Origin of the sequence: Larkinella fluvii, assembly GCF_051857545.1 — a bacterium.
In the GTDB taxonomy this organism is placed as follows: domain Bacteria; phylum Bacteroidota; class Bacteroidia; order Cytophagales; family Spirosomataceae; genus Larkinella.
The window spans coordinates 576,716-633,069 of sequence record NZ_JBPZHB010000006.1 but is presented as its reverse complement, the minus strand read 5'-3'; the positions used below and the strand labels follow the sequence as shown (position 1 = coordinate 633,069).

50 protein-coding genes and 1 rRNA gene (1 of these 51 cut by a window edge) are annotated in these 56,354 nt (G+C 50.5%); 34 read left to right on the top strand and 17 right to left on the bottom strand.

Going from position 1 to position 56,354, the window contains the following annotated elements; genetic code table 11:
- Positions 1-5: 5 nt before the first annotated feature.
- The 10 genes from rrf (at position 6) to typA (ending at position 12,176) form a co-directional block, all read left to right on the top strand.
- A 5S ribosomal RNA gene (gene rrf / locus ACS5NO_RS18990) occupies positions 6-117 on the top strand.
- 359 nt (positions 118-476) lie between these two features.
- Positions 477-1,109, top strand: a complete 633-nt coding sequence (locus ACS5NO_RS18985) for a TetR/AcrR family transcriptional regulator (RefSeq protein ID WP_439416606.1) — start codon at positions 477-479, stop codon at positions 1,107-1,109.
- Complete coding sequence (locus ACS5NO_RS18980; protein ID WP_439416605.1) at positions 1,084-2,481, top strand: TolC family protein; 1,398 nt, start codon at positions 1,084-1,086, stop codon at positions 2,479-2,481. The genes ACS5NO_RS18985 and ACS5NO_RS18980 overlap by 26 nt, the downstream gene beginning before the upstream one ends.
- Before the next feature lie 48 nt (positions 2,482-2,529).
- On the top strand, positions 2,530-3,660 hold the full coding sequence (locus tag ACS5NO_RS18975) for an efflux RND transporter periplasmic adaptor subunit (protein WP_439416604.1): 1,131 nt from the start codon (positions 2,530-2,532) through the stop codon (positions 3,658-3,660).
- A 60-nt stretch (positions 3,661-3,720) separates the two neighbouring features.
- Positions 3,721-7,146, top strand: a complete 3,426-nt coding sequence (locus ACS5NO_RS18970; protein ID WP_439416603.1) for an efflux RND transporter permease subunit — start codon at positions 3,721-3,723, stop codon at positions 7,144-7,146.
- Between the two features lie 70 nt (positions 7,147-7,216).
- Positions 7,217-8,494 (top strand): metallophosphoesterase, encoded by a 1,278-nt coding sequence (locus ACS5NO_RS18965; protein ID WP_439416602.1) that lies wholly within the window; start codon positions 7,217-7,219, stop codon positions 8,492-8,494.
- A 12-nt stretch (positions 8,495-8,506) separates the two neighbouring features.
- On the top strand, positions 8,507-9,355 hold the full coding sequence (locus ACS5NO_RS18960; RefSeq protein ID WP_439416601.1) for a dienelactone hydrolase family protein: 849 nt from the start codon (positions 8,507-8,509) through the stop codon (positions 9,353-9,355).
- Positions 9,356-9,475: 120 nt separating this feature from the next.
- Entirely contained in the window at positions 9,476-9,781 is a 306-nt protein-coding gene (locus tag ACS5NO_RS18955) for a hypothetical protein (RefSeq protein ID WP_133299880.1), read from the top strand.
- 163 nt (positions 9,782-9,944) lie between these two features.
- Positions 9,945-10,154, top strand: coding sequence for a hypothetical protein (locus tag ACS5NO_RS18950; protein WP_150877612.1), 210 nt, complete (start codon positions 9,945-9,947; stop codon positions 10,152-10,154).
- Between the two features lie 207 nt (positions 10,155-10,361).
- Positions 10,362-12,176 carry a translational GTPase TypA gene (typA, locus tag ACS5NO_RS18945; RefSeq protein ID WP_138994882.1) on the top strand — a complete coding sequence of 605 codons (1,815 nt, stop codon included), beginning with the start codon at positions 10,362-10,364 and terminating at the stop codon, positions 12,174-12,176.
- Between the two features lie 50 nt (positions 12,177-12,226).
- On the opposite strand, the gene ACS5NO_RS18940 is transcribed toward typA, so the two are convergent.
- The 7 genes from ACS5NO_RS18940 to ACS5NO_RS18910 form a co-directional block, all read right to left on the bottom strand.
- Complete coding sequence (locus ACS5NO_RS18940; RefSeq protein ID WP_439416600.1) at positions 12,227-12,442, bottom strand: helix-hairpin-helix domain-containing protein; 216 nt, start codon at positions 12,440-12,442, stop codon at positions 12,227-12,229.
- Positions 12,443-12,691: 249 nt separating this feature from the next.
- Entirely contained in the window at positions 12,692-13,282 is a 591-nt protein-coding gene (locus tag ACS5NO_RS18935; protein WP_439416599.1) for a hypothetical protein, read from the bottom strand.
- A gap of 11 nt (positions 13,283-13,293) precedes the next feature.
- Positions 13,294-14,589 carry an LVIVD repeat-containing protein gene (locus ACS5NO_RS18930; protein WP_439416598.1) on the bottom strand — a complete coding sequence of 432 codons (1,296 nt, stop codon included), beginning with the start codon at positions 14,587-14,589 and terminating at the stop codon, positions 13,294-13,296.
- Positions 14,590-14,789: 200 nt separating this feature from the next.
- Positions 14,790-15,242, bottom strand: a complete 453-nt coding sequence (locus ACS5NO_RS18925; RefSeq protein ID WP_439416597.1) for an META domain-containing protein — start codon at positions 15,240-15,242, stop codon at positions 14,790-14,792.
- A complete protein-coding gene (locus ACS5NO_RS18920) occupies positions 15,239-16,486 on the bottom strand; it encodes a serpin family protein (protein WP_439416596.1) in 1,248 nt (415 codons plus the stop codon). The genes ACS5NO_RS18925 and ACS5NO_RS18920 overlap by 4 nt, the downstream gene beginning before the upstream one ends.
- Positions 16,487-16,610: 124 nt before the next feature.
- Positions 16,611-18,308 carry an outer membrane protein gene (locus tag ACS5NO_RS18915; protein ID WP_439416595.1) on the bottom strand — a complete coding sequence of 566 codons (1,698 nt, stop codon included), beginning with the start codon at positions 18,306-18,308 and terminating at the stop codon, positions 16,611-16,613.
- Positions 18,305-18,850: an RNA polymerase sigma factor gene (locus tag ACS5NO_RS18910; protein ID WP_114407768.1), complete on the bottom strand. Its 546-nt coding sequence runs from the start codon at positions 18,848-18,850 to the stop codon at positions 18,305-18,307. The genes ACS5NO_RS18915 and ACS5NO_RS18910 overlap by 4 nt, the downstream gene beginning before the upstream one ends.
- 137 nt (positions 18,851-18,987) lie before the next feature.
- Between ACS5NO_RS18910 and ACS5NO_RS18905 the strand changes: the two genes are divergently transcribed.
- Both ACS5NO_RS18905 and ACS5NO_RS18900 read left to right on the top strand, forming a co-directional pair.
- The gene (locus ACS5NO_RS18905) at positions 18,988-19,866 is read left to right on the top strand and encodes a sugar phosphate isomerase/epimerase family protein (protein ID WP_150877628.1); all 879 of its coding nucleotides are present in this window, start codon (positions 18,988-18,990) and stop codon (positions 19,864-19,866) included.
- Between the two features lie 111 nt (positions 19,867-19,977).
- Positions 19,978-22,911, top strand: coding sequence for a PVC-type heme-binding CxxCH protein (locus ACS5NO_RS18900; protein WP_439416594.1), 2,934 nt, complete (start codon positions 19,978-19,980; stop codon positions 22,909-22,911).
- Between the two features lie 99 nt (positions 22,912-23,010).
- Here ACS5NO_RS18900 and ACS5NO_RS18895 read toward each other — a convergent pair whose 3' ends face one another.
- Positions 23,011-24,369, bottom strand: coding sequence for a UDP-N-acetylmuramate--L-alanine ligase (locus ACS5NO_RS18895; RefSeq protein WP_439416593.1), 1,359 nt, complete (start codon positions 24,367-24,369; stop codon positions 23,011-23,013).
- A 330-nt stretch (positions 24,370-24,699) separates the two neighbouring features.
- Here ACS5NO_RS18895 and ACS5NO_RS18890 point away from each other — a divergent pair, with 330 nt between their 5' ends.
- The gene (locus ACS5NO_RS18890; RefSeq protein WP_439416592.1) at positions 24,700-26,187 is read left to right on the top strand and encodes a type III PLP-dependent enzyme domain-containing protein; all 1,488 of its coding nucleotides are present in this window, start codon (positions 24,700-24,702) and stop codon (positions 26,185-26,187) included.
- Positions 26,188-26,255: 68 nt separating this feature from the next.
- A complete protein-coding gene (locus ACS5NO_RS18885) occupies positions 26,256-26,387 on the top strand; it encodes a hypothetical protein (RefSeq protein ID WP_255472175.1) in 132 nt (43 codons plus the stop codon).
- Here ACS5NO_RS18885 and ACS5NO_RS18880 read toward each other — a convergent pair whose 3' ends face one another.
- Positions 26,388-26,909: a D-glycero-alpha-D-manno-heptose-1,7-bisphosphate 7-phosphatase gene (locus tag ACS5NO_RS18880; RefSeq protein WP_439416591.1), complete on the bottom strand. Its 522-nt coding sequence runs from the start codon at positions 26,907-26,909 to the stop codon at positions 26,388-26,390. It lies immediately after the preceding gene.
- 180 nt (positions 26,910-27,089) lie between these two features.
- Here ACS5NO_RS18880 and ACS5NO_RS18875 point away from each other — a divergent pair, with 180 nt between their 5' ends.
- Positions 27,090-28,193: an OmpA family protein gene (locus ACS5NO_RS18875; protein WP_439416590.1), complete on the top strand. Its 1,104-nt coding sequence runs from the start codon at positions 27,090-27,092 to the stop codon at positions 28,191-28,193.
- Between the two features lie 102 nt (positions 28,194-28,295).
- On the opposite strand, the gene ACS5NO_RS18870 is transcribed toward ACS5NO_RS18875, so the two are convergent.
- Positions 28,296-30,971 carry a valine--tRNA ligase gene (locus tag ACS5NO_RS18870; RefSeq protein ID WP_439416589.1) on the bottom strand — a complete coding sequence of 892 codons (2,676 nt, stop codon included), beginning with the start codon at positions 30,969-30,971 and terminating at the stop codon, positions 28,296-28,298.
- A gap of 180 nt (positions 30,972-31,151) precedes the next feature.
- On the opposite strand from ACS5NO_RS18870, the gene ACS5NO_RS18865 reads away from it, so the two are divergent.
- The 9 genes from ACS5NO_RS18865 to ACS5NO_RS18825 all read left to right on the top strand — a co-directional run bounded on the left by ACS5NO_RS18865 (position 31,152) and on the right by ACS5NO_RS18825 (position 37,881).
- A complete protein-coding gene (locus tag ACS5NO_RS18865) occupies positions 31,152-32,078 on the top strand; it encodes a DUF72 domain-containing protein (RefSeq protein ID WP_439416588.1) in 927 nt (308 codons plus the stop codon).
- A 227-nt stretch (positions 32,079-32,305) separates the two neighbouring features.
- Positions 32,306-32,881, top strand: coding sequence for a hypothetical protein (locus ACS5NO_RS18860; RefSeq protein ID WP_439416587.1), 576 nt, complete (start codon positions 32,306-32,308; stop codon positions 32,879-32,881).
- Between the two features lie 175 nt (positions 32,882-33,056).
- The gene (gene hisH, locus ACS5NO_RS18855; RefSeq protein ID WP_439416586.1) at positions 33,057-33,656 is read left to right on the top strand and encodes an imidazole glycerol phosphate synthase subunit HisH; all 600 of its coding nucleotides are present in this window, start codon (positions 33,057-33,059) and stop codon (positions 33,654-33,656) included.
- A gap of 69 nt (positions 33,657-33,725) precedes the next feature.
- Positions 33,726-34,445, top strand: coding sequence for a 1-(5-phosphoribosyl)-5-[(5-phosphoribosylamino)methylideneamino]imidazole-4-carboxamide isomerase (gene hisA, locus ACS5NO_RS18850; protein ID WP_439416585.1), 720 nt, complete (start codon positions 33,726-33,728; stop codon positions 34,443-34,445).
- 114 nt (positions 34,446-34,559) lie between these two features.
- The gene (gene hisF, locus ACS5NO_RS18845; protein ID WP_439416584.1) at positions 34,560-35,321 is read left to right on the top strand and encodes an imidazole glycerol phosphate synthase subunit HisF; all 762 of its coding nucleotides are present in this window, start codon (positions 34,560-34,562) and stop codon (positions 35,319-35,321) included.
- 19 nt (positions 35,322-35,340) lie between these two features.
- On the top strand, positions 35,341-35,940 hold the full coding sequence (gene hisIE / locus ACS5NO_RS18840; protein WP_439416583.1) for a bifunctional phosphoribosyl-AMP cyclohydrolase/phosphoribosyl-ATP diphosphatase HisIE: 600 nt from the start codon (positions 35,341-35,343) through the stop codon (positions 35,938-35,940).
- Positions 35,941-36,037: 97 nt separating this feature from the next.
- Positions 36,038-36,373, top strand: coding sequence for a phage holin family protein (locus ACS5NO_RS18835; protein WP_114407755.1), 336 nt, complete (start codon positions 36,038-36,040; stop codon positions 36,371-36,373).
- 122 nt (positions 36,374-36,495) lie between these two features.
- Entirely contained in the window at positions 36,496-37,275 is a 780-nt protein-coding gene (locus ACS5NO_RS18830) for a hypothetical protein (protein ID WP_439416582.1), read from the top strand.
- A 51-nt stretch (positions 37,276-37,326) separates the two neighbouring features.
- Positions 37,327-37,881, top strand: coding sequence for an LOG family protein (locus tag ACS5NO_RS18825; RefSeq protein WP_439416581.1), 555 nt, complete (start codon positions 37,327-37,329; stop codon positions 37,879-37,881).
- On the opposite strand, the gene ACS5NO_RS18820 is transcribed toward ACS5NO_RS18825, so the two are convergent.
- A complete protein-coding gene (locus ACS5NO_RS18820) occupies positions 37,878-38,054 on the bottom strand; it encodes a hypothetical protein (protein WP_439416580.1) in 177 nt (58 codons plus the stop codon). The genes ACS5NO_RS18825 and ACS5NO_RS18820 overlap by 4 nt on opposite strands.
- A 296-nt stretch (positions 38,055-38,350) precedes the next feature.
- Between ACS5NO_RS18820 and ACS5NO_RS18815 the strand changes: the two genes are divergently transcribed.
- Entirely contained in the window at positions 38,351-39,877 is a 1,527-nt protein-coding gene (locus ACS5NO_RS18815) for an OmpA family protein (RefSeq protein ID WP_439416609.1), read from the top strand.
- A 112-nt stretch (positions 39,878-39,989) separates the two neighbouring features.
- On the opposite strand, the gene ACS5NO_RS18810 is transcribed toward ACS5NO_RS18815, so the two are convergent.
- Positions 39,990-40,595, bottom strand: coding sequence for a DinB family protein (locus ACS5NO_RS18810; protein ID WP_439416579.1), 606 nt, complete (start codon positions 40,593-40,595; stop codon positions 39,990-39,992).
- 219 nt (positions 40,596-40,814) lie between these two features.
- Here ACS5NO_RS18810 and ACS5NO_RS18805 point away from each other — a divergent pair, with 219 nt between their 5' ends.
- The 6 genes from ACS5NO_RS18805 (at position 40,815) to ACS5NO_RS18780 (ending at position 48,742) form a co-directional block, all read left to right on the top strand.
- Complete coding sequence (locus ACS5NO_RS18805; RefSeq protein WP_439416578.1) at positions 40,815-41,531, top strand: hypothetical protein; 717 nt, start codon at positions 40,815-40,817, stop codon at positions 41,529-41,531.
- A 190-nt stretch (positions 41,532-41,721) separates the two neighbouring features.
- Entirely contained in the window at positions 41,722-43,293 is a 1,572-nt protein-coding gene (locus tag ACS5NO_RS18800) for a hybrid sensor histidine kinase/response regulator (protein ID WP_439416577.1), read from the top strand.
- A 40-nt stretch (positions 43,294-43,333) separates the two neighbouring features.
- A complete protein-coding gene (locus ACS5NO_RS18795) occupies positions 43,334-46,939 on the top strand; it encodes a response regulator (protein WP_439416576.1) in 3,606 nt (1,201 codons plus the stop codon).
- A 45-nt stretch (positions 46,940-46,984) separates the two neighbouring features.
- A complete protein-coding gene (locus ACS5NO_RS18790; protein ID WP_439416575.1) occupies positions 46,985-47,350 on the top strand; it encodes a response regulator in 366 nt (121 codons plus the stop codon).
- A gap of 10 nt (positions 47,351-47,360) precedes the next feature.
- Entirely contained in the window at positions 47,361-48,170 is an 810-nt protein-coding gene (locus ACS5NO_RS18785) for a CheR family methyltransferase (protein WP_439416574.1), read from the top strand.
- On the top strand, positions 48,152-48,742 hold the full coding sequence (locus ACS5NO_RS18780; RefSeq protein ID WP_439416573.1) for a chemotaxis protein CheB: 591 nt from the start codon (positions 48,152-48,154) through the stop codon (positions 48,740-48,742). The genes ACS5NO_RS18785 and ACS5NO_RS18780 overlap by 19 nt, the downstream gene beginning before the upstream one ends.
- A gap of 13 nt (positions 48,743-48,755) precedes the next feature.
- Here the strand turns inward: ACS5NO_RS18780 and ACS5NO_RS18775 are convergent, their stop codons facing one another.
- Complete coding sequence (locus tag ACS5NO_RS18775) at positions 48,756-49,532, bottom strand: hypothetical protein (RefSeq protein WP_439416572.1); 777 nt, start codon at positions 49,530-49,532, stop codon at positions 48,756-48,758.
- A gap of 266 nt (positions 49,533-49,798) precedes the next feature.
- Between ACS5NO_RS18775 and ACS5NO_RS18770 the strand changes: the two genes are divergently transcribed.
- Positions 49,799-51,430 (top strand): amidohydrolase family protein, encoded by a 1,632-nt coding sequence (locus ACS5NO_RS18770; RefSeq protein ID WP_439416571.1) that lies wholly within the window; start codon positions 49,799-49,801, stop codon positions 51,428-51,430.
- A gap of 88 nt (positions 51,431-51,518) precedes the next feature.
- Here ACS5NO_RS18770 and sugE read toward each other — a convergent pair whose 3' ends face one another.
- The 3 genes from sugE to ACS5NO_RS18755 all read right to left on the bottom strand — a co-directional run bounded on the left by sugE (position 51,519) and on the right by ACS5NO_RS18755 (position 53,659).
- Positions 51,519-51,839: a quaternary ammonium compound efflux SMR transporter SugE gene (gene sugE, locus ACS5NO_RS18765; protein WP_439416570.1), complete on the bottom strand. Its 321-nt coding sequence runs from the start codon at positions 51,837-51,839 to the stop codon at positions 51,519-51,521.
- Positions 51,840-52,023: 184 nt separating this feature from the next.
- Complete coding sequence (locus tag ACS5NO_RS18760) at positions 52,024-52,806, bottom strand: hypothetical protein (RefSeq protein ID WP_439416569.1); 783 nt, start codon at positions 52,804-52,806, stop codon at positions 52,024-52,026.
- 106 nt (positions 52,807-52,912) lie between these two features.
- Complete coding sequence (locus tag ACS5NO_RS18755) at positions 52,913-53,659, bottom strand: hypothetical protein (RefSeq protein WP_439416568.1); 747 nt, start codon at positions 53,657-53,659, stop codon at positions 52,913-52,915.
- Positions 53,660-53,963: 304 nt separating this feature from the next.
- Here ACS5NO_RS18755 and ACS5NO_RS18750 point away from each other — a divergent pair, with 304 nt between their 5' ends.
- A complete protein-coding gene (locus ACS5NO_RS18750; protein ID WP_439416567.1) occupies positions 53,964-55,391 on the top strand; it encodes a serine hydrolase domain-containing protein in 1,428 nt (475 codons plus the stop codon).
- Positions 55,388-56,218, top strand: a complete 831-nt coding sequence (locus ACS5NO_RS18745; protein ID WP_439416566.1) for a Rossmann-fold NAD(P)-binding domain-containing protein — start codon at positions 55,388-55,390, stop codon at positions 56,216-56,218. The genes ACS5NO_RS18750 and ACS5NO_RS18745 overlap by 4 nt, the downstream gene beginning before the upstream one ends.
- 104 nt (positions 56,219-56,322) lie before the next feature.
- Here ACS5NO_RS18745 and ACS5NO_RS18740 read toward each other — a convergent pair whose 3' ends face one another.
- On the bottom strand, positions 56,323-56,354 hold the 3' portion of the coding sequence (locus tag ACS5NO_RS18740) for a TonB-dependent receptor (protein WP_439416565.1). It continues 2,185 nt past the right edge of the window; 32 of the gene's 2,217 nt are visible here — the last part of the coding sequence; its start codon lies off the right edge, out of view — the gene reads right to left on this strand; the stop codon is at positions 56,323-56,325.

Below are 56,354 nucleotides of genomic sequence, written 5' to 3'. Positions count from 1 at the left end.
GCTGGGATGGTGGCAAGGGTGCGGGGGAACACCTCTTCCCATACCGAACAGAGCCGTTAAGCCCCGTTACGCCGATGGTACTGGAGTCACTTCCGGGAGAGTAGGTTGCCGCCACCACAGATTTCCTAAGCTCCCCGCATTAGCGGGGAGCTTTTTTTGTGACTTATATCTATAGAAATATGTGAAAAATCATATTTATTAGTCAAATTGTAACTTAATATTTGCCTCAATTACCCTGCCCAATTTTCATAAGTCTCCAGAACCAATCCAATGAAAACCGGGCATTTACCTTTCGTCTTTGAAAAACCAATAGTTCATCCGGGAAATCAGCCGCTTCACGCCTTAATTATTGATAAAAATCAGTGAGAAACTGACCTTTGTCATACCTGTCTACTACCAGTGCCTATAAGAAACTGAGGAAACTATGAACTTTAAAATAGTTTCCTCAGTTTATGGCTTAAAATAGTCCTATAGCGTTGGAGATCAAAGAACGAATTCTGTTAAAGGCTGAAGCTTTGTTTTGGAAATTCGGTACCCGTAGTATTACCATGGACGATATCTCCCGGGATATTGGTATCTCCAAAAAAACACTCTATCAGCATTTTACCGATAAGGATGACATTGTGTACCAAGTCATGCACTATCGGCTGGAGAAAAACCGCGAGAATGTAAGTTGCTACATGGCAACGGCTCATGACCCGATTGAAGAAATCCTGCTGGCGTCGGAGATGATGCGGCAACATTTATCCGAAATGAATCCTGCCTTGTGGATCGATGTGCAGCGCCATTATCCAAGAGCATGGGAAGTTTGTACGGAATTCAAAGAGAAGTTTTTGCTCGAATCGATTCGGAACAATTTGAAAAGAGGTATTGAGCAGGCGTTGTACAGACCCGAAATCGATGTAGAGATTATGGCCCGATTGCGAATGGAATTGATACGCATGGCATTTGACACCGATGTGTTTCCCAGAGGAGTAACGGCCATGATAGAAGTCCAGATTCAATTACTGCATCATTTTGTTCGCGGCATACTTACCGAAAAAGGAATCCTTATCTACAACCAATATGTTAAAGAACATCAGAATGACCCCGCTTCTACGACTTTGTAAACCACTCTATAGTTTAGCGTTGACACTCGGTTTTTTCGGCTCGGCAGTAGCGCAGACCCCACGCGAGTTCTCATTGAATGATGCGATCAACTTTGCAACGCAACAAAACCTGAATGTTAAGAATACGCAGTTGGATGCGTTGAGTGCCGAAGCCCGTATCAAAGAGGTCAAAGGACTCGCTTTGCCGCAGGTCAATGTGGGCGGTACAGTTACGTATAATGCCATTATTCAGAAATTTATTTTTCCTGCGGGCGGTTTTGGCGCTCCGGCCGATTCAACTGGTGGTAGTGGCAGCAGTGGAGATGATGTAACGGCTATTCCGTTTGGGGTAAAACTTCAGGGAAACGTTTCGGCCAATGTGAATCAGTTGCTTTTTGATGCTTCGTATAAAATTGGTTTGAAAGCCGCTTCGACCTACCGTGAACTGGCCCAAAAGAACATTACGGCTTCGAAAATCAACGTGGCCGAACAGGTTGCCAAAGCCTATTATGGGGTTCTGGTCAGTGAAGAACGCATGAAACTGCTGGATTTGAACATTTCCCGGGTCGATACGCTGTTGCGCGAAACCCGGGCGATGAATACCCAGGGATTTGTCGAAAAAATTGATGTAGACCGTTTGGAAGTTCAGTTGAACAACTTGAAAACGGAACGGCAAAATGTGAAGAACCTGGTCGATCTGAGCTATTATCTGCTGAAATTTCAGATGGGATTGCCCATTAACGCGCCCATTCAGTTGACAGACCGGATCGAAACCTACAGTCAGAGTGATCTGGATCGGGCAGCGGTCTTGGATTCGGCTTTTGATTATGGCCAGCGCATTGAATTTTCGACCTTACAGACGCAGATCAATCTGGCCGATTTGGACCTGCAAAGCATTGCAAAGCAGTATTATCCGCGTCTGACTGCAGCCGCGACCTATGGTCACAACAACGGACGGAACAGTTTTGGTGATTTCTGGACGACACAATGGTTCAATTCGGCGGCTATTTCGGTAAACCTGAATATCCCGGTTTTTGACGGGTTTCAGAAGCGGTATGCGGCCCAGCAACGGAAAATAACCGTCGATAAGGCCCGGCAAAGTGGCGAATTGCTTAAAAACTCCATCGATCTGCAAATCCGGCAGGCAACCGTTATGTTATCGAATAACCTGCAAACACTTCAAAACCAGAAACGGAATTTGGATCTGGCGCAGGAAATCGTACGGGTAACCCGAATCAAATACAAGGAAGGTGTTGGTTCGAACATCGAAGTATTGAACGCCGAAACCTCTTTCCGGGAATCGCAAACCAATTACTTCGCTTCGCTGCTGGACTACATGATCACAAAAGTCGATCTCGATAAAGCCTTAGGAAAATTGTACACCGGTCAGTAATTACGATTCACATTCACACTGTTCAAAGCAGTTTTATTGATAACCCCTATGAAAGCATACTACATCATCGGATTGGCAACCACCTTACTTCTTGCCTGCTCGTCGGAAAAGAAGTCTGATTTGGCTTCTAAAAAGCAGGAATTGGCTGATCTGAAAACGCAGCAAACTGAATTGACTACCAAAATCAAGGCACTGGAGTCGGAAGTGGCCAAACTGGATCCGGCCCAGGCTGAGCAGGTTAAAGTAAAAGAGGTGGTGGTGGCACCCTTGTCGGCAACCACGTTTAAGCATTTTGTGGAATTGCAGGGTACGATCGATGCCAAGAATAACGTCCAGGTAACGCCGAAATCGGGCGGGGCCGTCACGGCGGTTTACGTCAAGGAAGGCGACGCGGTAAAAGCCGGTACGGTTTTGGCCAAAATCGACGACCAGATTCTGCGCGAATCCGTTGAGGAAGTTCGTAATCAATTGTCATTAGCCAACACGGTTTTTGAAAAACAGTCCAGCCTCTGGAAACAGCAGATTGGTACGGAAATTCAGTATTTGCAAGCCAAAAACAACAAGGAAGGGCTGGAAAAACGCCTGGCTACGTTGAACGTTCAATTGTCGCAATCGAGTGTAACCTCGCCGATTTCAGGCATCGTGGATCAGGTGAATGTAAAAACCGGTGAAACAGCTATGCCAGGAATGGGCATTGTGCGGGTGGTGAACCTGTCGCAATTGAAAGTGGTCGCTAAAGTGGCAGATTCGTATGCCGGTAGCGTTCGGAAAGGGGATGCCGTCGTTGTGCGTTTCCCGGACATCAACAAAGAACTGACCACCCGCATCAGCTTCGTTTCAACAACCGTCGACCCCTTGTCCCGGACGTTCAGCATCGAGGCTCCGCTGCCATCGGACAATAGCCTTAAACCGAACATGCTGGCGCAGGTGAAGATCAATGATATTTCGAAAGCAAAAACGATTGTCATTGATCAAAACCTTGTTCAAAACACGGAAAATGGCCAACTGGTCTACGTAGCGGTTTCGGAAGGCAATAAAAAAGTGGCCAAGGCCCGTCAGGTAAAAACCGGGTTGAGCTACGGCGGACAAGTTGAAATTATTACCGGGCTGAATTCCGGCGATCAGCTCATTACGCAAGGCTATCAGGAGTTAGTTGATGGACAACCGATAAATTTCTAAAAACAGATCGAAACCCGGATTGAACCGCAATCCGGGTTTCGATCCCATCTAACCAAGGCCATGAAATTTGAACAATACAAAACCCTCGGTTTTACCAACTGGTGCGTCGAAAACCGGACGGCTATTTACATCTTCACGTTCATCATTACGCTGGGCGGGTTGTTTGTGTATAATAACCTGCCGAAAGAGCAGTTCCCTGATATTAAAGTCCCGCAGATTTATGTCAACACCATTTACCTGGGAACGGCCCCGGCCGACGTTGAAAACACGATTAATAAACCGATTGAGAAGCAGTTGAAGTCCATTTCGGGCGTTAAAAAGATCAAATCGAATGCGTTGCAGGACGTGTCGGTGATTCTGGTCGAATTTAACCCCGATGTCCAGGTACCGGAAGCGTTGCAACGGGTGCGGGATGCCATCGATAAAGCCAAGCAGGATTTGCCCCAGAAAATGGATGCGGGGCCAACGGCGCAGGATGTAAACTTCTCGGAGTTTCCGATCATGAACATCAACTTGGCCGGTAACTTTTCGCTCAAGCGGCTGAAAGAATACGCGGAAGATATGCAGGACGCCATTGAAGCCATGCCGCAGATCAGCCGGGTGGATATTGTGGGCGCACTGGAACGCGAAATTCAAATCAATGTGGATTTGCCCCGGATGCAATCGGCCGGTTTGGCCTTTTTCGACATTCAACAGGCGGTTCAGGGCGAAAACATCAACGTGTCGGGTGGTGAATTGAATGTGGCGGGTGTACGCCGGACGTTGCGGGTGAAAGGCGAGTTCAGTGAGATGAAGCAGTTGCAGAATCTCCAGATCCGGACGGCGACGGGTGCTACGGTTCGTTTGGGCGATGTGGCCGATGTGCAGGATAGCTTTGAAGAGCAGCAGGATTTTGCCCGACTGGATAACAAATCGGTTGTAACATTGAACGTCATCAAGCGCTCGGGAGCCAACCTGATTGCGGCCGCTGACCAGATTGAAGAAACCATTAAGGAATACAAGGCAAACCGGTTTCCGGCCGGACTCGACATTCGGGTAACGGCTGACCAATCCGAACGGACCCGCGCAGATATTCACGATCTGATCAACACCGTTGTGTTGGGTTTCATCTTTGTGGTGCTGGTTTTGATGTTCTTCATGGGTGTTCGCGACGCTATTTTTGTCGGTTTGTCCGTTCCCTTGTCGGCTTTGGTAGCCTTCGTCTGTATGCCTATTGTCGGGCCGGCGGTCGGCACTCTGTTTACACTGAACACCATCGTTTTGTTTGGCTTTCTGCTGGGTCTGGGTCTGGTGGTGGATGATGCCATTGTGGTCATCGAAAATACGCACCGTTTATTCAATGAGCACAAAGACTGGGACATCAAGAAGTCGGTCAAAGCGGCTGCGGGCGAGGTGTTCATCCCGGTATTTTCCGGAACGCTGACGACCATTGCCCCTTTCTTCCCGCTGTTGTTCTGGCCGGGCATTGTGGGTGAGTTCATGAAGTTTCTGCCTTTAACGCTCATTCTGACGCTGTTTGCTTCCCTGTTTGTCGCCTATGTGATGAACCCGGTTTTTGCCGTCACGTTCATGAAACGGCACGATGAGGACAATCACGAAGACAACCAGGGCTTTGCCACGATTCGTCGGCCGCTGTTGATTCTGGCGGTTTTGGCCGGTCTGGGCTACGTGATCGACCGGGGCATTGGGAATTTGTTCGTGTTTGTGCTGATTTTGTATGCGTTCAATCATTATGTACTGACGCCGAAGATTATTGTGCCGTTTCAGGAACGTTTGTTGCCAGCCCTGAAAAATGGTTATCGTAAGCTGATTTCATGGATATTAACGGGTTGGCGACCAATCTGGACCATTGTTGCGGTATTTATGCTATTGGTCGGAACGTTTTTTCTGATGGGCGTTTTTCCGCCGAAAGTAATTTTCTTCCCCAGCGGTGATCCGGATTACGTGTACGTCTACAATGTGATGCCGATTGGTACGGATTCGCGCGTGACGGATTCGGTTACAAAAATCATTGAGAAACGGGTTTTCAAGGTACTCGATGAGAATAAAGCAACGGATATTGTGAACTCGGTGATTGCCAACGTGGGGAAAAACGCGGGTGATCCTTTTAACCCCGACCGCTCGGCCACTCCGCACAAATCAAAAGTGACGATTGCGTTTGTCAAGGGTGAAAACCGGCACGGACTTTCGACGGAAACAATCTTAAACAAAGTTCGGGCCGCCATGCAGGGCATTCCGGGTACTGAGATTTCGGTTGAACGCGAAAACAGCGGCCCACCGACGGGTAAACCCATCGCCATTGAAATTGCCGGTGAAGAATTTGCCACCCTGCAAAAACTGGAAAAACAGCTTCGGCAACGGATTACCGCATCCGGCATCAAAGGAATCGATCAGTTGAAGTCGGATTTGATTACGAACAAACCGGAAATCGTCATCAACATCGACCGTGATAAAGCCGAGCGTGAAGGCATTTCATCGTCGCAGATTGCGCTGGCGGTTCGGACGGCCTTGTTTGGTACGGAAGTATCAAAATTCCGGGATGCGAAGGATGAATACCCGATTATGGTTCGTCTGAAACAGGACGACCGCAGTCAGATCGAACGCCTGTTGAGTCTGAACATTGTTTACCGCGACATGAATGCGGGGGGGCAGCTTCGTCAGGTTCCGATTCAGTCGGTAGCCAACATTGCCTATTCGACGACTTTCAGCCAGATTAACCGGATTAACCAGGAGCGGGTCATTACGCTCAGTTCGGATGTGGTGCCGGGTTACAATGCCAACGAGATCGTTCAGGAAATTCAGCAACTGGTAACCGATACCGAAGTACCGAATGGCTACACCGTCCGGATGGGTGGTGAACAGGAAGATCAGCAGGAGTCGATGAACTTCCTGGTATCGGCTTTCGGACTGGCCATGTTGTTGATTTACCTGATTCTGGCCACACAGTTTAACTCCGCCGTGAAGCCGCTGATTATCTTCTTCACGATCATTCTTTCGTTGATTGGGGTGTTGCTGGGCTTTATGGTAACGGGCAAAACGTTCTCGGTGGTCATGTCCGGGGTCGGTATTATTGCCCTGGCGGGGATTGTGGTGAAGAACGGTATTCTGCTGATCGAGTTCATCGAAGAGTTGCGGGGACGCGGGATTCCGCTGCGTCAGGCCATCATTGATGCGGGCGGTATCCGGTTGACGCCAGTATTGCTGACGGCTTCGGCGGCCGTTCTGGGTCTGATTCCGCTGGCGGTGGGCTTAACCGTCGATTTTGTGGGACTATTCCAAAATCTGGACCCGCACATCATCATTGGCGGAGATAGCGCCGTATTCTGGAACATCCTGGCCTGGACCATCATCTATGGCTTGACCTTCTCGACGGTTTTGACGCTGGTCATCGTGCCCTGTATGTACTGGGTGAACGAACGGATTCGGGATAAATTCAAGGAAAGAATAGCGAAGAAGGAACGTGAGCCGGAATTGGTAAACGAATAAGTAAAGTACTAACTGTAAACCAAAAACCCACAGTGTCTGTTAACGCTGTGGGTTTTCTTTATGCACCATTATGAACCGTATCGTTCTTTTTTTTGTCGTATCCGCCATTCTACTGCTCATTGACTGGTACGTATTTCAAGCCATCAAAACCGTCACCCGGTCGGCCACCGAAAATACCCAGCGGATCGTCTCGATGCTTTACTGGGGTTTTACGGGTGTCACCATCGTTACCTATCTGACCATGCAGTTGTTACCGCCCGATGCCGTAGGCCGGGTGGCCCGCGGTTTTATCTGGACGGCCATTCTGATTCCCTATTTTTCGAAAGTCTTCGCCGTTCTATTCATTTTCGTGGACGATCTGGGCCGTTTTGTGCGCTGGGTGGCTTCACTGTTCTACAGCCCCGACATCCGGGCTGCCGTTAATGATACGTCACAACCCGACATTCCGGCTACGAACGTCATTCCGCGTTCCGAATTTCTGATGAAAACCGCCCTCATTGCGGGGGCCGTACCGCTGGTGGCGTTTACCTACGGGATTGTGTCCGGTGCACACGATTACCGCATTCGGCGCATCCGACTGTCGCTCAAAAACCTGCCGTCGGGTTTCGACGGGATAAAAATTGCCCAGCTTTCGGATATTCATTCCGGTAGTTTTTTCAATAAAGTTGCCGTGAAGGGGGGTGTTGACATGCTGCTGCTCGAAAAACCGGATGTTGTCTTTTTTACCGGCGATCTGGTCAACAACACGGCGGATGAGGTGGAGAATTACATCGACATCTTCAATAAAGTGAAGGCACCGCTGGGGGTTTATTCGACTTTGGGCAACCACGACTACGGCGACTACGTGAACTGGCCGAATGCACAGGCGAAAACCCAAAATCTGAACAACCTGAAAGCGGCTCATGAACTACTCGGTTGGGATCTGTTGATGGACGAAAACCGCATTTTAGAACAAAATGGCGACAAAATCGCTTTAGTAGGTATTCAGAACTGGGGTTCGGGGCGTTGGCCCAAATACGGCAATTTAGAGAAGGCCCGCCAGGGAACGGAAGACGCCCCGGTAAAACTGTTGCTCTCCCACGACCCCAGCCATTGGGATGCCCAGGTGAAGCCGCAATTTTCAGACATCGACGTCATGTTCGCGGGTCACACCCACGGGATGCAGTTTGGGGTCGAAATCGGAAATGTCCGCTGGAGTCCGTCGCAATACGTCTATAAACAATGGGCAGGTTTGTATCAGGAGGGTGAGCAATATCTCTATGTGAATCGTGGATACGGGTATTTAGGCTATCCGGGCCGGGTCGGAATTTTACCGGAAATCACCATTTTTGAATTGAAAAAAGCATAAACCTTCTTGATGATGAAAAAGATTTTTCTACTGGCATGCGGACTTTTTGGCTCGCTGACCTTGTATGCCCAGGCTCCGTCCTGCTGCGATCAGCCTGTTGCTCAGGTATCGAATGACATGGCTTTGCTGGCCAGTAACCAATCGTTTGTGATGCTGCACGAAGAACCGCTCCCGTTCACCTACCAGAGTGCGGCCGGTGAAATGATAAAATTCAAAACGGCGGATGGTACCGAAGCCAACGGTTTTCTGCTCAAGGCCGCCAATCCGTCCAACAAATGGCTGCTCGTCTATCAGGAGTGGTGGGGTCTGAATGACTACATCAAGCAGGAAGCCGAAAAACTGTACAATGACCTGAAAGATGTGAACGTGCTGGCGGTTGACATGTACGATGGTAAAGTGGCCACCACGCGCGAAGAAGCTTCGAAATTGGTGCAGGTGCCGCGCGAACGGCTGGGCGCGATCATGCAGGGGGCTATTGCCTACGTAGGACCACAGGCGCAGATTGCCAGTGTCGGCTGGTGTTTCGGTGGAGGCATGTCGCTGCAATCGGCCATTCTGGGCGGGAAGCAAACCGTTGGTTGCGTGATGTATTATGGACAACCGGAAAAAAACGTGGAGCGGTTGAAAACGCTGAATACCGACGTATTGGGCATCTTTGGTGCTAAAGACTCCGGAATTCCGCCCGCAACCGTGGCCGAATTTGAGAAAAACATGAAAGAAGCCGGCAAGCAAACGACTATTCAGATGTATGATGCGCCCCATGCTTTTGCCAATCCGAGTAACCCGGGTTATAACAAAGAAGCCACGGCGGATGCCTACCAGATTACGTTGAATTATCTGAAAACCAAGCTGAAGGTCTAGCTGCGGGTTTGGGGGGTGACTCCGAAAAACGAACAACTTTTTCAGTTTATGCGTTAAACCTAGGTGTACCAAACGAGTCTAACAGACATTGATAAAGTGAACCTGTAGACTGTTATCATCATGAAAACGCATAATTTGATTTCAATGCTGGCGATTGTCCTGATCGGTTTTGTGCTGACCAGTTGTGCGCCCTCAGTGGGTGTCGGTGTCAGGACCGATTATGGCTATGGACCCAGTTACGGGTATGGATATAGCCCATATCGGTATGGTTACCGTCGTCCGCCGATTATCGTAACCCCTCCGCCGAGGGTCGTTTACAAGTCGCATCCCCGCCGGTATCGTGCCCCTCAATACCGCAATAGCTACCGTCGCGGGGCTCCGCAGCAATATGGATATCGTTCACAACGGAGTCGTGGACCCCGGTAAGAAATTCAAAAACCGTCTCGAAAGGGGCGGTTTTTTAGTTTTTAAACGGGATTGATCTGGTAAATGAGTTAAAATCAACGGGGAGGACTAGAAAAACTTGCTCTTTTTTACGTACTTTTCGTAAGTCTTTGCGTTTAAAGATATAGAAAGGCCGATAAAACGTATGAAAAAGCTATTGTTGCTGGGTATTACCTTATCTATGTTGCTGCCACTGGAAGCGCCGGTTGAAGCGGCCGTTGTAAAGTCGGCGCAGAGCGAACTAAAAAGTGAGTTAGTCTATAAACGGAAGAAAGCACGCGGTTATAAGAAGAAAAAAGGCTTCATGTGGGGATTGTTTCGCAAGAAAAACGCGTGTGGTTGCCCAAAGTTTTAATTCGTACGGATCGTAAATTGTACTTATAGCCGGGGCAACCCGGCTTTTTGTTTTTCAGTAGGTTAATAAATTGTAAAATACTACTATTCAGCTAAAAAATCCGTATCTTTGCACTTTAATTGAAAAGACAAAAGAGAATGGCGAAACGACTGAAGAGTTTGCTGGTTTCTGTGCTCTCTTGTCTAAGTGCTATTGTCTCAAAAAAGTATGCAATCCATTCGCAACATAGCTATTATAGCGCACGTTGACCACGGTAAGACTACGTTGGTTGACAAAATTATTCATGCTTCCAAGCTCTTCCGGGACAACCAGGAGTTTGGTGACTTGATATTAGACAACAACGATCTGGAACGGGAGCGGGGCATCACCATTGTCTCCAAAAACGTTTCAGTCCGGTACAATGATGTTAAAATCAACATCATCGATACACCGGGTCACTCCGATTTTGGCGGTGAAGTAGAGCGTGTACTGAAAATGGCCGATGGCGTTTGCCTGCTGGTCGATGCGTTTGAAGGCCCCATGCCGCAAACGCGTTTCGTATTGGGTAAAGCCCTGCAACTGGGTCTGAAACCGATTCTGGTAATCAACAAAGTCGATAAAGAAAACTGCCGCCCGGAAGAAGTTCACGAGCAGGTGTTCGACTTGATGTTCAACCTGGGGGCAACCGAAGACCAGTTGGATTTTCCGACGGTTTACGGATCGTCGAAACAAGGCTGGATGGGCCCGGACTGGAAAACACCGACCGATAACATCACCTACCTGCTGGATACCATCGTTGAGCACATCCAACCTGCTCCCGTTACCGAAGGAACCCCGCAAATGCAGATTACCTCACTCGATTATTCGGCCTTTGTGGGTCGGATTGCCATCGGTCGGGTGGTTCGCGGAACGCTGAAAGAAGGCGCTAACATGGCGCTGGTAAAAGTTGGTGATGTCATCAAAAAAGTAAAAATTAAAGAACTGCAAACGTTCGAGGGCCTTGGCAAACAAAAGGTAGCGGAAGTGCAGTGTGGTGATATTTGTGCCGTGACCGGTCTGGAAGATTTCGAGATTGGCGATACACTGACCGATCTGGAAAACCCGGAAGCCATCACACGGATTGCCGTCGATGAGCCAACGATGAACATGTTGTTTACGATCAACAACTCACCGTTTTTTGGCAAAGAAGGCAAGTTTGTAACCTCGCGTCACTTACGGGAGCGGTTATACAAAGAAATTGAGAAAAACCTCGCCCTGCGGGTTGAAAATACCGATAGCGAAGACCGGTTCCTGGTTTACGGACGTGGGATTCTTCACTTGTCGGTTTTGATCGAAACCATGCGTCGGGAAGGCTACGAATTGCAGGTTGGTCAGCCCCGGGTGTTGTTCAAATACGATGATCATGGCAACCGCCTGGAACCCGTCGAAACCCTAGTGGTAGACGTGCCGGCCGAAACCGCCGGGAAAGTGATCGAGTTGGCAACGCAGCGGAAAGGCGAGTTGCTGATTATGGAACCAAAAGGGGATCTGCAACACCTGGAGTTTGAAATTCCGTCGCGTGGGCTGATCGGTTTGCGTTCCAATGTCCTGACCGCTACATTCGGTGAGGCCGTTATGACCCACCGGTTTAAGAGCTTTGAGCCGTACAAAGGAGCCATTCCGGAACGGATCAACGGCTCACTAATCTCAATGACGAGTGGAGCAGCTACGGCCTATTCGATCGATAAATTGCAGGATCGCGGTATTTTCTTCATCGAACCGGGCGACGAAATTTACACCGGTCAGGTAATCGGTGAACACAACCGCCAGAATGATATCGTGGTGAACGTTCAAACCGCCAAGCAGTTGACCAACATGCGGGCTTCCGGTTCGGATACCAACGTCCGGATTGCTCCGAAAGTGTCGTTCTCGCTGGAAGAGTCGATGGAATACATCCAGAAGGATGAATACCTGGAGGTGACACCGAAATCGATGCGGATTCGTAAAATTTTCCTCGATGAAAATGAGCGGAAACGGAATCAGAATAAATTTGAAATGGCCTAAAAAAAGCCCCGGCGCAACCGGGGCTTTTTTATTTACCGACTTTCCTGATTCTACTTTCTCTCGCCTTGCGCGAATGAAAGGTTTCGGTCCTTCAAGGCGGTTTTCAGGGTTTGTAGTGCATTTTTTCCAATGCCGTGCAGTGCCATGAATTCCGTTTCACTTAGGTCGGCCAGTTGTTCCAGTGTTTTAATTCCGGCATTCGCCAAGGCGCGTTGGGCCGGTTTTGCCAATTGATCGAACGGGTGGCTTTCAGCTTTTTCTTTCATATCCGGTTTTGTTAGCAGCCCCCAAATGTACCCTCCCGAAAGCATACAAATGCGGTGCGAATGCGACACATTGCAGGTGATTTGCGTCAAGAACGGGCGGTTAAAGCTGCTTTACGATTTGTAAACCAATGGCCGATCCGGTTTCGACCAGAGGGCTAATACACTGAAATGGATACGTTTTTTGATCGCTGCGTTTTTTTGTACGCACTCACAGTAAAGAAAGAAATTTCATACGGAGAAGAGGTGTTTTCAGAAACTGAGTCCCAGTCGAAAAGCAATCCGGTTATAAACCCGGCTCTCGTATTTATAAATTTCATTCCAGCCCAGCGGTTTGTCGGCATTGGCTTCCTGCCGTTTGTAATTGAGTGACAGAATGAAATTGGTATTCTGCGGACGCCCGATTCGGAAGCCAATACCAGGAGCAATCACCCAGCCACCCCGGGTTTCATAGCCTGTCGGGTCTTCGTTCAGCCACGCAAAACCGTAGCCGGTATCCAGGCTGGTGAAAACCCGCAGGTTCTTCTGGCCCGGTTGCGCCAGATCGTAACGTACTCCCGCACACACCGGCATCAGCAGGGCCGCATTATACCAATCGACACCTACCGTTCCACCCAACGCCAGCTTGGGGCGGAGTTGAACGCCATTAAATGTCTGGGCGGTGATGTTCTGTCGTTTACTGACGTTTTCAGAGGCAGTATTGACGTTGTAACGGACTTGCCCAAACAAGACACCGAATTCGGTCATGTTTGTAAAAACGGGCTTAAAAGGGCTTTTTTGTGCGTAAAGCGGAAGCGCAAACAGGCACAGCAGCCAAACGGTTTTGCTACCAGTCTTTTTCATGGGCGAGTTGGTTAGCTGGCCGGATAAGGCCGTTGCACCGGAATTTTGCTCAGCAGCTTCAACTTGCGCGGATTGCTGTAGTCATATTGGTAAAAACCGTCCCGACCAATCAGCAGCAGTGATTTCCCGAGCGGGATCACATCGTAGGCCTGAAATCCTTCCAGGTGCTCCAGTTGATCGATTTTCATGGCATCGCTCGCATTGAACGTTTTCAGACCGTAGGCCCCCTCGCAAATGAACAAGTTCGGAAAGTCGATGCCCAAACCATGCGGATTTTTCATCGGATAGCTCTTCAGCAGTCGCGGGCTATACAGATTGGATACATCCACCACATCGAGTTGATTGGTGAATCCCTGGCAGGTGGAACCCGAACGCAGGGTTACGTAAGCCTTGTCTTCGTGAACCACCACGGGGTCGCAAACGCGGGCATGCTCGAAGGTCGACATCCGCACCGGTTTTTCGGGGTTGCTGTTGTCGTAAATGTGCATGCCCGACTGGGCGCCGATGAAGAGTTTATCTTTATAGGGAAAGATCGTTTCAATGCCCCAGCCCATGTTGATTTTATTGCCTTTCTTTGGATCAGACGGGGTTTTGATGTCGAACAACTGCATTTCCGACTGGCTGACGGTATACAGGTAGTTGTCATACAGCGTAAACCGGGCCATCGAGCCGCCCGTGCCATTTGTGCTGGGAGCGGGTGAACCGGTCGCACTGTTGAAATTCTGAATACCACCCCGCATATCGGTAGCCCAAAAGCAGTTGGTGCAACCGCCGTTATTGACACTGCTTTCGCAATCCGTATTGACAGTTTGCGTAACGTACTCCACTTTCTGGTCGTTGATAATCTCCTGCTGGGCGTTCAGGCTCCAGTAGCCGCCGTCGAACTGTCCATTTTGAAAAACATCGGTGACCCGGTTGAGTTCGCGGATGTTTTGCGGATCGCGGATGTCGAAGGCCACCAGGTCCATGAAACTGTCGGCATACAGGATGTTGTTGCGGATGGCCATGTCGCCGTTGCCCGGTATGCGCAGGAACGCTACCATTTTAGGAGCCGACGGATTGCGGTTGTCGATCACGTGAATGCCTTCCTTGATCTCGTTAATCAGCAAAAAACCGTCTTTGGTGTAAATTTTCCCCGGATTGACAAGCGTGCGGGGTTGTTCAGCCTGAATGCCCTGGCGGATTTGGGCTACGGTGAACGTTCGGGGTGTGAATTGTCGGAAAGTGCGGGTTTCTTTGCATTTGTCGGTGCAGCCGTTCAGCCCCACCAGCAGAACTCCGAGCAGGAAGTAAAGTGTACGTCTCATAGCAACAGGTTGTTTAGGGATATGCCTCACTGACCCTGTTGACAATGAAAGAGTTGGAATAGAAGCATAAAAAAATTGCCCGGCAGGCAGAGCCGCCGGGCAATCCGGTTTGCACAATGAATCAGAGGTCAAAGTTTTTACTGGAGGAGACCGGCTGGTGTGGATCAATACCGGCCTCTCTCCGTATTTTTCAGGTTGTATTATTTTTCTTTTTCGTACACCAGTTCACCGGCGGCTTCTCCTTCCGCAATCAGCCGCAGCCGGTTACCGGCGAGTTCGTAGCGTTTTACAGCCTGCAGTTTTTTGAAATAATCGGTTTCAAACTGCATGGCATCCGTCGGGCCGGCCATTTTGGTGGCGCCGATGGCACTCATCTGCACGGCACTGGAAGCCGATGAACCCGTCAGCGTGGCAAAGTAGTGGTTGACCGATGAACGCCCCCCCACTTTGTAAGCCACCCGGTTGGTGATTTCGCTGCCCGCCGAATCGGGGGTCAGCACCAGCGTCACCGCAAATTTGGAAGCCGGTTCAATCAGTTTATAGGTACCGGCAACGGCGGTAGTAGACAAAGGTTGAATGGTCGCTTTGGTTTTATCGTTACAGGAAGCTGCGATGAACAGAATACCGGCAACGAGAAGGGCTATGATTTTCATGGCAGTGTTGTTTCCGGATTGACGATTTTACCCATAAACAAGACCGAACCCGTTCCTTTTTCTGTAATCAAAAAGACAAAAGGACGATCGCAAATGAGTGACGGTCCCGCCGAAGTAACTTCAACGCCGATGCTGGTTACGGCAGCGGCCTCGGTTCCTTTCTCATCGACGGCCACATACGTGTTTTGCTTCACGTAACTCACCTGCAAACCCTGGCCGGTGCTGATGCCTGAAAAATTGGCAGCGTTCGAGAAAGCCGACGGCATCCCCATTTTCGACAGCGCGTCGTTGAGGGTCGCTTCATACTCCATCGTAAACTTCGGTAAGCCAACGGCCACTTTACTTTCGCGCATGGCCTGCTGCAAGTCGGCCCATTCGGTCGCGTTCAGGGTATTGATGATCGCATCGGCCGAGGAGTTTTCAGTCGGCACCAGAACCGTCATCGAATACGTTCCATCGCCATACGGCAATTCAAAAGCTCCGTAGGTGGGGCGGAACGCGTGGCGAAGGCTGGTCGTCATGTTCATCATCTTCACCTCTTTCTGCGAACCGGAAACCAGGGTAAAGGGAGAATCAAAGGTGTTTTTCGTCTCAAACTGGTATTTCCAGTCGCCTTTGAAATACAGCGCATTGAGCAGGAACAGAACTTGCTCGGGCTTGATCTCCTGGATTACGTTCTTAATCCTGGCGTTGGTATTGTCGCTGGCCCACTGGTTGATTTTATTGATAACCGGGGTTGGATTGCTGAAATCTTCGCCCGAAATCTGGGCATTGAACGTTTTTTTCGTGGCGTCGAGGTACGACGGTTCAACGGAAAAACCGTTGCGGTACCAAATTGAATTGGCCAGTTTTGTTGTTACTTTCGGATCAGCGGTGGGCAACCCTTTTAATAAAAACTCATAGGTTTGGTTTGCATCAGCCAGCGAAACCCCTTCCAGGTGCATCGCTTTTTTCATTTCATCCGCCGTCTGACCCGCGGCCCCGTTCAGCAACATGCCGAGAGCCATGTGCAGACTCAGCGGTGAAATAAAAATATTTTCGTCCTTCTTCTGGTCTTCGTTGACGCGCTTTAGAAAGTCGAAGGAAAAATCATTGGTTTTTTGAGCAAAGGCACGCGCTTCCGGAGTCGACGTTAAACCGCCGGTTCCCGGATTATTCGGTGTCGTATCGTTTTGGCAACCGCTTATCGTCAACAGTGAAACCGTTGCCATCAACAGGCTGGAAACAAAAGGTATTCTTCTCATCACAATCGGGTTTTGTTAAACCATGTGGAGCGCTCACAATACAAAGACCCGATTGGAAAAGAATTGGTTGGAAGGGGGTTGAAAAAAAGAGAAGAAAAATAAGAGTTTGTCTGATAACTAACTTTTAGAAGTGGTAATTCAGGCCAAACCCGACACCAACGGCCTGCGGACGAACCTGAAGTTGCGCGTCCGATTGCGTACCATTTTGCAGCGATTGCTGGTAGGAACCCGTCAACGAACCGGACCAGTGGTGGGTGGGGTGGTAGCTGACACGTAAACCGGCCGTACCCGCCAGCGACATGGAGCGGTAGACCTGATCGCCGGGGTTAACTTCCAAAGCGCCATTGACCGTATTTTTCAGAAACACGTTAGCCATCAAACCGCCCAGCACGGAATAGCTGATCTTGCGCTCAGGCAAAATGTGGTAGCCGATCTGAACCGGAACCTGCAAATACTGAAAGTCGTTGGAAACAACCTGATCAGAGGGCGTAGGCACCACCACCAGCGATGACGGATTGTTCAGATTCGCTTTGTCAGCGTAGGAGGGCAAAAAGTTGGTGTTCGGGGACGACGCCAACTGCGGAACCGATGGGCTACTGTTTCGGATGGCGTTTACGAGTAAATTTTCGGTCTGGTTCGTAAACACGTTGGTGACGGTTGCATTGTTCCGCGCCTGTGACCGGCCATTCAAATACTGAACCCCGGCTTCGACCGACCAGTGTTTGCTAAACTGGAGACCGGAACTGGCCTGCCACGCCATTGAAATCTGCGCCTGGTTTTGCAGCGGAGAAACCGCCAGGCGACTGCTCTGCTGAACCGCATTACTGGCACCGTAGGCCTGATTGAAACTGGACTGAACGCTGGTCATCGGATTAAAAGACATGGGCGTTGCCGTTAAAGCCGCCCAGTACTCGTTTTTCGATCGGCCTTTTTCCTGCGGTTCGATCGTGGTTTCCGGGGCGCGATACCAGATGATCCGGCTAATCGGAGCCGGGTTCTTCAGGGCTACCAGCTTGCTTTTTATGTACGAAGCTTCGTAGGCCAATCGGGCATCGGCAACCCCGCTGCCGGTTTCGTCGGGTGGGGCCGTTTGGATGGGTGTTGCCGTTTTCGTGATTCGTTCTGACGACGGAAATGTACCCGTCGTGAGGTCTGGCGAATTGGTTCCGGTTCCCCGGCTGGCTCCCGAAGGTTGATTTGGCTTTGTCCGGCGGTTTTCAGCAAGCCGGGTGGCATTGGAGCGGCCGCTGGTCAGCGACCCATGCGCAGTCGGGGATGATCGCCGGGTTGCCAGACGTTCCGGTGAAGCGGTTTTTCGTTTTCCCGTCAAAACGGACTGGTCTTTGATTATTTGATCAATCGTCGTGGCGGTTTCCGAGTGTTCCAGTTCCGGGACAACCGGCGCGTCGGATGGCGTATTCCGGGAGTCGGCCCGGCGGTTGGCAGTCAGGGTTTCATCGGTTTTGCCAGCGTATTCAGGCTTGCGGTCCGCGCTGGTCGAGGTCGTCGCTTTCTCTTGTTTGGCGAGTTGATCCGCCGTTGCCCTGGATGACGAACCGCTTTGGCCAGCCACCGGCTGAGTCGTATCCGTCGTGTCGATGGATTGTAGGGCCCACCAACCGATTAAAAGGGCCATAATGGCCGCAGCCACACCATAGAACCAGGGTTTTGCCCGGGGCCAGAGTGGGATGATCGGTTCCGTTTCTTCTTCGTCTAGCCGACGCGCAATCCTGTCCCAAAGCTCATCGGATGGGCTTTCGGCAGCATCTTCGAAGATACTTCGCCACTCTTCATTTAATTCTTCTTCTTTAGAGAGACTCATTTCGGAATTGGACGCTCGTTCTGAATCTTTTGTTGCAGCAGCATGCGGGCACGCGAAAACTGCGATTTGGATGTACCTTCTGAAATATCTAATAATTCCGCAATTTCCGGGTGTGTATACCCTTCAATGGCGTACAGGTTAAATACGGCCTGGCATCCCGGCGGGAGTTCCTGCACCATCTTCAGTAGTTGCTGGTAGTGCAGACCCGATAGGCTGTCTTCCGTCTGCGGTAATGTATTGGGCGGCACGTCCTCCAACTCGGCCGGGTTTTGCCAGGGCTTCTGTTTGCGGATGTGCTTCAGTGCCGTATTGATCACAATGCGTTTCAGCCATGCTTCCAGCGGGCACTCAAACCGAAATGTATCAATATGTTGGAACGCTTTCACGAAGGAATCCTGCAGCACGTCTTCGGCGTCGTCGCGGTTTTTGGTATACCGTTGGCTGACCACAAAGAGCTTCCGGGCGAATAACTCGTAGAGTTTTCGCTGAGCAGTTCGGTCCTTATGTCGACAGCCGTCAACTAACGCTCGTTCATCCAACATACTAATGCAACACTACTGACCCCAACGCAAGTCTGACGGTTGGAAAGGAATTAAAATAAATTTTGGCCTAACCCGCTGGCAACGAGTGAATATAACTTTTAGCCTGTACTTTTGAACAAATCTATTCCTGAACATTCATGAACCGACGTACGGCTCTTCGGCAAACCCTGGGTTTCATTGGGTTAAGCACCACGGCTTCCCTGCCCGTATTGAACGCTAAAAGTAGTTTACAAAACCCAAACAACCAACGGTTTCGAGTCGGGGCCTGCGACTGGTCGATCGGTCAATCCAGTAAAATCGAAGCCTTCGACGTGGCTAAAACCATCGGCCTCGACGGCATTCAGGTGAATCTGGGCTCCGAAAAAAACGACATGCACCTGCGCCGGAAAGACCTCCAGAAAGCCTGGCGTGAAGCCGCCAAACGAACCGGCGTTCAGATCGGTGGTCTGGCCCTGGGCGAACTCAACAACATCCCCTACAAATCCGATCCGCGGGCCGAGCAATGGGTGCAGGATAGCGTCGGGGTAGCCAAAGCCCTTGGTGCCAAAAACATTCTGCTTGCCTTCTTTAACAAAGGCGATTTGAAGAACGATCCGCAGGGGACTCAAGTAGTGATTGAACGGTTGAAAGCCGTGGCGCCCAAAGCCGAAAAAGCGGGCATCGTTCTTGCAATCGAATCGTGGTTGAGCGCCGAAGAACACATGGCCATTATCGATGCGGTGGCGTCGCCCGCCGTGAAAGTATATTACGATGTATGTAATTCCACGGTTATGGGATATGACATTTTAAAGGAAATCCGATGGCTTGGGAAGCAAAAACAGATCTGTGAATTCCACTTTAAAGAGAATAGCTACCTTCTCGGGCAGGGCAAGGTGAATTACCCGGAAGTTCGGAAGGCCATCGACGCCATTCAGTACGGCGGTTGGGTTCACATCGAAGGTGCTGTGCCAGAGGGGAAAAACATGTTGGAAAGTTACACTTATAATAATAAGTTTGTAAGAGAAATTTTGGCGTAGCGGGTTAATGTTACTGTTCCACGGTTTTCTGCAATTAGTACTTATTATAATAAGTTTGACTGGTCTTAAATGTTGTTTTTCAGGTAATTATTCCACGTGGAACACTAAAAGATGAAGATTGCTATTCCTGCCCCGCCCCGGTTTTTAAGCGCATCGATCCTGTTGGGAACCCTGTTTTTGGGCCTGCCTCAATGGCCACAAGCTCCTCAGGCCGTTAGCCAACTTCCGGAATCCGGCGGGCCCGTCCGCCGGGGAATGATCGTCGGATCCGACTCCAATACACTCTATCTGCCCGACGATCTGGAAGCAACGGTTTGGGCCGAAGCGCCGATGTTCTACAACCCGACGAACATCGACGTCGACGCCCGGGGCCGGATCTGGGTAACCGAAGCCGTCAACTACCGGAACTTTAACAACAAACCCGAAACCCGGCTCGACCACCCGAACGGTGAGCGCGTCATGATTCTGGAAGATACGGACGGCGACGGAAAAGCGGATCGGTCCAAGGTGTATGTCGAAGACAAGGACCTGGTGTCGCCCCTCGGTATTGCGGTTATTGGTAACAAAACCATCGTCTCCGCTGCGCCGAATCTCATCATTTATACCGACGAAAACGGCGATGATAAACCCGACAAAAAAGAGATTTTTCTGACCGGTTTCGGCGGCCTCGATCACGACCATTCGCTGCATGCCCTAGTGGCCGGACCGGATGGCAAATGGTATTTCAATACCGGAAATGCCGGGCCGCATACCGTCACCGACAAAGCGGGCTGGACGCTCCGGTCGGGAAGCCTCTATACCGGCGGAACTCCCTACAACAAACTCAACAAAGGCAACCAGGTCAGCGACGACGGCCGGGTCTGGGTAGGCGGTTTAGCCCTGCGCATCAACCCCGACGGAACCGGGCTGAAAGTGATGGGCCATAATTTCCGAAACAACTACGAAACCGCCCTCGATTCCTACGGTAACCTGTGGCAGAACGACAACGACGATCAGGTGGTCGCTTGTCGGACGAGCTGGCTCATGGAAGGCGGCAACATGGGGTATTTCAGCCAGGACGGCACCCGGTATTGGCAGGGCGATCAGCGGCCGGGTCAGGACATCCCGACCGCTCACTGGCACCAGGAAGATCCCGGCGTCATTCCGGCGGGCGACATCAGCGGGGCCGGTTCGCCAACGGGCGTGGTTTTTTACGAAGGCGACCAACTCGGCGCCAACTACCGGGGCATGTTGCTGAGTGCCGAAGCGGGTCGGAACGTGATTTTTAGCTACAAACCCGAACCGCAGGGTGCGGGCTACCGGATGCCCCGGACCGACTTCATCAGCACCTTTCCGAAAGTGGACGAAAATTACAAATGGAACGACATCACCGACGACATTCGCAAGTGGTTTCGCCCGAGCGACGTGACGGTTGGAACCGACGGGGCCTTGTACATCGCCGATTGGTTCGATCCGGTGGTGGGGGGACACCAGATGAAAGACAAGAAAGGCTACGGACGGATTTACCGCATTACGCCCAAAGGCAAAAACCTGAAAGTGCCGGTGATCAATACCGACAAAACGAAAGGTCAGATTCTGGCATTGACCAACCCCGCCACCAACATCCGCTTGCTGGGTTTCGAGAAATTGAAGGCACAGGGAGACAAAGCCGTAAAACCGGTTTCCAAACTGTTGACCGATCCAAACCCGTATCACCGCGCCCGCGCCATCTGGCTGCTTTCGCAACTGGGTCTAAAGGGACAACAGAAAGTGGAAGCGTTGTTGAAATCGGATCAGGTGGATTTGCGGATAACGGCTTTCCGGGCGTTGAAGCAAACGCAACCCGATGTCGTGGCGCTGGCCCGGAAGATGGTCGATGATCCATCGCCGGCGGTGCGCCGGGAAGTGGCCATTGCCTTGCGCGATGTACCATTTGAGCAGTGCAAAGACTTGCTGGTCAAACTGGCGAATGGCTACGATGGAACCGACCGGTTTTATCTGGAAGCCGTTGGCATGGCCGCCGACAAAAAAGAAGAAGCCTTGTATGCCGCGTTGAAACCAGCCATTCCGGCGAATCCCGTTCAGTGGGATCAGAAAACCGCCAACCTGATGTGGCGGCTTCATCCGGCCAGCACGGCGGAGTTGATGAAGCAACGGGCCATGGCGCCAACCTTGACGGCTGATGCGCGTAAACAGGCTATTGTGGCCTTGGGATTCATGAAGGATCCGGTAGCCGCCCGGGCCATGATCGATTTGTCGAAACAGGCGGACAAAACCGTTGCGCAGCAGGGCGAGTACTGGGCCAATTTCCGCCGGTCGAACGACTGGGCGACGTTGCTGAACTGGGATGAGGTGATGCCACCGAAATTGTCGGAACCGGAACAGAAAGCCTTGGCCATGCGGCAAAAACTGATGGAAGAGTACACCAGTGCCGAAGATAAAGTGAAACTGGCCAAAGAAATGGCGGCTAGTCCGGAAGGCGGGAAACTGCTGGTGGGCCTGGCCGCCGAGAAGAAATTACCCGAAAAGCTGAAACCGGCAATCAGCGAAGTGATTTTTACCAATACCGATCAAAGTGTGCGGACGATGGCGGGCGACTACTTTACGCGCCCCGGCGGTTCGGCAACATTTTCGCAGAAAAAGATCGAATCGTTGTCCGGTAATGAAACCGCCGGACTAACGGTTTTCAAAGCGAACTGCGCGACCTGTCACCGGCATGGTCAGCAGGGGAAAGACATTGGCCCGGAGCTAACGAAGATTCACCAGAAGTTTGATCGGAACGGTTTGCTGGATGCGATCCTGAATCCCAGTGCGGGCCTGGCATTCGGTTATGAACCGTGGCTGATTACCACCAAAAGTGGCCAGACTTACTACGGTTTTCTGATTAGCGATGGACAAGAGGCTCTGGTGATAAAAGATGCCGCCGGGCAGAAGCATACGCTGCCAACGGCCCAGGTTGCTTCCCGCAAACAGTACAGCACAAGCCTGATGCCGGACCCGGCTTCACTGGGGCTTTCGGAACAGCAACTCGCGGATTTGGTGGCGTATTTGTTGAAAGGAAATTAACCGTCTTGAACCAGGATAAATTAACGATTAAAGGAGTAACGACGATGGCTGGCGCATTCAACGAATCATCGTTACTCCTTTAATCAGTTTAATCCCGGTTCAAAACAGTGTCTTCAGGTCCAAACCGCCAAACGTTCCGGAACTCATGAACAGATAAACCGTAGGCTGGTCATTCGACAGACTTTTCAGATACGTCTCCAAATCTGCAGAATCCGTAAAGACCTGCAAATCGGGGCGGTCGAAAGCAGTTGCAATCTCGGCTGCGTCGATCGGGTCGAGGTGTTTGATTTCCAGCGTGTGCGGGCTGTAAAAAATAACGGCTACATCGGCTTTATCCAGTTTATCACGGTATTGCTTCAGGAAGGTTTTGTTCAAACTGCTGAAAGTATGCAGCTCGACACAGGCCACCAGCCGCCGGTCGGGGAACTGGGCTTTCACAGCCGCCGTAGTGGCTTCCACTTTGGAGGGCGCATGGGCGAAATCCCGGAAGATGAGGGTTGAGCCATCGTCTTTCACTTTCTCCAGCCGCTTGCTGGCCCCTTTGAACGTCTGAATAGCCGCATAGAACATTTCCTCCGTAATGGCGAGGTGATCACAAATCGCCAGCGCACCACTGATGTTCTTCATATTATGCTCACCAAAAACCAGAACCGGGACGTCGCCGTGTTGTTTGGAGACCAATACGGTTTTGCCGTTTTCGATCCGGTATGGATGCACATCATACGGCTGACGGGTCACATCTTCCCGTTCTTTCAGCGCGATGACATCCAGCATATCGTCCGTATCATCAAAGACGATGGTGCCGGATTTGGACATCGCATCGGCCAGGAGTTCAAACTGGTGAACATACTGGTCATACGTTGGATAGAGGTTGACATGGTCCCAGGCAATCCCGCTGATGAGGACCATATGCGGGTGGTAATGCAAAAACTTCGGACGCGGGTCGATCGGGGAGGTGCCGTATTCATCCCCTTCGATGATTATGATGGGCGCGTCGGTGGTCAGCTTGACCATCGTCTCGAATCCTTCGATCTGGGCTCCCACCAGATAGTCAAAATTTCGCTTATGGTAGTGCAGCACGTGCAGAATCATGGCCGTAATCGTGGTTTTGCCGTGGCTGCCCGCAATAACGACACGCTGTTTGTTCTGGCTTTGCTGGTACACAAATTCAGGATACGAATAAACCGGCAGGGTCAGTTCCTGCGCTTTTTGCAATTCCGGGTTATCGGCCCGGGCGTGCATGCCCAGAATGACGGCATCCAGTCCGCTGTGAATGGCGTCGGGATTCCAGCCGATGTGCGCGGGCAGCAAACCATGTTGGTTTAGCCGGGCGTGGGAGGGTTCGTGAATTTCATCGTCGGAGCCGGTGATGTGGTGTCCCTGTTGCTGCAGCGCAATCGCGAGATTGTGCATGACGCTGCCGCCGATAGAAATAAAATGAATGGTCAATGGCTTCATTCTGTCGAATATGTGGCGCTAAAAATACAAGTTCTTTTCATTTGAAACCGAAAAGTTGACAAGATGGCTGGAAAACCGGTCGTTCTTTTACTGAACCCTGACACCCGACCGTAAAATTTAACACGAACTCCCGAATCAAAACCCCCGTTTTTTCGTTTTTAGTACTGCGAGTAGACATCCACGCAGCAGCTTGACAATCAGGCGCGCAGTCTGTGTTACATTTTGTTTTTGTAAACCGGTTCCTGCCCCATTGCAAAGCTGCTCTTTTTATGCCATTTTCGCAGTCTTTTTTCGAAACCAACAAAACTCTTTTATGCTTCTGCCGAAAGGATGAAAAGCTACAACGACCTGATCGAACAGACCTTTGAATTCCCGACTCTCGAATTCAAAGTTGAGAACAATCATCTGCTGTTCAACAACGTTCCTTTGATGGAAATTATCAAGCAGTATGGAACACCGCTTAAACTGACCTACCTGCCCAAAATTACCGAGCACATTGAACACGCCCGCATGTTGTTCAAGAATGCAATGAAGCGGTATAATTACAAGGGAACCTACACATACTGTTACTGCACGAAGTCGTCGCATTTTCGTTTTGTGCTCGAAGAAGCATTAAAAAACAAGATCCACTTAGAAACCTCATCGGCTTTCGATATTCCGATTATCCGGGAATTGCACAAAGATGGGAAGGTGGACAAGAACACGTTTATTATTTGCAACGGCTACAAACGGCCACTGTATACCCAATACATCAGCGAACTGCTGAACGACGGGTACAACGTTGTTCCGGTGTTGGATAATCTGAAAGAAATTGAAGCCTACGAAGATGCCGTAACGGCTGAGACGGTGAATCTGGGCATCCGGATTGCCACCGACGAAGAACCGAACTTCGCCTTCTATACTTCGCGGCTTGGCATTCGCTACAGCGACATCAATGAACTCTACCGCTCGAAGATTCAAAACAGCGGAAAGTTCAAGCTGAAGATGCTGCACTTTTTCATCAATACCGGGATTAAAGACAGCGCTTATTACTGGAGCGAACTCAGCCGGTTTATGTACAAATACTGCGAACTGAGCAAAATCTGTCCTGATCTCGACTCCATCGACATTGGTGGTGGCATGCCGATTCAGACCTCGTTTCAGTTTACGTACGACTACCAGGCGATGGTCGATCAGATCGTGGAAAGCATCCAGTGGATCTGCAATAAGAGCAACGTTCCCGTGCCGCACATCTTCACGGAGTTCGGCAGTTATACGGTAGGAGAGAGTGGCGCCGTTATATACAAAGTGATCGACCAGAAATTGCAGAACGATAAGGAGTTGTGGTACATGATCGACGGTTCGTTCATTACGCAACTGCCCGATTCGTGGGGGTTGGGTCAGAAATACATCATGCTGTCGGTCAATAACTGGGATAACCCGTATCAGAAAGTCAATCTGGGCGGTTTGACCTGCGATTCACATGATTTTTACAATACAGAAGCCCACAGCGCCGATTTGTATTTGCCGATTTTTGAACGGGATACCGAAGATCAGTACATCGGGTTTTTCCACACGGGCGCCTACCAGGAGTCGCTGGGTGGTTATGGTGGCATTCAGCATTGCCTGATTCCGGCTCCACAGCATGTGATCGTTGACCGCGATAGTGAGGGTAATCTGACCACACGGCTTTTTGCGCCCGAACAGGACAGCGAAGGCATGCTCAAAATTCTGGGCTACCGCCAAACCGCAACGCCGGTGACGCTTGAAATTGAAGCCGCTAAAGCTGCGGAAGAAGAGGAACAGGCGGTTGAAGAATTAGAAAAACAGGAAAATTAAAATAGCACAGTTTTTGCCCTGTCCACAAAAGCCACCCGGTTTTTGTGGACAGAAAAATTTAACCAGCAATGAAAAAGATCAGCATCATTCTGGGTCTGATGGCCCTTGTATCGCTCGGTTCCTGTGCGCGCAGAGCGTGTCCGGCTTATGACAGCCACCTGCAGCAGAAACAACCGGTTTCGACCGAACAACTCGCTTAATCAGCAGGCAGCGTTTACCACCATTTTTGACGCTTCCAGCAGATTGGGAGCCTGTTGGTCGCCAACAGGAAGCTCCGGTATTTTATGTGTAATATGCACGGTTCGGACGCCCACCCGCTTGCCGGCCTGTATATCACGGGGTGCGTCGCCAATCATCCAGGATTGGCTGACGTCGATATTGTATTTGGCAATGGCTTTTTCCAGCATCAACGAATCGGGTTTCCGCAGCAGCGACTGTGAATCGAAATCGGGGTGGTGCGGGCAATAATAAATGTCGTCGATCAGGTTGCCGCACTGATCCTGGAGGTACTGGTGACACCGCATGACATCGGTTCGCGAGTAAAGCCCGCGGGCAATTCCGGCCTGGTTGGTGACGACAATCAGCAAATAACCGGCGTTTTTCAGCATTCGCAGGCCTTCAACGACTCCCGTCGGAATAATAAAATCTTCAACCCGGTAAACATAGTCAGTCCGGTCTTCATTCAAAACGCCATCACGATCTAAAAAAATGCACTTGCTCATGTGTGTGGAATTGTGGGTTCCGATCGTAGTCCTATCAATATCGCCAATAATACATCATAAATAGTATTTTAAGCGAAACAACTAGAAATAAAAGAATAATTTTTCACATTTTGTTAACAAAAAGCGAAAAAGACCGCGTTTAGTAAGAGCGGTTCTATACGTTACAACGGGCGAGAGGTGATGAACGACATGATAAAACGGAGCTTTTTGATTTTGTGGTTGCTCAGCCTGGGTTGGCTCTTGCCTGCTCAGGCTCAGAAAATCATTCAGCGTGATCTTAATCCTCCTCAACGAATGGTGGATGGCGGTGGGCAGGTTACAAAAGTGGAGTACACCAACCATAAAATGATTGTCTATTTTGTGTCTGACAAGCAGACAAGGGCACCCCGCCCCCGGTTGCAGTATGCACACAGTTCTCAAACGGTATATGGCCCGGGCCATCCCAATTCCTGGCGGCTATACGATAAAAAGGGAAACCGTGAATATGCCCTGCTCTACGTTAAAAACATAAAGGCGGTTTTGGAAAATGGACAAATTGAAGAAGTCGCTATTTTAGACCAACCGGAGGCTGCCCAGTTTGATTTTGCAGTCAAAATCTCCTGTGAAGCGCATTTTGAACGACCGGGCAAAGGGGTGCAGTTGGTTGATCTGGTTGAAGAAGATGTCCGGTATTATCGGAATGGAACACATTCGCAACAACCCTACAATGTATATGACCTCCGGATACTGGCATACAAGGATGATATGCGAAATGCCAAACCGCCCGTCCGAAAACCGCCCGTAAAACCGACACCCAGGCCAACAACGCCACCCGTTCAAAAACCGGCCCCAAAATCGGTTCCGAAGGATTCGGTCGTGGCGCAGACTCTACCCAAAAAAGAAACGCCCAAACCGGCACCCGCCGAAAAAGTGGAGAACTTTGGCTCGAAGGTCGAAGCGGGCCGGACGTATCGGTTGAATAATCTGCTGTTCAAGCAGTCGGCGTATGAAATTGAACCAGAATCGTATCCTGAACTGGATTCCCTGCTGTCCATCATGACACAAAACCCAACAATGGAAATCGAACTGGCGGGTCATACCGACAATGTGGGCGATCCGAAGCTAAACGTGGCCTTGTCGCAGAAACGCGTTGATGCCGTCAAAAGTTATCTCACCAACAAGGGCATTGCGCCATCGCGGATTCAAACCCAGGCCTATGGAGGCAGCAAACCCATTGCAGATAATTCGCGCGAGGAAACCAAGCGATTGAACCGGCGGGTGGAGGTGAAAATTTTGAAGGAATAAGAGAGAATGATAAATTTAAAATGATGAACGCTAAATGTAAAAGTGCGAGGTGTCAGAAACACTTTTACATTTAGCGTTCATCATTTTAAATTTATCATTCTCTTACAGTGCCGCCAGATTTTCCTCCAGCGTTTTGATTTTCGCTTCGGCATCGGCGAGTTTCTGCCGCTCGCGGTCGATGACGTCCGGTTTGGCATTGGCGACAAATTTCTCGTTCGAGAGCTTTTTCAAAACCGACTCCAGAAATCCTTTGGTATAGGCTAACTCCTTTTCAATGTTCGCCCGTTCCTGCTCCACGTCGATTTCACCCGCGATGTTGACAAAAAACTCGACGCTTCGGATCATGAACGAAAGGCCATCCGCTTTTTCAGTCACGTAACTGATATCGGAAACCACCGCCAGCTTTCGAATCAAACCTTCCAAGGGCATAAACCGGTTTTTATCGTCGGTTTTGATGGCTACGGGTAACTCGGTTTTGGGATTGATCTGCTTGCTGTTGCGAACATTCCGAACGGTGGAAATGATCTCAAACAGCATGTCAAAGTCGGCCAGCAGCGATTTGTCGACGTTACCGGCGGTTGGATATTTCGATACGCAGATGCTTTCTCCCGGTTTTCGTTCACTGATTTCCTGCCAGATTTCTTCCGTAATGAATGGCATGAACGGATGCGCCAGCTTCATCAGCCGTTCGAAAAAGTCGATGGTCGCGTTATACGTCACCTTATCGATGGGCCGAACCTGATCTTGCTGTTCATACCCCGGTTTGATCATTTCGAGGTACTGCGAACAGAAATCATCCCAGATCAATTTGTAAACCGTATGCAGCGCATCCGACATGCGGTATTTGCTGAAATGATCTTCCAGGTCGATCAGCGTCTGGTTCAGTTTCGATTCAAACCACAAAACTGCCAACGGCGGCTCAACAACGGACGAATCCTGACTGACTGTCCAGCCTTTGACCAACCGAAACGCGTTCCAGATTTTGTTGCAGAAATTCCGGCCCTGCTCTACCAGTTTCTCGTCATACAGCAAATCGTTGCCCGCTGGTGAGCTGAACAACATGCCCGTCCGAACGCCGTCGGCCCCAAATTGATCGATCAAATCCAGCGGATCGGGCGAGTTGCCGAGCGATTTCGACATTTTTCGGCCCTGCTTATCCCGCACAATGCCCGTCAGATAGACATTTTTGAACGGTTCACGGCCCTGGTATTCGTACCCGGCGATAATCATGCGGGCCACCCAGAAAAACAGAATTTCGGGGGCTGTTACCAGATCGTTGGTCGGGTAATAATAATCGAGGTCGCCCGGTGCGGCTTTCGGGTCGTTGGGGTCGTAAGAAGGCTTGAAAACCGCCATGGGCCAGAGCCACGACGAAAACCAGGTGTCCAGCACATCCTCATCCTGCGTCAGATCCGCTTCACTCAACGCAAACAACTGGTATTTTTCGCGGGCAATCCGCAGGGCTTCCTTTTTGGTTTTCGCCACGATAATCCGCCCGTCTTTCATGTAAAAAGCCGGGATCTGGTGGCCCCACCACAACTGGCGGCTGATGCACCAGTCGTGAACGTTCTCCATCCAGGAACGGTACATGTTCTTGAACTTGGCCGGATGCAGTTGAATCGTGTCATTCAGGACATTTTCCAGTGCTGGTTTCGATAAATCGCCCATTTTTAGAAACCACTGCAACGACAGTTTCGGCTCGATGACCGCGTTGGTGCGCTCCGAGAATCCGACGTTCGATTTGTAATCCTCCGCAATGACCAGGTGGCCGGTTTCTTCCAATTGCTTGATGATGGCTTTCCGGGCAGCAAAGCGATCCACACCGACGAAAATCTGCGCCTTTTCGTTCAACGTACCGTCGTCGTTCAGAATGTCGATAACGGGCAGGTTGTGTTTTACGCCCAGGGCGTAGTCATTCGGATCGTGGGCGGGCGTTACTTTCAAACAGCCCGTACCAAAATCCATTGTCACATACTCATCTGTAATGATGGGAATGGCGCGGTTAATCAACGGAATCAGGACCTTTTTGCCGTGCAGGTGAGCATAGCGCTCGTCGTCCGGATGAACGGCAATCGCGACATCGGCCATGATGGTTTCCGGGCGAACCGTCGCAATGGTCACATAGTCTTTTTCGAGCGTCGGCCCGGCACCGTCTGAATGGCTACCCTGAATTTCATACCGGATGTAGCACAGTTTCTGCTGCACTTCTTTGGTAATCACTTCCTCATCCGAAACCGCCGTCCGGCCCTGCGGGTCCCAGTTCACCATCCGGATGCCGCGGTAAATCTGGCCTTTGTTGTATAAATCGACGAACGTTTCGATCACGGCGTCGTAGAGCGCCGGTTCCATCGTAAACCGCGTCCGGTCCCAGTCGCAGGACGCACCGAGCTTGCGGAGCTGCGTCAGGATGATGCCGCCATATTTATAAGTCCACTCCCAGGCATATTCCAGAAATTTCTCCCGGCCAATCGACAACTTGTCGATCCCGCGTTCCTTCAACATGGCCACGACTTTCGCTTCAGTTGCAATCGACGCGTGGTCCGTACCGGCAACCCAGCAGGCATTTTTGCCTTCCATCCGGGCTTTCCGCACCAGCACATCCTGAATCGTATTGTTCAGCATGTGTCCCATGTGCAGCACACCCGTTACGTTCGGGGGGGGAATGACGATGGTATACGGTTCGCGGTCGTCGGGCGTGGAATGAAAAAAGCGGTTTTCCAGCCAATATTGGTACCACTTGGCCTCGATGTCTGTGGGATTATACGTCTTCGAAATCATGTCAATGAGATGTGAGAGGCTAGACAAGAGAGTAAAGACTTAACGCTTTGGATAACTCTTTACTCTCTTGTCTCAGCTCTCTTGTCTTTTTCTCCACAAAATTAGTCAATTCAGAACGGGCGCGAAAACGAAATACCGAGTTTGCTAGTTTTACGTTCAAACGACCATCTCTTTACGCGTATGGACTTTGGAAAACTGCCCTCCGTCGACCGGGTCGACTTCACGTTGCCGCCCGATTCGCCGTTCAACCAGACGATTTGGGACAAGGTCGAGCCGACGGCGGTTCCGGAAGTGTACATCGGTGGACCGATCTGGGCCAATAAAAACTACGTCGGCCGGATTTACCCCTCGCAAACCAAAGAACGGGATTTCCTATATCACTATACCCGGCAGTTTAACACCATCGAACTGAACAGTACCCATTACCACAGTCCGACGCCGGGCATGATCGAGAAGTGGAAAACAGAAGCCGCCGGCTCGCCGATTCGCCCCCGGTTTGTGTATTGCCCGAAATTTCCGCAGGCCATCAGCCACGATCGCGCCCTGGTGGCGGCTGAATCGCTGACCGAAGAGTTTGTCAATGCGGTTTTGAGTCTGGAAGAGTTTCTGGGAACGACATTCCTGCAATTGCCGCCCACGTTCGGGCCGGACAAATGGCCGGTTCTGGAAACCTACCTGAAAAACCTGCCCGACGATCTGGAAGTGGCCGTCGAGTTCCGGCATCCCGACTGGTTTGCCAAGCCCGAAATCTGGCAGCGGACCCTCGAACGGCTGCACGTGCTTCACCGCGATCTGGTGATCACGGACGTAGCCGGACGGCGCGATGTCATGCACATGAGCCTGACCAGCCCGCGGCTGGTGCTGCGGTTTGTCGCCAACGAAGGTCATCCCACTGATTATGAACGCGCCGATGCCTGGGTCGAGCGATTGAAAACCTGGTTTCAAAACGGCCTGCAAACCGCCTACCTTTTCATCCACGGCGGGGGCGACAACGACACCGCGCCCGAACTGATTCGCTACTGGGTTCGGAAACTCAACGCGGTTTGCGGCTTGAATTTGCAGGAGCCAACCATCCGGCCGGAGGTTGTGCAGGGAAGTCTGTTCTAGCCAATGAATTGATAGTGAATGGTCCCAGTCGGCAAAAAGTATAAAAGAACAGCGCGGTTAATTAGACCTAAATTGACATATTTACAATTCGGATCATTGTATCAACTCCTAAACCCATCCGAATACGGTTAAGCGTGAAAAAAGCATTCCTTGTTATTATTTTGACCGGTTTTATCGGTGGATTCCGTAGTTATGCCCAAGATTGTATTCTGGGGTATCAGACTAAAATGGATCAGTTATTACCAATAGCGGCCATCCAAAAACATTACAAGGGCGATCTGTCGAAAGCGGAATTAAAATACCGCAAATCAGAGCCTAAATATGCCAAACGAGATACCTACGAGTATGTCTGGAAAAGTGGCCGAACCCGTAAAATGACCGTTGCAGGGCGCGAAATGGACGTTCCGGATCATAACCGAATCGGCCTGTGCTGGATCAACGAAGTGGATAGCAAGCGTTATCCGGATCCGGTCAAGTATTTCAAAAACTTTTATCGCACCGCCACGGAAGCCGAAAAACAACAAGCCGCAGCGTTGATTGATAAAAAACTCAAGGAGAAGGGAGTTTCCACCGCCGAACAGGCCACAGGCAATGCGGTTGGGAATACCGTACTGAATACGCAAGGCTACGAAACCATAACCGGTGTGGGTGATGCCGCAGCCTGGGATTTAACAGGTAGCCAACTGGTCGTTCTGAAGGATCGTACAACATTCAAGGTGATTTCTTCCGTTGGTACGGATGTAAAAGCCAACCAGGAATTGGCGAAGAAACTGGCTGGCGAGATTTTGGCAACCTGCAAGTAATTTTGAATTTAGCATCAGCCGGTTTACATTTGTCCCATGAATCCCACAAAAACCGTTCGCAACCATCATCATTCTGTCTGTTAGCACGGCAGAACGGATGCGTTTTTGGGGTTGAACAAGAAACAACGAATTCCCGATACCAAACCCGGTTCTGCCACGAGCCGGGTTTTTTGTTATGAAAACCGTCATTATCAAATACAACGCCGGCAACGTGCAGTCAGTCATGTATGCCCTGGAGCGCATCGGCGCCAGTTACCTGCTGACCGACGACGAAGCCGAAATTCGCTCGGCCGACAAGGTGATCTTTCCCGGCGTGGGCGAAGCCAGTACGGCCATGGCGTATCTGCGGCAGCGTGGGCTGGACAAAGTGATTCCGTCGCTGAAGCAGCCGGTTTTGGGGACCTGCGTGGGCATGCAATTGCTCTGCCGGTACTCCGAAGAGGGAAATACAACCTGTATGGGCGTTTTCGATGTCGATGTCCGGCGGTTTCCGGCTACACCCGGTTTCAAAGTGCCGCACACGGGCTGGAACAACCTGACCACGATGCAGGGGCCGCTAACCGAAGGATTGACGGAAAACCCGTATGTTTATTTCGTCCACAGCTATTGCGCCGACGTTTGCCCGCAAACCATCGCCGTCTGCGACTATGTTCGTCCGTTCAGCGCGATGTTGCACCGGGATAATTTTTATGCCGCCCAGTTTCACGCCGAAATCAGCGGAAACGTCGGTCAGCGAATTTTGGAGAATTTTTTGGATGTAGACAAGAGAACTTAGACAAGAGAATAGAGACTTTATTCTCATCATTTTTGTCTATTCTCTCTTGTCTCAACTCTCTTGTCTATTATGTACATTATACCCGCCATCGACCTCATTGAAGGCAAAGCCGTCCGGCTGACGCAGGGCGATTACAACCAGAAAAAAGAATACAATGCCCGACCACTCGAAGTGGCACAACAGTTTGAAGACGCCGGTTTGACCCGTTTGCATCTGGTCGATCTGGACGGCGCGAAGGAAAAACGCGTCGTCAACTGGAAAGTGCTGGAGCTGATTGCCGCCAAAACCCGGCTGCACATCGACTTTGGTGGTGGCGTACAGTCCGACGAGGATTTGCGGATGGTTTTTGAATGTGGTGCCAAACAGGTAACGGGTGGAAGCATTGCCGTTAAAAAACCGGACGTTTTTGAAAAGTGGCTGTCGCAGTTTGGCCCGGAAACGATCATTCTGGGGGCGGATGCGAAGAACGAGAAAATTGCTGTCAGCGGTTGGGAAGAGGATACGCAGGTCTGGGTGTATGACTTTGTGGAAAAGTATGTGGAAAAAGGCGTCAAATACATCATTAGCACCGACGTGGCTAAAGACGGTTTGCTGGAAGGGCCTTCGTTCGACCTGTACCGGAATTTGCAGGACCGTTTTCCCGATTTGAACATCATTGCCAGCGGGGGCGTCAGTGGCATGCAGGATCTGGAAGTACTGGCCGACATGAATCTGTTCGGCGTCATCGTCGGCAAAGCGATTTACGAAGGCCGGGTGACGTTGAAGGAATTATCGATGTTTTTAAAATGATTTATTACACAGGGTTTATCAGAGGAAATCAGAGTCTATCAGAGAAAACATTTAAAATAAATCTCTGATAGACTCTGATTTCCTCTGATAAACTCTGTGTAATAACCCTCAATTATGCTCACAAAACGCATCATTCCCTGCCTCGACATCAAAGACGGGCGGACGGTGAAAGGCACCAATTTCGTCAACCTGCGCGACGCAGGAGACCCCGTAGAATTGGGCGCGATTTACGCCCGCGAAGGTGCCGACGAACTGGTTTTTTTGGATATTACGGCCACGGTCGATGAACGGAAAACGCTGATCGAGCTGGTTCGGAAAGTGGCCCATACTGTCAATATTCCGTTTACGGTCGGGGGCGGTATTTCATCCATTGCCGACGTTTCGGCCCTGCTCAACGCCGGAGCCGACAAAATTTCGATCAACTCGTCGGCGGTTCGGAATCCGGATCTGGTCGATGAACTGGCGCAGGAGTTTGGGAGTCAGTGTATTGTGGTGGCCATCGACACCCGGTTTGTCAACGGCGAACACATCGTTCACACGCACGGTGGTCGTCGGCCGACCGAACTGCGTACCCTGGCCTGGGCGAAAGAAATCGAAAACCGGGGCGCGGGCGAAATCCTGCTGACCTCAATGGATACCGACGGAACCAAAGCCGGTTTTGCCATTGAGCTGACGGCGCAAATTTCGGGCGTGGCAAACATTCCCGTCATTGCGTCGGGTGGAGCCGGATCGATGGAACATTTTGTAGAGGTATTCACAACCGGCAAAGCCGATGCGGGCTTGGCAGCCAGTATTTTTCACTTCAAAGAAATCGAAATACCGGCTCTGAAACGGTTTTTGAGCCAGCAGGGAATTCCGATGCGAACGACAGCTTAAGGTTAGAATTACGAAAATTATGAACATTGACTTTTCAAAAAATACCGACGGCCTGATTCCCGCCGTCATTCAGGACGCCGAAACCGGGAAAGTGCTGATGCTGGGCTACATGAACGCGGAAGCCTACGAAAAAACCGTACAGGAAAACATTGTGACGTTTTTTAGCCGCAGCAAGCAACGCCTGTGGACTAAGGGCGAAACGTCCAATAACTTTCTGCACGTTAAAGAGATGCTAGTCGATTGCGACGGTGATACGCTGCTCATCAAAGTGCATCCCGCTGGGCCCACCTGCCACACCGGTGCCGACACGTGTTTTGACGAAGTGAATCAGGGGAAAGGATTGTTTCTCAATTATTTACAGGGGATTATCCGGGATCGGAAGCAAAATCCGACGGAAAAATCATATACCTCGTCGCTCTTCAAGAAAGGCGTCAACAAAATTGCCCAAAAAGTGGGTGAAGAGGCCGTTGAACTGGTGATCGAAGCCAAAGATGACAATGCCGACCTGTTTAAGGGCGAAGCTGCCGACCTGCTCTATCACTATTTAATTCTGCTCGAACAGAAAAATATTGATCTGGACGAGGTGATTGCGGTATTGCAGCAGCGACATACCAAATAATTTGGCAAACAATGGTTTAAAGTTTCCGGTTTGAAGATTGGAGTTGCTTATTTTTTCATACAACTTTAGACGTCAAACTTTAATCTTTAAACGCACTATGGGTCTTATCATACGTATTCTAATCAGCGCCGTCGCTGTTATTGTGGCCAGTTATGTCATTCCGGGGGTCGGTGTCGACGGTTTCGGCACGGCTTTGATTGTCGCCATTGTACTGGGTTTGCTCAATGCCTTTTTGAAGCCCATTCTGGTTTTTCTGACCATTCCCATCACGATCATCACGCTGGGGCTGTTTTATCTGGTCATCAACGTGCTGATGGTATACCTGACGGATTATCTGGTAGGCGGTTTTCAGGTCAGTGGATTCATCGCTGCGTTGTTGTTCAGTATTCTGGTATCCGTCGTAACCTGGCTGATCGACTCCATTGTCAGCTAATAACGCGTTGCTGTATTGAAAAAGTCAGGCTTTCCGGTCTGACTTTTTTGTTGGATACTGACAACTCATAACTTTTCTGAACCAGACCAGTTGTTAGGATGAATCATTAGATTTGCAGCCCCATGAAAAAACTACTCTCAATACTCCTTGTCATACAGGTTATTAGTATCCATCAAACCCGGGCACAGTGCGATCCGGCCACGCCCCAGCAAAATGCTGCCTACGAAAAGGTGGTGAAAGAATTGCAGAACCAGTTCCGGAAGAATCCACCGGCGGGCAACTGGCAGGTGTTCGACGAACGGCATTCGCTCGGCAAACTGGAGTTGAGTGATGAATACGGCAAGATTTTCCGCATCTGCGGAGATCGCTACGATCTGTCGTTCCAGCAGGCATCGGCTGCCAGCCAGCAAAAAGCCCGTGCGGATAGTGCCAAAGCCATCGGCGATACCATCACGCAACAGCAGCGGTCTTTTGTGATGAGCACGGATTCCGTTTACAAGGAAGCTGATCCGAACCGGACGACCGATCTGGCGCAATCGACGGTGGATATCAACGTTGAAATGAATGCCGGAAATTACCGGGTCGAAGAACCCATCAGCAACCGGTTTGCGGCTTCTTACAAAACCATTCCGGTCGACGGTGCCCCGTTGGCCCTCCAGATCATCCTGAAGCCCAATGATGCTGGCATTGCTGCCCGGCCCGAAACCGTGGTTTTGCTCGGCAACTGGAAAAATAACCTTCAGAAAAACCCGCGCGGAGACAAGCTCTACCATTACTCCTATAAAAAAGGCGGTACGTTGATCGAAAACATGATCGTAACGATCAAGGCGCCCCTCGATGTGGCCAGCGAAATTGTGAAGAAAATCGACTGGCGGGCGCTCAGCAACACCCTGACGAAATAGTTGCCCGAAAAAGTACCGCGAAATCCCGTTTCACAATCGTATTTTTGTGGAATGAAAAGCATCGTCGTTTACTGCGGGTCAAACCCCGGATCGAATCCTGTCTATAAAGAAGTCGCCCGGGAATTGGGCGAGAAATTTGCGGAACGCGAAATCCGGCTCATCTACGGTGGCGGCAACATGGGCCTGATGGGCGCGGTTGCCGATGCCGTGATGACGAACGGTGGGCAGGTGACGGGCGTTATTCCCAACTTTCTGGCCGCCCTGGAAGTCGCTCACGAGACCTTGACCGAATTACACTTCGTTGAAACGATGCACGAGCGGAAGTTTAAGATGGTGCAATTTGCCAAAGGGGTGATTGCACTGCCTGGTGGCTATGGCACGTTCGACGAACTCTTCGAAATTCTGGCCTGGCGCCAGCTCCGACTCTACGAAGGCCCCGTTGGCGTTCTGAATGTCAACGGTTTTTACGATTTGCTCCTGCAGCAAATGGACCGCATGGTGAGTGATGGTTTCCTAAAAGCCGAAAACCGGGAATTACTTATCGTATCAGATTCGATCGACGAGTTGCTCATGAAGATTGAAGAATTCTGGGAACAGGCGATTTAAATGTCGTAATCGGTCGGCCCGGAGAATTGAACCAGCAGGAAAAAGGTGAAAGCTGCGATGAGTAACCAGCCTATTACCAGCCCCTTAATCAGGTAAATAAAGCCAAATACCAGGCCCGTTACGCACAACACCACGTTGATCAGTAACCGCACTAGTTCACGCGGGGATGACACCGTAGGGAATGGCGTATGTTTCTTTTTTCTTCTTTTAAAGGGATCCATCTCGGTAAATATAACTAAGAATATAAAGGTGAAAAAAATAGTTAATATAAACTGGATTTAGAAGGCTATTTTTATAAATAATCCTAGCAAAAAGCAGGCCGATAAATGAATGTGGCATTCGATTTGACTTAAACATGCGGTAAACTAATCCAGATTGCTTCTTCGTTCTACTTATATTAACTTCTACACCGTAGTCAATGAAATTTTGGGAACTTACGCTGACGGGGCTTCTAGGTATCACCATACCGATGGCTGTTGCGCAGCAGAATCCAGCCGCAAAGGCGGAAAGCCTGGGGAATCAGGTCAATTCGGAATATAATGAGGTTAATCCGGTCATTTCTCCCGACGGTCGGACTTTGTTTTTTGCCCGAATCAGCCACCCGCAGAATACGCACGGCAACAAAGGCAGTCAGGATATCTGGTATTCCGAGCTGGGGCCGGGTAATACCTGGGGACCTGCCAAACGGATGGCTCCGCCACTCAACAAGGATGAGTATAATTGCGCATATAGCATCACGCCCGACGGAAACACGATGCTGATCAAAGGGGCATATACGAACGGCACGTATGAAACGCGCGGTTTTTCGACCAGCAAACGAACCGCCACGGGCTGGTCGGCTCCGCAAAAGCTGAACATCCCCGGCTACGAAAAAATCAGCAAAGGTCAATACGATTGCGGCTATCTTTCGGCCGATGGCAAAGTGCTGGTGATGGCGTTTAGTGAAAAGAAAAACAGCAAGGAAGATGATGTTTACGTCAGTTTGCGGCAGAAAGACGGTTCGTGGAGTAAACCAATGAACCTCGGTTCCGAAATCAATACGGACGGCACCGAAACCACGCCGTTTCTGGCGGCCGACGGGGCTACCCTGTATTTCTCCAGCGACCGGCCCGGCGGTTCGGGCAGTAACGATATCTATGTTGCCAAGCGCGTCGACAAAACCTGGAAACATTGGTCGAAACCGGTCAATCTGGGTCCGGCTATCAATACCGATGGGTATGATGCTTATTATTCGGTGGCGGCTTCGGGCGAATATGCCTACATGACGAGTTTCAAAAACACGCTGGGCAAAGGCGATATTGTTCGGATCAAACTCATCGATACTGCCAATCCGAACGACAAAACCGCCCCACCTGCGACCAGCCCCGATCCGGTGGCATTGGTGAGCGGAAAAATAATTGACCAGAAAACCGGTAAACCCATTGAAGCCCGCGTGATTTACCAGACGCTGCCCGATGGACTCGAAGCGGGGGAAGCGACATCTGACCCGGTTACGGGCGAGTATAAAATCGTGCTGCCCTACGGCAAACAGTACAGTATGAGGGCTGTTGCACCCAATTTTATTTCCGAAGGCGGCAACATTGACCTGAGAGAAACGAAAGGTTTTCAGGAAATAAAAGGCAAAGAACTGACCCTGATTCCGATTGAAGTGGGTCGCGCCGTGCGGCTCAACAACATTTTCTTCGACGTCGGCAAAGCCGTGCTGCGTGACGAATCGTTCCCGGAACTGGATCGGATGGTAGCCACCTTCAACGAAAACCCGAAGATGATCATCGAAGTCGGTGGGCATACCGACAACACGGGTTCCAACGAAATCAACCTGAAACTCTCCCAGGATCGCGCCGATGCCGTTCGTGAATATTTCATCGGCAAAGGCATTGAACCCGACCGCGTCGCCAGCAAAGGCTACGGCGAAGCCAAACCCGTGGCCAGCAACGACACCGACGAGGGACGGCAAACCAACCGGCGCGTGGAGTTTGTGATCAAGAAGAAATAAGAGGCTGTTTCGCAGAGTTGAGCAGAGGAAATCAGAGTTAAGCAGAGAAATTTTTAATAAAACTCTGCTTAACTCTGATTTCCTCTGCTCAACTCTGCGAAATAACTTTTCGTTACAACTTACCCGGATACCCCGGATGCGCTTTCACCTTCCGGATTTGCCGCAGATGGCGGTCGACGTGGCCCCACTGGTAGATGTAAACCTGGTGCATATTGCGGGGTGAATTACCGGCTGCCGTGAATTCGAAATGAGCCCGCATGTCGGTTTTGGTCGTATCGGCATACGCAATAGCCTGATCGCGAAGCCGTTTGAAAAAGGTCAGGTTGTCTTTTCCCCGAATAAAACCTGTTGGTTTGGCGATGTCCGGCGCTTTGTGCGGGGTGTCCTCCATAATGAAATTAGTGTAATAGCTGTCGGGTCGGCTGGTCTGGTTCAGTTCGGGCTGCGGTTTGCTGCGGGCTCCGATGCTGATTTCCCGCGCCCAGATAATTTCCCAGAGTGCCAGGTGTTCCACCACCTCGGCAATCGACCAGCGTTCGGGCGTTTCGTGAAAATGCCATTGGGCGTCGGTTAGGTTTTCCGTTTCCCGAATCAGCTCATCGCGGGTGCGTTTCAAGTTTTCGACCGTATACTTCTGGTCGGCTGCGGTCCAGAGTCGGGATTGCGCCTGCGCAGAAACCGTTGCCAGGAAAAAGAGGAATGAGATCATTTGTTTCATGGTGTGAATGTATGTTTTGGTTGACGGAGCAAAACTACGGTGCGTTGAAACGGCGATATTGTAAAATTGCGACATTGTTCGGCAGAAAAAAGACTGGCATTGGAAAGCATTCTCCGGCCTAACCGTTCAGTCAAAACCTCCTGATTGATTGGTGGATACGATTTTAAAAGCCGTATACTTACCAGCCTTTACCAATCAAATCCTTAACCAAAAAGAGACATGGGACTTGCAGCACAATTCGAATCCATTGTTGAGCGGCAGCTTAATGTACATGCCGCCTGGGTGCCGGTTACAACACCGTATAAGCTCGGTGATTATGGCCTGATTTCCGACGGGGTATTTCAGAAATTAGGCAATATTCAGGATGATTTCGATGTCACTTTCACGGAGGGAACCGGGCCGGAAGCCACCCTGAGTTTTGTGTCGGATAACACCACCGTGGTCGATGCCAGCACGGGAGCCGCCATCAACCTGAATCCGCAGGGCGAGCTTCAAGCGAATGTTACCTACAAATTTCACCAGGACAAATCCTTTCTGGTCAAAGCGCCCATCATCACGGTCTCGGTGATCGAAAACGTGAATCAGGTCGCAAAGCAGCTCAAAAAAGCCGACGACTGGCGGAACAAGTTCAAAGTCGTGTTCCAGGTGTTCGTTGCGCAAAATCCCCTCATTCTGTCGACCGTCGAAGGCGGAACCGAAGTGACGATTGGCGCGGAAGGGAGTGCGTTAAAAACGTTCAATGTCGGAAGCGCATCGGCCGGTTTTAGTATGAAAACAACGAAAGAACTGGGCCTGAACATCAGCGGTAAAACCGGCGTTATTGCACTCGGCTTATTCAAGCTGAACTTCTTTAGCGGCAATACCGAATTCATGGGTGTCGGCGACGAAGGAAAGGTGGAGAACCTGAATGGGACCATTTTAACCGACGATCTCTGACCGGTGGGCAAACCGGACGTATAATCTGGCGGTGGGCAGTGGATAAAAAATCGAAATGCCGATTTATTTATCCACTGCCCACCGCCAGATTTGGATGCACCCGTCTTGACGCCCTATCTTCACGTTCCCATTTAGGGGGAAACGGAAACACGCGAACGGCCTTTTTGTAGCCTGAAAACCTGCATGGTGTATGATTTTGATTGTTGATGACAGGCCGGAAAATATTTTACCCTTAAAGAAAATTCTTGAGCTGCACAGCTTTTCGGTCGATTCGGCCGAATCGGGTGAGGAAGCCCTGAAAAAAGTGCTGAAAACCAACTATGCCGTTATCATTCTGGACGTTCAAATGCCCGGAATGGATGGGTTTGAAGTGGCCAACGCCATTGCCGGTTTCAGCAAAGCGAGAGATACCTCCATTATCTTTCTTTCGGCGGTCAATACCGAGAAAAAATTCATTACCAAAGGCTATACCTCCGGCGGTGTCGATTATTTAACCAAACCGGTTGATCCGGATATTCTGGTTTTAAAGGTAAAAACCCTGCATCGACTGTATAGACAACAGCAGGAGTTAAAAGAAACTCACACGTCTTTACAGAAGGAAATCGAAGTCCGAAAGCAGGCGCAGGAAGAAATTGCCGGGCGTATGCAGGAACTGCAATCCGTTCTGGCTTCGCTGCCGCAAATGGCGTTCACGATCGCACCGGATGGCCGGATTGAATACGTCAACGAGCACTGGTTTCAGTATTCCGTCGATTCAACGACGTTTCCGCAAACTCATGCCGACGATGACGTTTGTGAGGAGTGGGAAAATTATCTTAAAAACGGGATTGAATTTACGCGTGAAATCCGCCTGAAAGAATTGACAACGGGCGAGTATCGTTACCATCTGCTGCGCATCTTACCCATCAAAAAGCAGGGAGTACCGGTGCGCTGGGTTGGCACGTTTACGGATATTCACCCGCAGAAACTGGCCGCAGACCTGCTCGAACAAAAAGTAGAAGCGCGAACGAAAGAACTGCTGATTAAAAACCTGGAACTGGAAAGAAGCAACCACGAATTGCAGCAATTTACGTGGGTTGTTTCGCACGATTTAAAAGAACCGCTCCGGAAAATACAGATTCTGAACGATCTGATTAAAGAAAAATATTTAACCGGGAATGTTGAAGCAACTTCCTACCTCGACCGCTCCATTAATTCGTCGGCGCGGATGTCTACATTGATCAATGATTTGCTGGCCTATTCCCAATTATCAACGCCCGCCCTGTTTCAACCGACGGATCTGAACAGTTTACTGCAAGAAATCCTGGCCGATTTTGAGGACGTTATCAGCCGGAGCAAGGCCGTAATTACGGTCGATCCGCTGCCGGTACTGGATACCATTCCGGGGCGGATCCGTCAGGTTTTTCAAAATCTGATCAGCAATGCGCTGAAGTTTTCCAAAAAAGAAACCGCTCCGGTCATTCACATTCGGGCGGAATTGATCGAAGAAAAAGAAATTGATAGTAAACCCTCGCCCGATGGCAATTTTTGCCGCATTGTGGTGATTGACAATGGAATAGGGTTTGATGAAAAATTTATGGATCGCATTTTTGTGATTTTTCAGCGATTAACCGACCGGGCCAGCTACGAGGGAACCGGTATTGGCCTGGCCATTGCCAAGAAAAATATGGATAAACACAATGGACTGATTACTGCCCGAAGCCGGGTTAATGAAGGAAGTCAGTTTATTCTGATTCTTCCCGTCCATCAGGTCAACGAATAAAAGTATTCCTCAACGATAAGCGATTTTCAAGAGCATACCTATGCCGCAAACCCTATCCAACTCCGTCATCCGACAATTAAAAATTGTCTTTTCCATCTCCATATTCTTGCTGTTGATCAGTCTGGTGGCTTCATTTTACAGCACCCAGAAGTTGATCAGTAACTCCAAATTAGTCAACCATACCAACCAGATCCTGATTGAGTCCGAGAACATTATCTCGTATATGAAGGACGCAGAAACGGGTCAGCGGGGCTACCTGCTAACCCGTGACCCTTCGTTTTTGACGCCCTATAACGGCGCCTACGGAAAAGTCGAAGCAAGCCATAAAACCGTAACGGATTTAACCTTTGACAACCCGGCGCAACAAAAAAATCTGGTGCAGGTGAAAGCCTTGTACGATGCAAAATTTGACCAGATGCGTCGGATTATCGAGATGACCCGCCGGGTTAGAGGATTCGCCAGTGACACCGTTGCGCGTCATACGGAAATGATTCGGGGGAAAAAAATAATGGATGATCTTCGCGCCCTCGTCAATCGGATAAAAACGGATGAAAACAGCCAGCTCAACGAACGCCTGGAGCAGCAGCAAATTTACATTACCTATACGCCCTACTTACTCGTCGTGGCGGCTTTGGTCTCCATCCTGATTACGGCCAGTGCGTATATCCGCATAAAAAAGGATCTGGATACCCGCATTGCCCAACAGATAAAGGCTGAAGAAAAATACCGGGAAACCGCCGAACGGATTTCCGTTATGGAAGACATCACCTCCGACATTGCCGAAGGGAATTATGGGGCCCGGAGCCAGGATAACCGAGACGATGAGCTGGGCCAAATTGCCAAAGCACTCAATACAATGGCCGAGTCGCTGGAAACAACGTTTACGGATTTAAAAAACAGAAACTGGCTACAAGCCGGAACGGTCCAGTTAAACGAAGCCATTCGGGGCGAGCGAGATCTGGAAAAACTGGCGAACAACCTGATTGCTACGCTGACCAGCTACATCAACGCGCCCATCGGCACGGTTTACATTATTGATGATGATTCCAGCTTTAAACTGGCCGGAACCTATGCGGCAACCCAGGCACCGACTACCGTCAAGATCGGGGAAGGATTGATCGGTGAAGTCATCAAGAGTCAGAAACCCGTGATTATTCGCGACCTTCCACCGCAGTATATCAGCGTCAATTCGTCGCTGGGAAATACGCCCCCCGTCGCCCTGGTTATCGTTCCGCTGGTGTATGCTTACCGCTGTATTGGCGTGATCGAGATCGGGCTGTTGAAAAAACCGGATCCGTTGGAAGTCGAGTTTCTGGAAGCCAATCTGGAAACCATCGCCATTGGGGTCAATGCCGCGCTGGATTACGCGAAATTGCAGAACTTCCTGGAAGAAACGCAGGCCCAGTCGGAGGAATTGCAGGCCCAGCACAATGAGCTGGAAAACGTCAACGCGGAGCTGGAAGCGCAATCACTGAAGCTCCAGGCTTCGGAAGAGGAGTTGCGGGTGCAGCAGGAAGAACTGCAGCAAACCAACGCCGAACTCGAAGAACGGAGTTTTCTGCTGGAAGAAAAGAATGAAGAAATCCAGCGGAAAGCCGAAGAACTGGAGCTGACGACGCGGTATAAGTCGGAGTTTCTGGCCAATATGTCGCACGAACTCCGGACGCCCCTCAACTCGATCCTGCTCCTGAGCCGGTTACTGGCCGAAAATAACGAGGAAAATCTGTCGGACGACCAGATCGATTACGCCAAAGTGATTCAGTCGTCCGGCAACGGTTTACTGGGCCTGATCGACGAAATTCTGGATCTTTCCAAGATCGAAGCCGGTCAGATGAAGCTCGAATATCTGGATGTTTCGATTCCCGAAATAACCGATGAGCTTCAGGCCCTGTTTGCTCCGCTGGCGAAAGAGAAGGGTCTTGATTTTACCATAACCGTCGAGAAAACGGTGCCTTCGGTCATTGAAACCGATAAAATGCGACTGGGGCAGATTCTGAAAAACCTGATTTCCAATGCGCTCAAGTTTACCTCAAAAGGCGGTATCACACTGACGGTAAAAAGGTTGACTCCGACGGATTCGACGCTCAGTTTTGTGGTGAAAGATACCGGGATTGGGATTCCACCCGAAAAACAGCAGCTTATTTTTGAAGCCTTTCAGCAAGCCGACGGGTCCACCAAACGAAAGTACGGCGGAACCGGTTTGGGCCTGTCCATTAGCCGCGAACTGGCGAAACTGCTGGGTGGCGAAATTGTACTTGCCAGCAAAGTGAATGAGGGAAGCGAATTCACTGTAAACATTCCGGTATCAGCTAAACCGTCGGATGCGATTTCGGGAAGTCCGGCCCCGTATGTAACCCGCAGCCCGGAGCCGACACCCGTCAAAGAGGTGGAACCGGCGAACAAATACCTCAGCACCACCATTCCGGAAAGCATCCCCGACGACCGCAACGCCATTACGGAGCGGGATAAAACCATTCTGATTGTGGAAGACGACACGAACTTTGCCAAATCGCTGCTTGATTACGCCCGCCGGAAAGGCTATAAAGGCATCGTGGCTGTTCGGGGGGACGAAGGGCTGAAACTGGCGGGCATCTACAAACCGCTCGGTATTTTGCTGGATATTCAGTTGCCCATCATGAGCGGCTGGCAGGTGATGGATGCGCTGAAAGCCGATCCGCAAACCCGGCACATTCCGGTGCACATCATGTCGTCGCACAAATTAAAAAATGAAAGTTTGCTGAAAGGAGCCGTCGATTTTGTGGATAAACCGGTGGCCTATGAGCAAATGCACGAAGTATTCAAAAAGATTGAATACGTATTGAACCGGACGAGCAAAAAGGTGCTGATTATTGAAGATAACCCCCGGCACGCCAAAGCATTATCGTATTTTCTCGAAACGTTTAATATTCATTCCGAATTGAGAAGCAACGTGTCGGAAGGCGTCACTGCCCTGCAACAGGATGAAATTGACTGCGTGATTCTGGATATGGGCATTCCGGATGTAAAAGCGTACGAAACGCTGGAAGAAGCCAAAAAAAATCCGGGTCTGGAAAATCTGCCGATCATCATCTTTACCGGCAAAAGCCTGTCATTGGCCGAGGAATTGAAAATCAAAAAATATGCTGACTCCATTATTATAAAAACCGCCCATTCCTACCAGCGCATGTTGGATGAAGTATCGCTTTTTCTGCATCTGGTGGAAGACACGAAAAAAAACGATTCAGTACACAGCGACTATAAAAAACTGGGCGCCTTGAGTCAGATACTGGCGAATAAAACCGTACTGATTGCCGACGATGACGTGCGGAATATCTTCTCGCTTTCGAAGGCGCTGGAGAACTATAAAATGAACGTCATCACGGCGCTGGACGGGAAAGAAGCGTATCAGAAATTGCAGGAAAATCCGGCGATCGATGTCGTTTTGCTGGATATGATGATGCCGCAGATGGACGGTTATGAAACCGCGAAAAAAATCCGGGAGAACTACCAGTGGAAGAACCTGCCGGTTATTGCCGTAACGGCCAAGGCCATGACCGGCGACCGGGAAAAGTGCATTCAGGCGGGGGCGTCCGATTACATCACCAAGCCGGTGGACATCGATCAACTGATGTCTTTGTTACGGGTCTGGCTCTATGAACGTTCCTGAAACGGGCTTTTCGCGGGATGAATAGAATTCAATAAAAAGGAGATCATGGGTAGAAAAAGGGTATTGATTATTGACGACGATTCACGGAATATTTTTGCCCTGAGCGCCACCTTACGGGCGAAAGCCTTCGATTGCATTTCGTGTACGAATGCACCAGATGCCCTCGACCTTCTGAAAACCGATGAAGAGGTAGACGTGATTCTGATCGATATGATGATGCCGGAAATGGACGGTTACGAAGCCATTCCGCGCATCAAAAACATCGAAAAGAGAGCCAAAACCCCCATTTTTGCGGTGACGGCGCAGGCCATGGTCGGCGACCGGGAAAAATGCCTGCGGGCCGGTGCGACGGAGTATATTTCGAAACCGGTGGATGTCGATCGGTTGTTGCAACTGCTGTCACGTGTTTAATCACTGGAGAATGATCGAAGAGGCTGACATTGATCTGGTGTTGAATGATCTGTTTGAAGTATACGGCTATGACTTCACCAACTACGCGCGGGCATCGTTGAAACGCCGGATAAGCCGGTTATTTCTGCTGGATAAGTTTCCCAGCTTTGCCGAGTTTCGATACCGCCTGAAGTCCGATCCGGGTTACCTGAAACGGGTGATCGAAGGGTTGACGGTAACGGTTACCGAAATGTTCCGGGATCCGCTGTTTTATAAAGCATTGCGAACGGAAATCGTACCGACCCTGGCGGCCAAACCGTTTATTCGGATCTGGCATGCGGGCTGTTCGACCGGGGAGGAAGTGTTTTCGATGGCGATTGTGTTGAAAGAAGCCAATTTGCTCCACAAATCCCTGCTATACGCCACCGATTTAAATCCGCAGGTTCTTGAAAAAGCACGTCGAGGGGTTTTTCCATTGGTTCAAATGAAACAGTACTCAGAAAATTACATCGAATCGGGGGGGCAAAATGACTTTTCGGCGTATTATACGGCGCAATACGGGCAGGTTAAATTTGAGGAATCATTAGCCGAAAAAATGATCTTTTCGACTCATAATTTAGTCTCTGACCGGTCTTTCAATGAGTTCGATCTTATTCTCTGCCGTAATGTGTTGATCTATTTCGACAAACAGTTGCAGGAACGAACGTTAAACTTGTTCGACGAAAGCATCGGAACGCTGGGTTATCTGGCGTTAGGCTCGAAAGAAACGTTGAATTTCTCATCCATTAAAGCAAAATACCGGCAGTTGAATAAAGAAAAAATATGGCGGAAAATAGGCTGACCACCTCTTTTAAAGCCGTCGTTATCGGCGGTTCGGCCGGGAGTATCGAAGTCTTGTTAAAATTACTTCCGGCCTTAGCTTCACCCTTGCCAGTGGCCCTTATGATCGTCCTGCATCGCAAAAATTCGACGGATTCGTCGCTGGCCGATCTGTTGTCTTCCAAAACGATGATTCCGCTTCACGAAGTCGAAGACAAAGATCCGGTACTTCCCGGGGCTATCTACCTGGCTCCGGCAGATTATCATCTTTTGATTGAAAAAGACGAAGTGTTTTCGCTGGATGATTCCGAGAAGGTAAACTACAGCCGTCCCTCGCTGGATGTGACGTTTGAATCGGCCGCCGATGTTTACGGTTCTTCGCTGGTCGGGATTCTTCTGTCGGGCGCCAATGCGGATGGCACCGCCGGATTGAATCTCATTAAAGCAAGGGGAGGGGTTCTCATTGCCCAGAAACCAGAAACGGCGCAAACCAGTTTTATGCCCCAGCACGCCATCCTGCATGCCCCCATCGACCGGGTGTTGGATATTGATGAAATGGCGGTTTTTATCAATTCACTCAACCGGCCCAACTAAGCGCAAACAAGTTTTATTGTTCCTCCACGTTGCCCGCACCCAATTCCTGAAACAACGTCTGCCAATACTGCGTCACGGCAGGATTATTTTCTTTCACCGACGCATTCGGTGCAAACGGCAGAATCATCGACACCTCCGGACTGCCAATCGTGTAGCGTTTCAATTGTTCGGCATCGGCTTTGGCCCAGCTATCGGCCTGCGCATTGTCTTTGGGGGGCGTTTTGTGAAAATTCCGGCGACCGGCACTGTACACGCTCTCGACCATGTCGCTGAGGTAATACACTTTGACGGTGGCACCGCTCTCGTTGGCTTTGGCAATTACGGGCAAGCTGGCCCAGATATCGGTTTCCTTGTTCGACGACGACGCGTTCGGTGCGGCCAGTTGCTGCAAAACGCGCTGACGGATGGCGGCTTTTTCACGGCCCAGCGACAAATCGAAGCTGGTTTGGGCGGCTTCGCGGTCGGTGGCGTTGGCACTGCTGATGTCTTCCATTTCGGAGCGGGCGGTCACCGACAAGGCGCGGGCTTTCGACGTGTTTTCGTGGATGAAATAGACGTCGAGTTTATCGCCCTTGTTGCGGATGTTTTGCTCGATGATCTCGTTAACCGCGCCCTGGTATTTCTGGGAAACAAAGGCTTTGTTGGCATTGACGCTGACGGATTTGTCGAGGAAAATCAGCGTGTAAAGCGGTTCGGCTTTCGCCGTGGTGGGGTCAGCTTCCTTGCTGTTGTCGGACGAGCAGGCTGCGAGTGTGAGGAGCAACACGCAGCTAAAAAGAAAATTTTTCATAAGAGCTTAACAGTCATCCGATTTCCGGGGCCAAATCGTCGGGCCGGTGAAGGATCGGAAAATGGTTTTTTGTAAAACGTCGCCTACGGTGAGTTGTTTGCCTTTGGGGTACCTAATCCGGAATAATTTGTACTTTATCTTTCAATATTTATCTGAAACACAGCTTTTTCCGGTTGACGGCGAAAACCGTGTTTCCGAAAATCAAATGTACCAACAAACTCTGTATCTTGCTTACTCTGCTGATTCATCAACCCCATCCTTACGGTATGAACCGCCTTTTTACCCGACTGTTCACGTTCGTCGTCGTCCTGGTTTCCCTTTCCCGCCTACAGGCCCAGGTCACCAATGCACCCGCCCGCAACGAAGGCGATGGCCCCCACAAACGACTCATCATCCGGGGCGTTACGCTCATCAACAGCACCGGTGCGCCCCCAATGGGCCCGGTCGACATTGTGGTGGAGAAAAACCGCATCACCCAGATCCGGCAGGTCGGCTATCCCGGTGTTCCGATCGACGCGGCCCGACGTCCGCAGGCTGGTGTGGGCGACAAAGAACTGAATTGCGAAGGCATGTATTTGATGCCCGGTTTTGTCGATATGCACGGCCACATTGGCGGCAAGGCGCAGGGAACACCCTCTGAATACGTTTTCAAGCTGTGGCTCGGCCACGGCATCACCACCATTCGCGACCCGTCGGCGGGCAACGGCCTCGACTGGGTGCTCGACCACCGGGGAAAAAGCGAACGCAATGAAATTACGGCCCCGCGCATCAAAGCCTATACGTCGTTTGGAATGGGGGCCAAAGAAACCATTTCGACACCGGAACAGGCCCGCGCCTGGGTGCGCGAAAACGCTAAAAAAGGAGCCGATGGCATCAAATTTTTTGGGGCCGAACCGGAAGTGTTCAAGGCGGCTTTGGAAGAAAACAAAAAACTGGGCCTGCGCTCGGCCTGCCACCACGCCCAACTGGAAGTAGCCCGGATGAACGCCCTGGCGACGGCCAAAGCCGGTCTGACGTCGATGGAACACTGGTATGGATTGCCCGAAGCGCTATTTGAAGACAAAACCATTCAGAGCTATCCCGCTGATTACAATTATAACAATGAGCAAAACCGCTTTGAGGAAGCCGGAAAACTCTGGCAACAAGCCGCCAAACCGGGAACCGAAAAGTGGAACAAGGTGATGGACGAACTGATTGCGCTCGATTTCACCATTGACCCGACGTTCAATATCTACGAAGCCAACCGCGAACTGATGCTGGCCCGCCGGGCCGAGTGGCACGACGAGTATACGCTCCCGGCCCTCTGGCGGTTTTACGGCCCCAGCCGGATTTCGCACGGTTCCTACTGGCACAACTGGGGGACCGAGCAGGAGGTTACCTGGAAACGCAACTACCAACTCTGGATGGCGTTTATTAACGAATATAAAAACCGTGGTGGCCGCGTCACGGCGGGTTCCGATTCCGGGTTCATTTACCAGCTCTACGGTTTTGCCTACATCCGCGAACTGGAACTGCTGCGCGAAGCCGGATTTCATCCGCTCGAAGTCATCCGGGCGGCCACGCTGAAAGGTGCCGAAGCCCTCGGGATGGCCGATCAGATCGGTTCCGTGGAAGTCGGGAAGCTGGCCGATTTCGTGATTACCGAAGAAAATCCGCTGGCGAACCTGAAGGTTCTGTACGGCACCGGTGCCATTCACCTGAACGACAAAAATGAAGTGACGCGGGTCGGCGGGGTAAAATACACCGTGAAAGACGGAATTGTCTACGACGCCAAGCAATTGCTGGCCGACGTGAAGAAGATCGTTGCCGACGCCAAACTGAAAGAAAACTTCGAAATCACGCAGCCCGGTGTGGCTCCGAAAGCCGGGAAACTGTCGGGTGGAAAACCGCAGGAGTAAGCCGGGAATTGGGGGCGCGTCTCCGTTTGAATTTTATTTCCAGCCAGAACCAGAGCGTTCGCTTGGTATCTGGCTGGTTTTTAATTTGTTAATGGCCTGAAGATAGTTTCATCAGAACGAGTCCGGCCACAATCAACCCGGCGGCTACGACGCGCGTAACGCTCACCTGTTCACCCAGAAAGGCTATTCCAAGAATGAATGCGCCAACGGCCCCAATGCCTGTCCAGATGGTATAGGCCGTTCCCAATGGTAACGTTCGCATCGCCAAGGCCAGCAATCCAAAACTGGCAATCATGGCAACGAGGGTAAGGATGGATGGCGTCAGGCGGGTAAAACCCTCCGACTGTTTCATGGAGTAGGCCCAAACGACCTCCAACAGCCCAGCGAAAACTAAATAAATCCAGGACATAGTTTAGAACTTTGTTTATAAACCGGGCCGTCCCGAATCCGTTTCCCACGATGGTGAGGTCGTCCTCTCTATCTTAAAAGCACTCCTTAAAAGACACGGCAAAGGTAATGCTTTTTAACCAGAGTGGGGTGGGGATACTTCCCCGCAATTATCATAAAGGCGTTTGGGCGCACCCGGCATTGGTTTATTTCGCCCTGGCGAATACTTCCCGCAGTGTTCCTGTCCAGCCTTCCTGCTGGTACGTATCGCCTTGTTTCGTAATCTTAAATTCGTTCTTCACGCCTTTCTGACTCACATCCCAGGAGAAAAATTCATTGGTTTCGGTCAACACCTTCCCATCGTACTGATACGTTCCGGCGCCCGCCCCATTGAACTGGCCGGTTTTGGGATTATAATACGCATACACGACCAGCGGATAACTGAAAATCTTCACGACGCTGATGCCTTTGTAGGGACCTTCGCCCAGGCGGGTTTTGCCCCAGGTTCCTTCCTGCATGAGCCAAACGCCTTCCAGTCCGTTGTTTTTCAGGGGTTCTTTGGGGGTTATTCGCTCGTCAATTTCACTGACTTCGTAGTTTTTATATTTCTCAGAGTTTAGAAAACCGGTTTGTTTAAATGCCTTTGAATCAACCTGATAATCCATGGCCAGTACGCTGCCCACGGCCGTCGAATCCCAAGAGTAGTAGGCGATTTTCTCCAGATATTTGCTGTCTTTCAACTCATACGTACCTCCGCCGACGCCATCGAAGGCCTTTCGTCCGCGCCGGTTGTCGTCATACCAGCCCGCAAACCAGTAACCATCTTTAAAAACCTTGATCACCGTGACCGAATCACGGGTGCGCCACTCGGTCATCGTACCGAATTTGTAGCGCGTCTGGCGGTAAGCGCCATTGAGTTTGCTAACCGGCTCGTCGGCTATTAAAGCACTCAGAACACCCAGGAAAAACAGAAATACCAGCTTTTTCATCGTCATACAGAAGTTGATGGAACGATTCAAAAGTAGGAGTCTGCCCGGTGCCGGTATTGTACAAGTGCGACATTCGGCGGGTTGTGAAGCAGGAATGAGCAACCGGTTAATCCAGCCCCGGTCGCCGGAAATGCCGGGCTTCCGGGAAGGCGGTTTCCATTTGCTGCCGGATGCGATCCAGCAGAATCAGCATGTCCAGCACATCATCGGTTTTTTCGGGATAATTTTCCAGCAGTGTATGCCAGGCCTTCAGCGAATAGTCGATGCTGACCAGCACCAGTTTCGCTTTTCCGTTGAAATAGGCCCTCAGAACCGCATCCGGCGTCATCCCGTTGTTGATTTGCAAAGCCGAGACCACTTTAACCGGAATCAGCGTCCGGTACCATTTGAGGGTCTCCCAGGCGTCTTTCAGCGTTTTCAGCAACGCCGTTGCTTCGACCTCCGTCCGCAACCCCAGATTCGTTTCAAAGGCCTGTTGGTGACCGGCCTGTTCGAGCAGATCTTTTTCCTGTTTCAGCCATTTGGCCGTCTGGCGCAGGTACTCGTCACACAAGACCGTCAGCGGATTCCGAACCGATCCTTCCGTTTGGAATGTAACGGCTTTGGTTTCCTGTTCAACGGCCCGGTGTTCGGGCAAAAGCCGCTGCTGACGGGCCTTGTCAACGTAGGATTTAGTTAGTTCCAGCGTTTCCATGAGCCGTTTCACCAGCGTTTCCGCGTCCATGTTCGGCTGCTTCAGTCCGTCGGGATATTGTAACGCAAAGTTTTGACACCGTTTCGTGAACGGGCAACGTTCACACCACGAATCGCAATAGTTGTAAATGCCCGGTATTAGCGCCACTTCCTCTTCCATAAATAATAAATCGTTACGGTGGGTTTATAAACTTATAAAGATTAGTATAATAGGCTACTAAGATAAATTTGTTTGTGAATATAGTTTTCATGCCATAAAAAGCCAATAGTTTTCTTAAAATAAAGATGATTATTCCGCTTATTTGCTTTTGCATAACTAATTGTTTTGACTGAAAATGTGTCCTGAATGTTGTTAAAATAGTATTTTGACTACTATTGGCTTTTATTCAACGAATTCATTCCCAGCCCTATTCCAGCGTTATCGCCCGGATGCGCTATTTTTGGCAATTCCACGTCCTCTTTCTATGAAATACAGTATCCTTCTTCTCCTTTTGGTTACCTGGTCGGCGGTGGCCCAAACGCCCGAAACCGCCCCCCTCGACTCGCTGACGGAGCGTTCCAAGCGGTATTTGAATGCCCAGCAACCCGACTCGCTGTATGCCCTGATGGGGGAAGCGTTTCACGTCCAGATTTCGGCTGCCCAGTTTACCCAGATTTCGCAGGGGTTGAAAGCGCAACTGGGCCGGTGGCAATCTGCGGAGCGAAGAAGCGTTAAAGATGGCGTTGCGCGGTACAAAGCGGTTTTCGACAACGGTTTAATCGACTTCTACATCAGCCGGGATAAAGCCGGTAAAATTTATACCTTCCTTTTCAAGCCCTACGAAGCCGATGTGGCCGATAAAACCGCGCCGGTTTTAACCAGCAATCCGTTGCGGACGGCTTTTGATAAGCAGGTCGATGCGGTGGCCCAGGCGTATATCAAAAAACAAAATACCGTCGGCCTGAGCCTTGGCATTCTGCGAAACGACAGCCTGTTTACCTACGGCTATGGCGAAACCGCCAAAGGCAACGGTCGTATTCCGGATGCTAACACGCTTTTTGAAATTGGGTCGATCAGCAAGACCTTCACCGCGACGCTTCTGGCTGATGCCGTTCAGCGTGGACTGGTCAAACTCGACGATCCTGTGAATAAATATTTGCCCGACTCGATTCCGGCTTTGAAGAAAGATGGGGTTCCGGTGACGCTCAAAACCCTGTCTAACCACACCTCCGGTTTGCCCCGGCTGCCGACCAACCTCTTTTCGACGGCTACGGATGTGACCAACCCCTACAAACATTACGACCGGAAATTACTGTATACGTATCTCAAAACCGCTGCCTTATTGCGTCAGCCGGGCAAAGAATACGACTATTCCAATCTGGCCGTCGGGCTGCTGGGCACGATTCTGGAAACGGTGAACAAGAAATCGTACGAAGCGTTGATTCAGGAGCGGATTGCCAAACCGTTGGGCATGGCGCATACCGTGATTACGTTGAGCGAGGACGATAAAAAAGTATTCGCGCAGGGTTATGATGGGAAAGGAAACCCGGCTTCATCCTGGGAGTTTCAGGCACTGGTGGGCGCAGGCGGCATTCGCTCGTCGGTTAACGACTTGTTTCAATTCGTAAAAGCGGAGTTGGGAGAAGGCCCCAAAAAGATCGCGGAAGCGATGAAAAAAACGCAGGAAACGACCTTTGTAAACGGAACCACGACCCTCGGTTTGGGCTGGCACCGGCGAACCGAAACGCCCCGCCCCTGGTTCTGGCACCAGGGCGGAACGGGCGGTTTTGTCACGTACGTCGCCTTCAATCCGTCGCGCCAAACCGCCGTTATTCTGTTGACCAACAGCCAGACACCCATCGAAGAACTAACCGCCGGATTTCTCAACCTTGCTGAACAAAACACCAAATGAGCGTCGAAACCATTAGTATCTTAGGCTGTGGCTGGCTGGGCTTTCCACTGGCCGAGTCGTTTCTGAATGAGGGCTACATCGTGAAAGGCAGTACGACGTCCAAAGACAAACTGCCGGGTTTCTGGAAAGTGGGGATCAAACCCTACGAATTACATTTCAATCCAGAACCGGCGGGCGACGATCTGGCTGATTTTCTGGATACAGACGTTTTGATTATCAACATTCCACCCAAAGCTGGCAAACTGGGCGATGGGTTTCATCCGCAGCAGATTCAGGCGGTGGTCAATGCCTTGCGCCAGTCGGGAGCGAAACTACCGTATGCAATCTATGTAAGTTCGACCTCCGTTTACCCGGATCTGAACCGTGACGTGGTTGAGGACGATGTTGTAACGCCCGATCAGGCCGCGGCTCCGGCTTTCGTCGAAGCCGAGCAACTCATTCTAGGATTGGGCAACTCAACGGTTTTGCGATTTGGCGGGTTGTTGGGTTACAACCGCATTCCGGGGCGTTATGTGGCCGGGAAAAAAGACCTGACAACGGGTTCGGTTCCCGTCAATTACATTCACCGAGACGATGGCATTGGCGTGATCCGGGCGTTGATTAACCATCCGCAGCCGGGCCAAACCTTCAGCGTCGTATCGCCCGAACACCCGACGCGCGAAGCGGTATACCGGAAAAACTGCGACGATTTTGGCTACGAGACCCCGACCTTTGCAGAACCGTCGGAACCGGAACCGTTTAAAATCATCAGCCCGGAAAAGTTGATCAAGACGATGGGATATTCTTTTCAATATCCTGATCCGCTGGCGTTTTATTACGCCCTTTAAATAAACATAAGTTTGCTTTCTGCCCCTAAATCCCCTAAAGGGGACTTTTAGCATCTTGGTTAAGCGGTGTCCAAGTCCCCTTTAGGGGATTTAGGGGCAGAATCTTAAAATTTCCATTTTAACCGCACCGACGCAT

Excerpts from the sequence above, each read along its gene's own strand:
- ACS5NO_RS18980 (WP_439416605.1), top strand. The coding sequence starts at position 1,084 with ATGACCCCGCTTCTACGACTTTGTAAACCACTCTATAGTTTAGCGTTG.
- ACS5NO_RS18975 (WP_439416604.1), top strand. The coding sequence starts at position 2,530 with ATGAAAGCATACTACATCATCGGATTGGCAACCACCTTACTTCTTGCC.
- ACS5NO_RS18970 (WP_439416603.1), top strand. The coding sequence starts at position 3,721 with ATGAAATTTGAACAATACAAAACCCTCGGTTTTACCAACTGGTGCGTC.
- ACS5NO_RS18965 (WP_439416602.1), top strand. The coding sequence starts at position 7,217 with ATGAACCGTATCGTTCTTTTTTTTGTCGTATCCGCCATTCTACTGCTC.
- ACS5NO_RS18960 (WP_439416601.1), top strand. The coding sequence starts at position 8,507 with ATGAAAAAGATTTTTCTACTGGCATGCGGACTTTTTGGCTCGCTGACC.
- ACS5NO_RS18955 (WP_133299880.1), top strand. The coding sequence starts at position 9,476 with ATGAAAACGCATAATTTGATTTCAATGCTGGCGATTGTCCTGATCGGT.
- ACS5NO_RS18950 (WP_150877612.1), top strand. The coding sequence starts at position 9,945 with ATGAAAAAGCTATTGTTGCTGGGTATTACCTTATCTATGTTGCTGCCA.
- typA (WP_138994882.1), top strand. The coding sequence starts at position 10,362 with ATGCAATCCATTCGCAACATAGCTATTATAGCGCACGTTGACCACGGT.
- ACS5NO_RS18940 (WP_439416600.1), bottom strand. The coding sequence starts at position 12,442 with ATGAAAGAAAAAGCTGAAAGCCACCCGTTCGATCAATTGGCAAAACCG.
- ACS5NO_RS18935 (WP_439416599.1), bottom strand. The coding sequence starts at position 13,282 with ATGAAAAAGACTGGTAGCAAAACCGTTTGGCTGCTGTGCCTGTTTGCG.
- ACS5NO_RS18930 (WP_439416598.1), bottom strand. The coding sequence starts at position 14,589 with ATGAGACGTACACTTTACTTCCTGCTCGGAGTTCTGCTGGTGGGGCTG.
- ACS5NO_RS18925 (WP_439416597.1), bottom strand. The coding sequence starts at position 15,242 with ATGAAAATCATAGCCCTTCTCGTTGCCGGTATTCTGTTCATCGCAGCT.
- ACS5NO_RS18920 (WP_439416596.1), bottom strand. The coding sequence starts at position 16,486 with ATGAGAAGAATACCTTTTGTTTCCAGCCTGTTGATGGCAACGGTTTCA.
- ACS5NO_RS18915 (WP_439416595.1), bottom strand. The coding sequence starts at position 18,308 with ATGAGTCTCTCTAAAGAAGAAGAATTAAATGAAGAGTGGCGAAGTATC.
- ACS5NO_RS18910 (WP_114407768.1), bottom strand. The coding sequence starts at position 18,850 with ATGTTGGATGAACGAGCGTTAGTTGACGGCTGTCGACATAAGGACCGA.
- ACS5NO_RS18905 (WP_150877628.1), top strand. The coding sequence starts at position 18,988 with ATGAACCGACGTACGGCTCTTCGGCAAACCCTGGGTTTCATTGGGTTA.
- ACS5NO_RS18900 (WP_439416594.1), top strand. The coding sequence starts at position 19,978 with ATGAAGATTGCTATTCCTGCCCCGCCCCGGTTTTTAAGCGCATCGATC.
- ACS5NO_RS18895 (WP_439416593.1), bottom strand. The coding sequence starts at position 24,369 with ATGAAGCCATTGACCATTCATTTTATTTCTATCGGCGGCAGCGTCATG.
- ACS5NO_RS18890 (WP_439416592.1), top strand. The coding sequence starts at position 24,700 with ATGAAAAGCTACAACGACCTGATCGAACAGACCTTTGAATTCCCGACT.
- ACS5NO_RS18885 (WP_255472175.1), top strand. The coding sequence starts at position 26,256 with ATGAAAAAGATCAGCATCATTCTGGGTCTGATGGCCCTTGTATCGCTC.
- ACS5NO_RS18880 (WP_439416591.1), bottom strand. The coding sequence starts at position 26,909 with ATGAGCAAGTGCATTTTTTTAGATCGTGATGGCGTTTTGAATGAAGAC.
- ACS5NO_RS18875 (WP_439416590.1), top strand. The coding sequence starts at position 27,090 with ATGAACGACATGATAAAACGGAGCTTTTTGATTTTGTGGTTGCTCAGC.
- ACS5NO_RS18870 (WP_439416589.1), bottom strand. The coding sequence starts at position 30,971 with ATGATTTCGAAGACGTATAATCCCACAGACATCGAGGCCAAGTGGTAC.
- ACS5NO_RS18865 (WP_439416588.1), top strand. The coding sequence starts at position 31,152 with ATGGACTTTGGAAAACTGCCCTCCGTCGACCGGGTCGACTTCACGTTG.
- ACS5NO_RS18860 (WP_439416587.1), top strand. The coding sequence starts at position 32,306 with ATGGATCAGTTATTACCAATAGCGGCCATCCAAAAACATTACAAGGGC.
- hisH (WP_439416586.1), top strand. The coding sequence starts at position 33,057 with ATGAAAACCGTCATTATCAAATACAACGCCGGCAACGTGCAGTCAGTC.
- hisA (WP_439416585.1), top strand. The coding sequence starts at position 33,726 with ATGTACATTATACCCGCCATCGACCTCATTGAAGGCAAAGCCGTCCGG.
- hisF (WP_439416584.1), top strand. The coding sequence starts at position 34,560 with ATGCTCACAAAACGCATCATTCCCTGCCTCGACATCAAAGACGGGCGG.
- hisIE (WP_439416583.1), top strand. The coding sequence starts at position 35,341 with ATGAACATTGACTTTTCAAAAAATACCGACGGCCTGATTCCCGCCGTC.
- ACS5NO_RS18835 (WP_114407755.1), top strand. The coding sequence starts at position 36,038 with ATGGGTCTTATCATACGTATTCTAATCAGCGCCGTCGCTGTTATTGTG.
- ACS5NO_RS18830 (WP_439416582.1), top strand. The coding sequence starts at position 36,496 with ATGAAAAAACTACTCTCAATACTCCTTGTCATACAGGTTATTAGTATC.
- ACS5NO_RS18825 (WP_439416581.1), top strand. The coding sequence starts at position 37,327 with ATGAAAAGCATCGTCGTTTACTGCGGGTCAAACCCCGGATCGAATCCT.
- ACS5NO_RS18815 (WP_439416609.1), top strand. The coding sequence starts at position 38,351 with ATGGCTGTTGCGCAGCAGAATCCAGCCGCAAAGGCGGAAAGCCTGGGG.
- ACS5NO_RS18810 (WP_439416579.1), bottom strand. The coding sequence starts at position 40,595 with ATGAAACAAATGATCTCATTCCTCTTTTTCCTGGCAACGGTTTCTGCG.
- ACS5NO_RS18805 (WP_439416578.1), top strand. The coding sequence starts at position 40,815 with ATGGGACTTGCAGCACAATTCGAATCCATTGTTGAGCGGCAGCTTAAT.
- ACS5NO_RS18800 (WP_439416577.1), top strand. The coding sequence starts at position 41,722 with ATGATTTTGATTGTTGATGACAGGCCGGAAAATATTTTACCCTTAAAG.
- ACS5NO_RS18795 (WP_439416576.1), top strand. The coding sequence starts at position 43,334 with ATGCCGCAAACCCTATCCAACTCCGTCATCCGACAATTAAAAATTGTC.
- ACS5NO_RS18790 (WP_439416575.1), top strand. The coding sequence starts at position 46,985 with ATGGGTAGAAAAAGGGTATTGATTATTGACGACGATTCACGGAATATT.
- ACS5NO_RS18785 (WP_439416574.1), top strand. The coding sequence starts at position 47,361 with ATGATCGAAGAGGCTGACATTGATCTGGTGTTGAATGATCTGTTTGAA.
- ACS5NO_RS18780 (WP_439416573.1), top strand. The coding sequence starts at position 48,152 with ATGGCGGAAAATAGGCTGACCACCTCTTTTAAAGCCGTCGTTATCGGC.
- ACS5NO_RS18775 (WP_439416572.1), bottom strand. The coding sequence starts at position 49,532 with ATGAAAAATTTTCTTTTTAGCTGCGTGTTGCTCCTCACACTCGCAGCC.
- ACS5NO_RS18770 (WP_439416571.1), top strand. The coding sequence starts at position 49,799 with ATGAACCGCCTTTTTACCCGACTGTTCACGTTCGTCGTCGTCCTGGTT.
- sugE (WP_439416570.1), bottom strand. The coding sequence starts at position 51,839 with ATGTCCTGGATTTATTTAGTTTTCGCTGGGCTGTTGGAGGTCGTTTGG.
- ACS5NO_RS18760 (WP_439416569.1), bottom strand. The coding sequence starts at position 52,806 with ATGAAAAAGCTGGTATTTCTGTTTTTCCTGGGTGTTCTGAGTGCTTTA.
- ACS5NO_RS18755 (WP_439416568.1), bottom strand. The coding sequence starts at position 53,659 with ATGGAAGAGGAAGTGGCGCTAATACCGGGCATTTACAACTATTGCGAT.
- ACS5NO_RS18750 (WP_439416567.1), top strand. The coding sequence starts at position 53,964 with ATGAAATACAGTATCCTTCTTCTCCTTTTGGTTACCTGGTCGGCGGTG.
- ACS5NO_RS18745 (WP_439416566.1), top strand. The coding sequence starts at position 55,388 with ATGAGCGTCGAAACCATTAGTATCTTAGGCTGTGGCTGGCTGGGCTTT.